Genomic DNA, 57,671 nt, shown 5'->3' with positions numbered 1-57,671 from the left:
TTAGTGGTTTTGCTACTCCTGCTCTGCGCCAGCATTAAATGGGCAAAAGCAGATGAGGGCATGTGGCTGCCTTATTTACTGGGGCAGCAAACGTACAACGACATGGTGAAGAAAGGCCTCAAATTGACGAAAGAGCAGTTGTACAGTATCAACAAAGCATCGCTGAAAGACGCGATCATCATCTTCGGCGGCGGCTGTACCGGCGAAATCGTGAGCAACGAAGGGCTCATCTTTACCAACCACCACTGCGGTTACGATGCCATCGCTACCGCCAGCAGCGTAGAGCACAACTATCTCAAAAATGGTTTCTATGCTCTGAATAAACAACAGGAAATTCCCGCACCTAAATTATCTGTTCAGTTCCTCGTGAAAGTGGAAGATGTGACTAAACAGGTGGAAGAAGCGCTGCAAGGCCTCGATGGCGCCGCCAGAGGCCAGAAAGAACAGGCCGCCTACGGCGATATCATTGCCAAAGCTACTGCCAACACCGGCTACGAAGCCAAAGTGGTACCCATGTACAAAGCCAACCAGTACCTGCTTTTCGTGTACGAGCGTTATAAAGATATCCGCCTCGTAGGCGCCCCGCCTGAAAGCGTGGGCAAATTCGGCGGCGATACCGACAACTGGGAATGGCCCCGCCACACCGGCGACTTCTCCATATTCCGCGTATATGCCGACAAGAACGGCAAACCCGCTCCCTATGCGGCCGACAACGTTCCCTTGAAGCCTAAACATTTCCTGCCGGTATCTATCAAAGGCATCAAGGAAAATGATTACGCCATGATCTTCGGTTATCCCGGCGGTACCAACCGTTACGAAACTTCTTATGGCGTGCAGCTGAAAACCACGGTGGACAACCCTTCCCTGGTCAATCTCCGCGACGTAAGATTGAAAGCGATGTTTGAGCAGATGAAGAAAGACCCGGCAGTGAAACTGCAACTGGCTTCTTCTTATGCCAGCATTGCCAACTACTGGAAATTCTTCGATGGCGAAACAAAACAGCTGGAACAGCATCATGTACTGGAAGAGAAACAGGCCCAGGAAGCCGCTTTCCAGAAATGGGCCGCCGGCAAACCTGAATACGCCAACCTCTTCAACGACTACGCCGCTAACTATAAAGCCTGGTCGCCTTATGCGAAAGGCCGTGTATACCTGACAGAAGGTATCCTTGGCTCGCCGCTCGCTGCCTTCGCTGCTAACCTCTCCATTCTCGAGAAAGCGCTGGTAACGCCCAACACGCCAAAAGAAGAGCTGCAAAAGGCCGTGGAAGCGGCTAACAAGGCACGCGCCACTTTCCTGCAGGATGAAAATAAAGCCAGCGACCAGAAAATTCTTGCCGCTACCTGCCATATGTTCTACACCGATGTGCCCAAAGACCAGCAGCCCGCCAGCTTCTACGATGGCGTGAAAGCAAAATACGGCAGCCTCGATGATGAGAACACCTACCGCCTCTGGGCCACCGGCGTGATGTCTAACACCTTCATCTTTGATGATGCCAAATGGAAAGCCTTCGTAGCCAATCCCGACGCAGTAACATTGCAGAACGATCCTGCCTTTGCTTACGCCAGCGCATTCCTGAAGAACTTCACCGGTAAATACCTGCCGCTGTATTCACAGTTCGTGGCAAAGAATAATGACCTCGGCCGCAAGTACCTCAAAGGCGTAATGGAAATGTCGCCTAATGCTAACCGCTATCCGGATGCGAACTTCACCATGCGCGTTACTTATGGTCAGGTGAAGCCTTACACACCACGCGATGCGGTGTACTACGACTATGTAACCACCATGAAAGGCGTGCTGGAAAAATATGTGCCCGGTGATTACGAATTTGACCTGCCTGCCAATTATGTTGATCTCTACAAGAAAAAAGATTTCGGTCAATATAAAGATGCCAAACGTAACGATGTGGTAACCTGCTTCATCACTACCAATGATATTACCGGCGGAAACTCAGGATCGCCTGTGATCAACGCCAACGGCGAACTGATCGGCCTGGCCTTCGATGGCAACTACGAAGCGCTCAGCCACAAGATCCAGTTTGACGCAGTATACAACCGTACCATCTGCGTGGATGTACGTTATGTGCTGTGGTGCATCGAAAAACTCGGTGGCGCCAAAAATATTATCAATGAGCTGAAGCTCGTGAAATAAAGCGAAGACCGGCGAGTTATTTTCTCGCAAAGACGCAAAGCAGCAAAGGATCGCTTCGATCCTTTGCTGCTTTGCGTCTTTGCGAGAAAAATACCGCTCCGTTCACTGCGCTTGTTGAACTTTTTCCTCCTGCACGTTGTTATCGGATAAATACCATCGTGCATGCATAAACGAAGTTTACTCCTATTCATTATTCTCTTCCTGTTTGCCGGAAATGTTGCTGCCATTATCCGCATCGATCCTGTGAAAGACAGTACAGCCAAGGATTCTGCCCTGCAGCGGGTGACTGGCTTCCTCAAAAAGATCACGCTGGGCGGTGTATTCCAGGCCCGTTATACTGTATCCCTGCACCATGATGTAGATGTGAATGGCACGCACCAACCCAATGCCTCCGAGGTGGTCCGCAACAGCTTCAGCCTGAAGCGCGCGCGTTTGCAGGTAAAGGCGCAGGTGAGCGACCGCTTCTCCGCACAGGTACTGGTGAATCTCGCCGATTTTGCCTCCGACCCTAAAGGCAAAGTGCTCGAAAACGCCTTTGTATCCTACAAATGGAATGATGCTGTCAACTTTACGGTAGGCCAGTTCCGGCCATCGTTCGGGCTGGAAGACCTCTACCCGGTGGATATCATCAAATCCATGGATTTCTCTAACCAATACACCGCCTTTGGTAATAACGGCTGGCAAAGCTTTCAGCTGGGAGTGTCTATGTTCGGCGCCTTCAACCAGGACAAAGCCATCCCGATGAAATATGCATTGTCGGTGGTGAACGGCAATAACCGTAACCAGCCTTCCGATGATGATAATGGCAAACTGGCCACCGGTCGTCTCGAATTTGGCAATATGAATAAATTCTCACTCGGCCTCAATGGCGGCTTTGGCTCCGTAAAGCAACAAAACGTATATGCCATGGGGGTAGATGTGAGCACCGTTATTCCACTATCGCCCAAGATAGACCTGGAACTGCAATCTGAATACAAGCAAGGCACCGATCACCGCTACTATTACGCCTTGCCCGACTCCATGCGGACAGACCCGCTGAGCAGGTATGTCATGAATGGTATCTATGTATTGCCCAACTTCAAGTATAAGATCAATTATCATAAACTCACGTCCATAGAGTTTTCTATGAGATATGAATATTTTAATGAAGATTACAGACATGATGGCAATGCCCGGAATTCCTACATACCGATGATCAGCCTGGCTTTCCTGAAAGACTATGGAGGCCGCATCCAGCTTGGGATGCAGATAGATGATTACAAAAGAGATATCCCCGGAACCAAAACGCATAACAGCAATCTGATGATTGTACAGATACAGTGCAGACTATAACATCAACTTATGAAAGAGATCAAGTACCCACAACTCGCTATCACGCTGGCCTTTGGCCTGATCATCTGGTTTATTCCTGCGCCGGAAGGAGTGCATCCGGAAGCCTGGCACCTGCTGGCCATCTTCCTGGCTACCATCCTTGGCATTATCATGAAAGCCGCTTCCATGGGCACCATGTCCATGCTGGCTATTACACTCGTGGCATTAACCGGCGTACTGGCGCCGGGCAATCCCGGCAAATCCATTACCCTGGCGCTTTCCAGCTTTGGCGATAAAGTGATCTGGCTGATCGGTATCTCTTTCTTCATTGCACGCGGATTTATCAAAACGGGGCTGGGCAAGCGTATTGCATATCTGTTCATACGCATCTTCGGACGTAGTTCGCTGGGACTGGCCTATGGGCTTGGTCTGGCCGACCTGGTACTGGCGCCGGCCGTGCCGAGCAATACTGCAAGAGGAGGAGGGATCATTTACCCGATCATGAAATCCATGGCGATGAACTTCGGCTCGATCCCGGAAGAACCAGCCACGCATCGCAAGCTGGGCGGCTATCTTACGTTGAGCAGCTATAACATGAACCTGATCACATCTTCTATGTTCCTCACCGGAACGGCCAGCAACCCGATGTGCCAGAAGTTTGCAAAAAATGCCGGCATCGATATTTCATGGATGTCGTGGTTTACAGCAGCCCTGGTGCCGGCGATATTGTCGATTATCGTAGTGCCGTACCTGTTATACATCATCTATCCGCCGGAGATAAAATCCACCGGCGGCGCCCCGGCCATGGCGGCGGAAAAGCTGAAAGAGATGGGGCCTGTAAGCCGTAATGAATGGCTGATGTTGCTCGCCTTCGTGATCCTGCTGTTCCTCTGGATCACCGGCGATATGTTCGGGATAGACGCCACCACCACGGCTTTGATAGGACTGGTGTTCCTCCTGCTTTCACAGGTGCTTACCTGGGAAGATGTAAAATCTGAAAAGGGCGCCTGGGATACGATTGTATGGTTTTCTGCATTGGTGATGATGGCCAGTTTCCTCAATTCGCTGGGCTTCATCCCCTGGTTCAGCGACCTGATTAAAAAACAGGTGGGCGGCCTGCAATGGACCACTGCCTTTCCTATTATCGTACTGGTATATTTCTATAGCCATTACATTTTCGCCAGCGCTACGGCGCATGTGGCCGCGATGTACGCCGCGTTCCTCGGTGTGGGTATCTCTGTGGGAATACCAGGCACGCTGCTCGCGCTGGTATTGGGTTTCTGCGGAGGCATCTTCGGTACATTGACGCATTACGGCCATGGCCCGGCGCCGGTATTTTTTGGTAGTACCTATGTTGATCTGAAAGACTGGTGGAAATGCGGTTTCCTCATCAGTATCGCATTCATTGTAATATGGATGGGCGTAGGCGCAGGCTGGTGGAAAGTATTGGGCATCTGGTAATATTTTAAACAGAGGATTATGGCGCAAACAACATTATCGAGAAAGATATGGATGGCATTTACAGGATTGTTCCTTTGCTTCTTCCTGGTGATCCATTTGCTGGGCAACCTGCAATTGTTGTTGCCCGGAGAGCAGTCCAGGCAACAGTTTAACGCCTATTCGCACCTGCTGTCAGGGAATATCATCATCAAGATTATCTCTTATATTCTTTATGCCAGCATTATCGCGCATGTGGTATACGCGGTGATAATAACGTTAACGAATACACGTGCGAGACCAGTGAAATATCGATATGACCGCCGCGGTACTGCCAGCAAGTGGTACAGCCGGAACATGGGTCTGCTGGGAACGATCCTGCTGATATTCCTGGTGATCCATTTCCGCGATTTCTGGTATGTGTACAAGTTCGGCCAGCTGCCGATCGACGCCAATGGTCACAAAGACCTCTACACCCTGGTGGTGAATGTTTACAACGAAACCTGGTATGTGGCGCTGTATGTGATTTGTATGGTGGCGCTTTGTTATCATCTGCTGCATGGCTTCTTCAGCGCGGCCAGAACGCTGGGGGTGTATCATCCCAAATATGTTCGATGGATCAAGGCATTCGGCTGGATATATAGTGTTGGTATCAGTGCGGGATTTGCATTTATACCGGTTTACGTTCATTTTTTAAAATAGATGGCGATGCTGGAGTCTAAAATTCCTGAGGGACCACTGGAAGAAAAGTGGAGTTACTACAAGGCACATGCGAAGCTGGTAAACCCTGCCAACCGCCGCAAGCTGGAGGTGATCGTAGTGGGTACCGGACTGGCGGGAAGCGCTGCTGCGGCCTCTCTCGGCGAGATGGGCTACCGTGTGAAGAGCTTTTGTTTCCAGGATACGCCCCGCCGTGCACACTCGGTGGCCGCACAAGGCGGCGTAAACGCCTGTAAGAATTACAAGAACGATGGCGACAGTGTGTTCCGCATGTTCTATGATACGATCAAAGGCGGCGACTTCCGTGCGCGCGAAGCCAATGTATACCGCCTGGCAGAATGCAGCGCCAGCCTGATAGATCAGGCGGTGGCGCAGGGCGTGCCCTTTGGCCGTGAATACGGCGGGTACCTCAACAACCGTTCTTTCGGTGGCGTGCAGGTGTCGCGCACCTTTTATGCACGCGGCCAAACCGGCCAGCAGCTGCTGTTAGGGGCTTATCAGGCCTTGATGCGGCAGGTGAGCGCCGGTTCGGTGCAGTTGTTTGCACGCCATGAAATGCTGGACCTGGTGGTGAGCGATGGCAAGGCACGCGGTATCATTGTACGTAATATGGATACCGGCGCTATCGAGCGCCATGGCGCGCATGCCGTGGTGCTGGCTACCGGCGGCTTCGGCAAGATATATTATCTCTCCACCCTCGCCATGGGCTGTAATGGCTCTGCAATCTGGCGCGCGCACAAGAAAGGTGCGTTCATGGCCAGCCCCAGCTGGACGCAGATACATCCTACAAGCCTGCCGCAGTCGGGAGAGTATCAATCCAAGCTCACGCTCATGTCGGAATCGCTGCGCAATGATGGCCGTATATGGGTGCCGAAAAATAAAGATGATCAACGCCAGCCCAGGGATATTCCGGAAGAAGAAAGAGACTATTACCTCGAACGCCGTTATCCTGCCTTTGGTAATCTTTCGCCCAGAGATATTGCCTCCCGTGCCGCCAAAGAGCGCATAGACGCAGGTTATGGCATCGGCCCCCTGAAGAATGCCGTATATCTTGATTTTTCGAAAGCGATCCATGATCAGGGAGAGGCGAAGATCAGGGAGAAGTATGGCAATCTTTTCCGCATGTACGAAAAGATCACTAACGTAAATGCCTATACGGAGCCTATGCGCATTTCACCGGCGGCGCATTTTTCTATGGGCGGCTTGTGGGTGGATTATGAACTGATGACCACCATCCCCGGACTATTTGCTTTGGGAGAAGCAAATTTTTCTGATCATGGCGCTAACCGACTCGGCGCTAACTCTTTGCTGCAAGCCTGTGTGGACGGCTATTTCATCGCGCCGTATACGCTTGGTAACTATCTCGCCGATGAGATCAAGAGCGGGCCTGTAGATGTACGGCATGCTGCATTTGCCGCCGCAGAGGAACAGGTACAGGCGCAATTGCGCCTGCTGCTGGCGATTCAAGGGAATTTACCGGCAGATCATTTTCACCGGCAGCTCGGAAAAGTATTGTATGATAAATGCGGCCTTTCGCGCTCCAAAACAGGACTGGAAGCCGCCATCAAAGAGATCGGGGCTTTGCGTACGCAGTTTTATCATCAGCTGTATGTGCCCGGTGGTTATGGCATCAATACTGAGTTGGAGAAAGCCGGTCGCGTGGCGGATTATCTGGAATTGGGAGAGCTGATGTGCTACGACGCGCTTACCCGCAACGAATCCTGCGGTGCCCATTTCCGTGAAGAGTACCAAACGCCCGATGGCGAGGCGCTGCGTAACGATAAGGATTTCGCTTTTATATCCGCCTGGGAGTGGCCAGGGACGAATAAAATGCCGGTCATGCATAAAGAACCGCTGCACTTCGAGTTTGTAACACCCACTGTGCGCAGTTATAAATAATCATCTATCTAAAAACTATCGTGTATGCATATACGATTAAAAATATGGCGACAGGAAAGTGGAGAGAAATCCGGCAGGATGGCGGCTTACAGCCTTGATAATCTCAGTGAGCATATGTCTTTCCTGGAGATGCTGGACACCCTGAATGAGCAATTGATGCAGCAAGGGGAGCGCCCTGTAGAGTTTGATCATGATTGCCGCGAAGGCATCTGCGGGCAATGCGGGATGATGATCAACGGCCGTGCCCATGGCCCTTTGCCGAATACCACTACCTGCCAGCTGCATATGCGCAGCTTTGCCGATGGTTCGGAGATATACATAGAACCCTTCAGGGCGGCGGCTTTCCCGGTGAAGTGCGACCTGAAAGTAGATCGCAGCGCGTTCGACCGGGTGATACAGGCGGGCGGTTTTATTTCCGTGAATACAGGCCAGGCGCCGGAGGCGAATAGTATCCCCATTGGTCATCCGACTGCTGAAGCGGCTTTCGATGCTGCCGCTTGTATTGGCTGCGGCGCTTGTGTGGCTGTTTGTAAAAATTCCAGCGCGGCCTTGTTCACCAGCGCGAAAATAACGCACCTGGCCCTGTTGCCGCAAGGCAAAATAGAAGCGGCCGCACGCGTGCAGAAAATGGTGGATCAGATGGATGCCGAAGGCTTTGGCCACTGCAGCAATACGGAAGCCTGCGAGGTGGAGTGCCCGCAGGAAATATCCGTACTGCATATTGCCCGCATGAACTGGGAATACAACAAAGCCAAAGTGATGAAGAAGTAAGCCATATTTCTTCATATAGCCGTGTGCGTAGTACTACGCAATTTTTATTTATGTTGTCACTACGCACATTTATTGCGTAGCGCCGTTATAAATTTGCATACGTTTAGCCCCAAAATATATGCTGTTGCTGAAAGAGTTGTACAGCGATGGTTTGTAACCCCGGGCAATATTTATAACAGGGTTTGTAACCCCCAAAAAAGCAAGATGAAAAAGTTGAAATTGTTTGTGGTGCCCCTTGCATTGTTAATGATAAGCATGATAGCGTGCACCCCAAAAGAACACAGGTTGAAAGGACCTGGAGAAGTAACTACCGTTAAAGGTGATGCAGGTAATTTTCTGATGATCCGCGGCCATGGCTTCAGCGAAGATAGAGCGCTGAACAGGGTGGTTTTCGGTAAGGTACCAGCACAAGTGCTGCACGCCACAGCTGATTACCTGGTGGTGCAGGTGCCGCCACATGTGGAAGGCACTGTACCGGTAGTAGTGGCAGTTGGATCAGCAACCTCCAATGCCATGATGTTTGAATACAGCCCCAAAGGTAAACTGATGGCCGTTGCCAGGAATATTGGCAACGAAGTTTACGAATAGCGTTTAAGTGTTCTATCATAACAGTGACTTCCCCGTCCGTTGAAGGCTGCGCCGGTTTTGCCGGGCAGCCTTATTTTTTGTAAACTTGTGTATGTTCCGCACCATACGGCCACATCCTGCTCTCGCTACCTGGGTAGATGCCTTCTGGGCATCAGCACCGGAACGGCTGTCTACCAATCGCATCCTGCCCGATACCTGCGCTGATATTATTTTCAATGCAGGGCAACATACTTTCAATGCCTGTCCTGAAAAAATGCGCATAGCGCCCGGCAACGCTTTTGTTGCCGGCACCATGACCCGCTTTCAGGACCTGGTACACCGGCCACAATGCATCATGATCGGTATCCGGTTTTTGCCGGGTGGCCTGAATGCCTTTACCCGCCTGCCTTTGCAAGAGATCACAGATGACATGGTATTACTACGGGATGTAACAACAAAATGGGAAGCGAAGTTGGCGCCGGTATTGTCCAGCGGGAAGAGTATGGAAGAGAAGATACAATATATTGAACATTTCCTGTTGCAGCATTTACCATCCGCCAATGTGATACACCAGCGCATCAATGCCACGATAACGCATATACGTAGTACCGCCGGCACGGCGCCTATAGACGATCTTGCTGCAATGGCATGTATGAGCAGGCGGCATTATGAACGGTGTTTTCTGCAACATACCGGTGTAAGTCCGAAAATGTTTTCACGTACGGTGAGGTTCCTGGCGGTGCGGCAGCAATTGAAACAAGGCCGTCATCAAACATTACTGGAACTGGCGCTGGATAATGGTTTCTACGATCATTCACATCTTACCCGCGAATTTACTGCCTTTGCGGGCTACACGCCGCAATCGCTGGTGATATCATAAATAGGCGCACAACCCCTCCGGAAGCTCCATGAGCGCAAAGAGGTTGTGCTGCCGTAATAAGATTATTGTTCTTTATCCTGCATACCAAATATCAGCACCAGCTTTCCGTTTTTGTACAGGTTCAGTGTTTGATCAGCTACATCATACCTGAATGTTTGTTGGCTGATCGTATGCAGAAACGCTTGTTCCCTTTGCATGATGCCTGGCTCGGGGCAGGCCATGCGGGTAGTAGCGCCCATATTGAAAGTGATAGTGTTCTTAATGGTTTTGTAAGCGCCGGTAACATTGTTGCAACCGCTTTTGCCATGGTAGCGGCCAGTCCTGGTGTCAAACTCCAGCCAGGTGCGGGAATCGCTATAAGTAGAATCGCCCATTTTGATCAATGCCCATCTTTTGCCCGCGATGAATGCCCATTGGTCGGGCTGTGCGGCATCCAGTTTGAAAGACAGCACTACTTTTTTCCCCTGGTAAAAATTCAGTGTCTCACCCACCTGTTTATAGGTATAGGTGCGATCGCCGATCGCTTTGTGGAATTGGTTTTCGTTGTCCATATCCTGTTGATCAGGGCAGGCCATCATGGTGCTCATACCCATTTTCAGGGTGATGCTGTTGCCCTTGGAGGTATAAGCGCCGCCAAGACCATTACAGCCGCCATGGCCATGGTACTGGTTTGTAGCCGGATCAAACTGGATCCATATCAGTGATTTGTTGAGTTTCTTCCCATTCATCTCCACTAATGTCCATTTTTTATCAGCGGAGAGTGGAGAGCCGGACTGGGCGCTCACTTTCTTTTTCTGCAATATTTTTCTGAGCGTATATTTTACGGAAGGCGCATCGGCCGGAGGATTTTTGATATCGGTAACACTAACGAGCAGTTTATAGCGGTAGCCCGGTACATATTTAAATCCGTTGATGTTGGTGTATAAATTGCTCCATGCGGTATCTTTTTCACCCTTTACCTGTAAGCACTCCATGGGAGCTACTCCTGTGCAGGGCTCCTTGGATTCTTTCACGTACATGATCTGTGTTTTGGGGGGCTGTTTTTTTTGTACCGGCGTAACCACGGTAGCCGCCAGTGCGATAGCTAATTTGAATAACATAAAATATAGATTTAAAACATATTAACAACAAATAGAGCGTTAGGGTTCTATTTTTGTTACAACCGCCCCAGTTTACAAAAACGCTGCCAAGTGTTATTCCTGCGGAAGGATACAGGCGATAGGGTAATCGTATAAAACCGCTACAGGCTTGCCTTTCACCTTGCCGGGGTTCCATTTGGGCATCAGCTTCACTATGCGGATGCCTTCCTGCTCTAATGCATTAGGGTTTTCACTGATCTTGCCGGAGGGGCTGATCGCTTTAATGTTCGTTAAGGAGCCATCAGCCTCTACTACAAAGGAAAGGTGCAGGCGGGTGGATAAACCGTTTGTTATATAGAAAGATGGTATATGAAAATTTTTTGTTAAGAATTTCAGCAGGGCCTCTTCGCCGCCGGGATAGGAAGGTAAAATATCAGCGAGGGTATATATGGGGCGGATGGTTTGATAGGCGGGCGCCGGCTGTGAAGCGCCTGCGGGCGCAATATTGGCGGCAGGGCGTTGCACCTTACAGCCGATGATGGCCGACAAGCATAACAGGTACAGGGCAGCGACGCGATGTATCATTGAAATTTCGTGTATTCCTGGCCGTTAAAATACTTCTTTCTGGTCAACGAGCGATTTTTTTTCTCGCAAAGGCGCAGAGGAGCAAAGCAGCGAGGTTATAACTTCGCTGCTTTGCTCCTCTGCGCCTTTGCGAGAAAAATCCGCTATAATGCGCCCAGTCTTTCCACGATGGAAGTATAGTAGGCGAATTTATTCTTCCCCGGCAGGGTCACAACAGTAACATCATTGGCCTTTAGCAGGTCCAGCTTGAATTTGGCGGCTTGCATATATTCTTCCGGGATGTAGTAGAAGATCTCGTTGGGAATAGAGATATTCTTGTGATGGAACTTCTGCCTGGCCCGATAGGTGAGCAGCCACCAGAGGTCTGTTTCCACGAAGTCGAGCGAGAGCCCGAAGATGTGAACGTCCTTGGTGAAGAAGAAGTCGATCCACGAATGTTCGTACACTTGTTTGGCATGGATGCGGCGCAGCAGGGAAGCTTTAGGCACTTCTTTGTTGGAATAGAAAGTGCCGCTCACGACGTAGTTGCGCATCAGCTGTAACTGGCCGCCATAGTGCTCAAAGCCGAGATTGATACTCATCGGGTTGAGGCAGTCGCCATGAATATGCCAGTAATTAATATCATCCATGCGGTATCGCCGGAATATGCTATAGAACTTTTCGTTGATCAGACTGGTGTTTTCATAGGGGGTACGGCCTTCCAGTGTAAACTCATAATTGGTAGTGAGTATGTGCGCCGGCTTTAATGCCCGGATCGCAGCATGGATGCCGTTTCCACGTATCTCCGCTGTTTTGCTGGCGATAAATGATTTCAGGTCTCTTTCTCTTATTTTCAATCTCCGTATAGCCGTCAGGAATATTTCTTCGTACAGTAACGGAAATGGTTTCTTATCGTCGAGGATAACGCTGTCGCCGGCATGACAAAAGGTGATGATATCCTGCAACAGGTCTTTCCAGCTTTGTCCTTTGGAGATGTTGTTGATGTCATTTCCAATTAACAGGATGAGGTTTTTCATAGTAGGCTTGGCTTTTAAGGGTGGATAAATCGGAAGGTCAGGTTAATCCTTTCCGCTGTTTGTTTGCTCGTTTTGGGCACCTGGTGTTCCCAATAATGTTGCAGCGCGCCTTTCATAATCAGCAGGGAGCCATGCTGCAATAACATCTCATGTTTCAGGTGATGGTCACTTTTATATCGTAATAAAAAGCGGCGGGTTGCGCCAAAATTAACAGAAGCAATCACAGGGTGTTGGCCCAATTCCGGCTCTTCATCTGCATGCCATCCCATCGAATCGTTACCATTGCGGTAAAGATTTAACAGCACACTGTTGAACATACTGCCAGCCACCGGGGTGATACGGTCACGGATCTGCAACAGCGCCGGGGTCCACGCATGCGGCACAAACGTATTGCCTGAAAAACGGTAGGAAGTAGCTGCATCGCCATACCAGGCCATCAGCCGCGGAAACAGCACTTCTTTGCCATATATCCGCATGGATTCCTGCTTCCAGGCTATCGTATCTCTCAGTGTGTACAGTAATTGATCGCGCTCCGTAGCATTGAAGAAGCACGGATAGTAAACAAGTGTTCCGTTGGGTAATGTTATCTCATTACCAGCATTCTCCTCCTCAAAAAATCTTCCCTGCAAGCTCATAGCGTAAAGTTCGTACAGCGCTACGCAATGTATTTAGCATTGACTTAGGTTATTAAAATTATTTTCCGTCTTTCCATGCCCACAAGTAACGGCAAGCGTGTGTGCGATAGGGTGACCATCGGGCCGAGATCTCCTGTAACTGTTGCTGGAAGCGCTTTTTGTCGGTACTGTCCAGCTTGTATAATTTGATCATTGCCTGTTGCACATTCAGGTCGCCGGCAGAAAAAACATCTTCCCTGCCCAGATAAAATATCAACAACATCTCTACTGTCCATCTGCCTACTCCCTTGATCCGGGTGAGATAAGCGATCACCTCATCATCTTTCATCTTCTTCAAACGGGCATCTGTCAGCTTTTCGTCGATCACAAAGCGGGCAACATTATGTACGTAAGTAACTTTGGCATTCGACAAACCAATGCCGCGGAGGGTGGCCGCCGGCGTATCCACGATCTGCTGCGGCGTTGGTTCCTGGTTATCATAAAGGGCGAGAAAACGGGCGTAGATCACCTCTGCCACGCGGGTAGACAGCTGCTGCGACATGATGGAGGCGATCAGCTTCAGCGCAATATTTTTTCGTACGGGCAGCTCCGTTAGTGGTCCCGCAATGAGCTTACCCAACTTTTTGTCTTTGCTGAGGTGCACCGTATAATGAACGGTTGCCGGGGTGTTGGAAGATCTTGGCATAAGATGCAATTTAAAAAATTACGCTACATCTACCCACACCCCTTATCGCAGCGGTCAATAGCTGAATGGCTGGGCATATACCACCTGCAGGATGGTTTGTCCTACGGCCTGTAATGTTCTTTTGTCAATCACGCTCATGTTATCGTTCTGCGTGTGCCAGTGCGGCGCAAAATTACCGCTTGGCTGCCAGGCGATGATATCGAAAGTGGGGATATTCGCCATGGTGTTCACATAGATATGATCGTCGGTGATGAAGGAGCCATAATCTTCATACCGGAAGAAATCGGAGTATCCGAGCTTATTGCCCGCATCCCAGAACATTTTCATCGGGGCGGCGGCATATTGCCTGGAAGAGCCTTCCATATAAAATTGCGAACCGCGGCCGCCCACCATATCCAGCAGGATGCCATAGTTGGCTTTATAGCCCGGCACATGCGGATTTTTAGCCCAATACTGTGTACCCAGGCAGAAAGTGTTTTCCTGTGAAGGCACGCCATAATCTTCCACATCTACCAACAGGATATCGATCCCCGCTTCCGGTTTCTGCTGATGGAACTGGCGGGCCGCTTCCATCAATACGCCTACGCCGCTGGCGCCATCATCAGCGCCATCGAGCTTTTTCGTTTTGTCGAAAGCATCTTCATCGGCCCAGGGGCGTGTATCCCAGTGGGAGAGCAGCAGCACGCGCTGTTTGGCGGCCGGGTTGAAACTCGCGATGATATTGATACAGGGGAGATGTTCCTTTTTAGGGCCTGTAACGGTGGTGCGCTGCACATAAACGGTATCGGCCCACTGACGCAGTTTGCTGATCATCCAGTCGGCACATTTCTGTTGTGCCGGCGTGTTCGGTATCCTTGGCCCGAAGCTCACCTGCTGTGCAGTGTAAGCATAGGCGGAATCGGCCTGGAACGCGGGTACCGGCGTTTCTATTTTAGCCACCTTGCTGGCCCCGGTGCTGTCGGCCGAATGATCTTCAGTCTTGTTGTTTTGACAAGCGCCGGCTACGAGAGCCAGCGCTGTAAGGAATAGCAGTGCTTTACGCATTATCTTCGGTTAATTAGCTTTATTGAATGCTGTAAGAAACGGAACCGTCTTTTTCGTCTTTCAGCTGAATACCTACAGACAATAATTCATTCCGGATCTTGTCGGAAGTAGCATAATCCTTCCGGGCCTTGGCCTCTTTGCGCATGGTGATCAACATCTGCAATACGCCATCCAGCTTGCTTTCGTCGTTGCCAAGCGTTTCCATTTTTACGCCCAGGATATCTACCAGGTAGGTTTTCCAGGTGTATTGGAGCAGTTGGAAAGTATCTTCACTGATCTCGTGCATTTTTATCTGTCCGCCTTTCAGGGAATTGATCACCGGTGTAAGCTCGAACAGGTTGGCCAGCACTTTAGCCGTGTTGAAATCGTCGTTCATGAACTCGGGTATTTCCACGCACCACTGACGCACCTGTTTGTCGAGTTCTTCGTTCACACCTTGTCCATTGCCGCTCCAGGAGAGCTTTTGCAGCGTTTCGTAGGCGGCCCACATGCGTTGTAATCCTTTCTCGGTGGCTTGCAGGGCTTCGTTGGAGAAGTCGAGCGTGCCTCGGTAATGCGTTTGCAATACGAAGAAGCGGATGGTCATCGGGCTGTAGGCCTTGTCCAGCTGCGGGTTTTCGCCGGTGAACATTTCGGTGAGCTTGATGGTATTACCGTACGACTTACCCATCTTGCGGCCGTTGATGGTGATCATATTATTGTGCATCCAGTAGCGGGCCATCAGTTCGCCGTGGGCGATCTCGCTCTGTGCGATCTCGCACTCGTGGTGCGGGAACTGGAGGTCCATACCGCCGCCGTGGATATCGAACTGGGTACCGAGATATTTGGCGCTCATTGCGGAGCACTCGATATGCCATCCCGGGAAACCCTCGCCCCAAGGGCTTGGCCAGCGCATGATGTGTTCCGGCGGCGCTTTTTTCCAGAGGGCGAAATCGGCTTTGTTATGTTTTTCGTCCTGGCCTTCCAGTTCGCGGGTGGTTTCGAGCATATCTTCCAGCACACGACCGCTGAGGATACCGTAATCGTAGCTGGCGGCGTATTTCTTCACGTCAAAATAAACGCTTCCATCTACTTCGTAGGCATATCCTTTCTCCATGATCTTTTTGATCATTTCTATCTGCTCAATGATATGCCCGGTGGCAGTGGGTTCTATGCTGGGCTCGAGGTTGCCGAACTGCAACATGGCCCAGTGATACAGGTTGGTATACTTCTGTACCAGCTCCATCGGCTCGAGTTTCTCGAGTACGGCGCCTTTGGATATTTTATCTTCTGCTGCGCGACCTTCTTCTTCAAAGTGGCCGGCATCGGTGATATTACGTACGTAGCGTACTTTATAACCCAGAAATTGCAGGTAACGGTATACCACATCAAAGGTGATATAGGGGCGGGCGTGGCCCAGGTGTGATTCGCCCGATACGGTGGGGCCGCACACATACATGCCTACGTGGCCAGGATGCAGGGGGGTAAATACTTCTTTCTGACGGTGTAATGAGTTGTATATTCTGAGTTCTGACATATGCTGTAATTAACGGAAATTTATCCGGCGCCCTGCTGTCGGACGTCGGGGTGGCAAAGATAAATATTGTTTCTGTCGCAAGTTAAATTCAGGCAACAACATCGGTCAGACATCAAGATATTTAAAATTTTCATAATGATTACAAGGTTTATTTATTTACTTCTACTTCGGCGCGGCCATTGCCGGTGATGCTGAGATTGGCCATTACAGGGTAGTGGTCCGACAGGTCGGAGTTGATCTTCCTGAAACTATTCACTTTAAAATCAGTGCTCGCAAAAATATAGTCGATCCGCAGCGTGGGCGCCAGCCCGGCAAAGGTACGGCCTATGCCCCATCCTTTTTGCAGGAAAGCGTCCTGCAGGCCGCCTTTGATCGTAAAATATGTATAGGATGCGGGCGTATCGTTAAAGTCGCCGCAAACGATCACCGGGTAAGGGCTCTGGCGGATGAAGTCACCCACAATATCGGCCTGTTGGCTGCGACGTATATACGCTTCCCGCATTTTTTGCACGATACTTTTAGTGGCCACCAGGCCGGTATCTTCCTGGTTCTTGATCTTCCTGATCGCATTATAATCCTTTTCGTTGAAACGATAAGATTCCAGGTGCATATTTACAATACGGATCGTATCTTCTTCCCGTACAATATCTGCATAGATCAGGCTTTCGCTCAGCGGTCCCACGCTCATCTTTACTTTATCAGATGCGATGATCGGATATTTTGAGTAGATGATAGAGCCCCAGTGCTGCATGCCATTACGATTAAAATCACTGGAGAAAAAACGATAGGGGAGATTCATCTCTTTGGAGATGTCTTCCCGGTTATTGAAATCATTTTTTCTTTCCGCCGTATAAAAATCCTGGAAGCAGGCGATATCGGGTTCCTGTTTTTTGATGAGCGCAAACATAGCCTGCCGGTTGTATTTACTGTCGCGTTCCCTGTAAAGCCCGAACTGGCTTACGTTGTAGCTCATCACCGTAATAGTGGCATCCGGCGGCCCCGGCTTGTTACCGGAAGGCATGTTAAAGGCGATAAAAGCGTTGATCGATTTCCAGCCCAACAACATGGCGATAAACGACAGCAGCGCATATTTGTAATTAAAGAACAGCCAGCCTATCAGGAAAATCACCAGCAATCCCAGCAAAAAGGGAAAAGCCAGCGTGAGAAAGCTGATCGGCCAGAACCATGCCGGCGATACGTACGGCGCCAGGCAGGCTCCCAGGAAAAGTAATACCACGGCGAAGTTGATGATCAGAAAAAATCCCTTCGTAAAAAGTCTTAAAAATCGCACCGCGTATGCACTTTGTTGAACCAATAAAGTTAATGTTTTTTCAAAGACAGGCGGGCCATTACCGGGAAATGCTCTGACCGGGGCACCTTTAACACCTGGCAGGCATGCACGTAAAACCGCTCCTGTGGCAGGATGTAGTCGATCCGCAGGGTTGGGGAAAGATAAGAAAGGGTACGTCCCCAGCCCGCGCATCTTTGCAGGAAGGCATCTTGTAAATGTGCGCTCACAGTGCGGTAGGTAAATGATACCGGCGTATCATTGAAGTCGCCGCAAACGATTACGGGGTAAGGACTTGCGGTAGCCAGCGCTGCCAGCTGCCGCGCCTGCGCCGCACGCTGGCTAAAGGTATGGCGCATCTTCATCAGCAGCGCAGTGAAGCCTCCCGTGTCTGTAATGCCCTGCCGGCGCAGGGTGTATAGTTCCTTGAAGTCACTACGGGTAAACATATACGAAGTTAGCTGCCCGGAGATCACCCGGATGGTATCGGCGCCTATACGAAGATCGGCCAGCAGGAAGCTGCTGCCGCTGCCGGCTGCACTAAAGCCGCAGGCTACCTTTTCCGCTTTCACCACAGGATAGCGCGAAAAAAGAATGATACCATAATGCCAGGTGTCCCAATGCGATTTATCGCAGGTGAAATAGTGCCATGGATAATCGCCTGCCAGCCGGATGCTGTCGATATTATTGGCGAGTGCGGGATTGTCGTTTGTATAGAACTCCTGCAGGCACAGCACATCGGGCGAGGCGGCCCTCACGGCGGCATACACCTGGTTGCGCACCGGCGCCACATCCTGATAGTGGAGCAGCCCCATACTGCTGGTGTTATAGGTCATCAGCGTAAACTGGCTGCTATCGGCCTTTTGCTGCACATCATTGCGTTGGAAGAAATGGATGCCCCAGGTATGTAATGCAGGGCCTGCGCACAGTAAGGTAGCCGCCAGCGAGATCAGATAATATTTCTTTTTGTACAATACCCACAATGGAATGAACAACAACGCCAGCAGGAACAAGGGCGGAAAGAACATGCCTGCAAACCCTGCAATCCAGTACTGGCCGGGGTTCAGGAAGGTAAGGAAAGCGCTGGCGGAGAGCAACAGTGCCAGCAGCACATTACTCCATAGGAAAAGGGAACGGATAAAAACCAACATGTGGTTAAATTACAAATAAGACATTAAAAAAAATCCCCCGCACTGGCGGGGGATTTTTTTAATTATCTGATTTACTGGCTCTGAGGAGTGTTTCCTTTTCCTCGGAAGTGAGCGAGGAGAGCCCGTTTTCATTGATCTTGTCAAGTATTTCGTTGATCTTTGATTCCGGCACGTTGCCTACTTTTTTAAAGGGAGGCGTTTCTGTATTAGTGCCCGGCGTTTTTTTTACTTCCGCAGGGTTCACCTGCTGATCAGCAGGGTGAAAAACGTGTGTGAGCTTGAAGGTAAGCCTGTTGAAGCCGCCGCCCCAATCATTGCCTTTTTTCCACTGCTGCATATAGATGAAGCCTGCCAGCGCGCTGCCAGCCAGCAGCGGGAGGTAAGTGATGCCATTGGCCGAAGAAAGATGTGTGCCTATTGAAAGGCCGGCAAATACCAGGGTGATCACCCACAGCGGAATACCGCCGCCAGCGAGCAAAGGGAAGATGCGGTAACGGGGGGCGATGGAAGTAACGCCTATCGCGATGGCCATTACGCTGCCGGAGGCGCCCAGCGACACGCTATTGGCTGCAGTGGCGTGAAAGGCAGGGATGAACTGCATGCCGAGCACATAAAAAATATTACCAACGAAGCCGCCAAAAAGATAGAGCGGCACAATGCGCTGATAGCCTGCCAGGTGCTGCATCAGCGTACCGAAACACCACAGCCACACCATATTACTGAACACCTGCCATACGCCGATGTGAGTGAATAACGAGGTAAGCAGCGTCCATGGCCGGCGGAGCACCAGTGAGGCCTCGCCAGGCACCTGCAACCAGGTCATAATATCCTGATGGAAACGCGGCTCACCAACGTTCTCCATCAGATATATCACCAATGTAAAGAACAGGAAAATAAAAATGGTGAGGTTGATGACCAGTAATTGCGTTACCATATTCCTTCCTTCTCCTAAAGAGAGGTTGGGTAGTTTCTCTTTTTCCAGGGCATGCATGGTACTAATATTTTTCAATACAAATTTACGGCTTAATACTTCGTGTCAATAAAAATTCGTTCTGTTCCGGCTCCACTTCTTCAACAACAGGTAAGCAAAAAGCGCGCCTCCCAGGTGGGCAAAGTGCGCTACGTTATCACCGGCAGAGTTCTGAAGGCCCGCCCATAGCTCCATAACGATCAGGAAGCCCACAAAATATTTTGCTTTTACGGGGATCATGAAGTAGAGGTAGATATAAGTATTGGCGAAGAGATAACCGAAAGCGAAGAGGATGCCATATACCGCGCCGGAAGCGCCGAGGGTAGCGCCGTTGCGGTATTTGCTGATGAATTCGTGTACTGCCAGCTTGGCGATCTCAATAGCTTTTTCATTCGGCGGATTCTCCGACAGGCCAGCTTTCAGCCCTTCGAGGTTGAACATCTCGCTGAGGTGGTACCTGTTGTCCAGCACTACAAAATTGCTAAAGGAAGGATCGGTATAGAAGGCATGTGCATCGCGGGTGAGGTGTATGTTCTCATAAGTGAGCACGCCCATGTGGCACAGCGCCGCGCCTACACCGCAAACCATATAGAAAACGAGGAAACGCTTGGGCCCCCAGAGGTTTTCCAGGGTAGCGCCAAACATCCACAGCGTGAACATATTGAAAGCAAGGTGCAGGATATTCGATGGGTCATGCATGAACAGGTGCGTCACAAACTGGTAAGGTTTGAACAGGTCCGACCCCCAGTAATGCAGGGCAAACAGGTTGCTGAGATCGTATCCGAACTTCAATAAGGTGATCTCCAATAGCCATACAAGGCCATTTATGATCAGGAGGTTTTTGATCACCAGAGGCAAAAACTGAAATCTACCGGGCCTGTACTCGTTCATTGTTGCTGACTTGATTATTTATTGGCTCTTTTTTTAAGCAATACCACATTTTCTATATGATGGGTATGCGGGAACATATCTACGGGTTGCACCTTTTCCACGGTGTACAGCGGGTCCAGCAAAGCCAGGTCCCTGGCCTGTGTGGCGGGGTTGCAACTAACATATACAATTTTGGGCGCCGCTATTTCCAGGAGTTTGTTCACCAGTTTTTCGTGCATCCCTGCCCGTGGGGGATCGGTGATCACCACATCAGGCTGCCCGTGATGAGCAAAGAAATCATCATTACAAATATCTACCACATCGCCTGCAAAAAACTCGGCATTGGTAACATTATTCATGGCGGCATTTTCTTTGGCATCGTCAATGGCTTCTTTGATCAGCTCAATGCCCACTACTTTGCGGGCCTTGCGAGATACGAAGATGCCGATGCTGCCGGTGCCGCAGTAAAGATCGTATACAATTTCCGAACCACTGAGTTCTGCAAAGTCGCGGGTGACTTTGTATAACACTTCTCCCTGGTAAGTGTTCGTCTGGAAGAAAGATTTAGGTCCGATCTTGAAAACAAAATCTTCCAGCTTCTCTTCTGCGTAACCTTTGCCGAAGTAGGTCCTGGGTTCCAGGTCGAAGATGGAATCATTTTTTTTCGGGTTGATGGTATACAGCAGGGTGGTGATGGCCGGTACCGTTTGGAGGAGATGGTCCAGCAACGCTACCCTGTTGGCTTTGTCTTCATGATGTATCACCAGGTTTACCATGATCTCGCCGGTGGTGCAGAGGCGTACCACCAGGTTACGCAGCCAGCCTTCCTGCAGGCGGATATCGTAAAACGAGAGCTCGTGCCGGATGGCATATTCACGGATGGTGTTGCGGATCAGGTTCACCGGCTCCTGCATCAGGTAGCAGGTGTCGATGTCCAGTACTTTATCAAAGAGCTTGGGTACGTGGAAGCCCAGCGCCGGTTTTACCGGGATAAGCCCGTCGTTGGCCCTGATCTCCTCATTGGTGAGGTATGCTTTATTGCTGAAAGTAAATTCGAGCTTGTTGCGGTAATGCTCCGTATGGGCCGAACCCAGTATGGGGCTCATTTTCGGCAGCTGCAACTTGCCGATACGTTGCAGGTGGTCGGCTACCTGTTGTTGTTTGTATTCCAGCTGAAGGGAGTAGGGCAGCATCTGCCACTTACATCCGCCGCAAACGCCGAAATGCTGGCAAAAGGGCTGCACACGCTTTTCTGAATAGGAGTGGAAGTGCACGGCCTTTCCTTCTGCCCAGTCTTTCTTATTTTTACTCAGCCTTACGTCTACCACATCTCCTGGTACTACGCCGCCTTCTATAAAAATGACCTTGCCGTCTTGCCGGGCCAGCGCTTTACCTTCTGCCGCATAGGCAGTTACAGGTACGTTTTCTAAAACAACATTTTTTTTCCTCACGGCTGCAAAGGTAATTGGATTTGCGCATTTAGAAATTCCGGGATTTGGTTATTTTGTTAGAGTTGTGCCTTATTTTTACAATCCCTTACTGATATCCTATGCGCAAACTTTTCTTACTGCTGATTACCACACTTTGCTTACAGTTGCACCTGCAGGCCCAGGGCTACCAGGTGACCGTGAAGCTGAAAAATTTCCGGGGCGGGAAATTGTTCCTCGGCAATTATATGGGCAAAAATACCTACCTCACCGATTCTGCTGATATCAGCCCGGCTGGCGTGGCGGTGCTGAAAGGCCAGAACCCGCTGATGGCGGGCATCTACCTGATCGTATTGCCCGACAAACAACGATATATCGAAACACTGATAGATAAAAAACAGGTATTTGAAGTGTCAATAGATACTTCCGACCTGATCACCAAAACCACCTACAAAAACTCTCCCGACAATGAGCTGTTCCTGGCTTATAACCGTTTCCTCTATCAGCAGGAAGGCGCCAACAAGGCCATTATGCAGCAGCTGAGAGCCGCTAAAACGGCTGACGACTCCGCCAAAGTATTGCCGCAGCAACAGGAGCTGATGAAAAAGATCCAGCAGTTCCGTAACGAAATGACCAGCCAGCACCCGGGCACCATCCTCGCTACGATCTTCCGGAGCATGAAAGAGCCGGAAGTGCCGAAACAGCCTACAGGAGAGGATTCCACCTTTGCCTACCGCTATTTCAAAGCACATTACTGGGACGAGGTAGACCTCGACAATGAACGACTGGTAAGGACGCCTATCCTCGAAGGAAAACTCAAAAAGTACTTCACCCAGTTAGTACTGAATACGCCGGACTCCATCATTGCCGACTGTGATGCCCTCATTGCCCGCACCCGCAAAAACAAAGAGACCTTCAAATACGTGCTGTGGTGGCTCACCTATAACTACGAAACCTCTCCCTACATGGGCATGGACGCGGTTTTTGTGCACCTGGTGGAAAAATATTACGTGCCGGGAGAAGCCTACTGGCTCTCCGATGAGCAGCTCAACAAGATTGTGAACCGGGCCTATGCCATTGCTCCTAACTTGATCGGCCAGCAGGCTGCTCCGCTTGAATTGCAGGATACTGCGGCCAAGCCGGTTTCTCTTTATAAAACACAGGCAAAGTACACAGTCCTTGTTTTTTGGGATCCCACCTGCGGCCACTGTAAGGTGGAGCTGCCCCGTCTCGATTCGGCCTTCAAGGCCAGCTGGAAAAACAAGGGGGTGGCTATGATCGGCATTAAAACAGAAGGCACCCGGGAAGAATGGCTGCATTTCATCGAGGAGCATCACCTCAGCGGTTGGGTGCATGCCTGGGACCCGCAATCGTCCAGCAATTACCGCCGCCTCTATGATGTTTACAGTACGCCGGTGGTGTACCTGCTCGATGAAAAGAAGCGGATCGTTGCAAAAAGGCTGGCAATGGAACAGCTGAATGAGTTCCTGGATAAGCAAACAGAAAAGGATAAATCGGCCAAATTGTAGAGAATGTAATAATTTTTCATCTTGTTAATGGTTGATGATCATCTTCTTATGTTATTTTAACAATCTTTTGGCATAGTCTTTGGATTTCGCCGGTCGGACCAAAAACAAGGTATATGTCTAAAAAGAAGATGATCCTCTCCATTGCAGCGATGTGTATTTCCTTTGCGGCGATGTCTCAGGCCCGCCTGGGTATTAAGGGCGGTCTGAACCTGTCTACCATCACTGTCAACAATTCCGGCGATGTTGATAAAAACCAGATATTACCGGGTTTCCATGCCGGCTTGGTAGCCGATCTGCCGCTGGTGCCCCGGATACTGTCGTTCCAGCCAGGCGTTTTTTATAGTACCAAGGGGTCTAAATTAGAATCAGGCGATCCAAACAATCCAACTATCACCAATCCATACACGAAGATCAGCACTAACCCATCTTACATAGAAGTTCCATTGAATTTTGTAGGCAAGCTGCCTTTGGGTGGCAATACCAGCCTCTTTGCAGGTATCGGCCCTTACGTGGCCTTTGGGGTGGCGGGTAAGAACAAGGTAGACTTCAAAACCGCTGCCAATACCACCATCAGCACTTCTACCAATATTAAATGGGACGACGATACTCCTTTCAATTCTGGTGACCCTAACAAGGGTTACGACAAAATGAAACGCTTCGACTGGGGTGGTAACCTGATGTTGGGCGCGGAGATCAACAACTTTATCGTATCCGCTCAATACGGGCTGGGCTTCGGAAAGCTCCGTTCCGGTACGGATAACAGTACCGACGACAAGGGCAAGAACCGTGTTTTGAGCTTTTCTGTGGGCTATCTGTTTGGCGGAAAGTAATGCCTGACGAGAACAAATCATAATCGATTTTGTATATAGAGTCAGGCAAGTAAAAACAGGCTGTTTATTAGTAATCAATAAAACCGGGAAGAGGGCTACAACGCCTGTTGGCTCTGTTCCCTAAAATCAAACCTCATCAAATGAAAAAGTTATTATTATCTGCTGCAGCATTACTGGTAGCTAGTATTTCCTTTGGCCAGGCCAAATGGGGCATTGTAGCAGGACCTAATTTTTCCAGCGTTACTTACAAGAACCTGACCCTCAACAGTGGTAAGGAAACCAGTAAACTCATTACTAACCTGAGAGCAGGTGTTACGGTGGATATTCCGTTGGCAGACGAATTCTTTATCGGTACCGGCTTGCTGTATGAAGGCAAGGGTGGTAAATTCAAGAATTCAGATCTTAAGCTGACCACTTCCTATCTGCAACTGCCGATCAATTTTATGTTCAAGCCGGAAGTAGGTAATGGCAGGCTGGTATTGGCTGCCGGACCTTACATCGCATATGGCGTAGGTGGTAAATTTAAAAACACCGGTGGAAACGACGTAAATGCGTTCGATGATGCTGCCGGACCACTGAAACAAAAACGTTTTGATGCCGGCGCCGGTATCAACATTGGTTATGAAATGCCTATGGGCCTGTATTTCGGACTGAATACAGACCTCGGCCTTGTAAACCAGATGGATAATACAGACAATGGCAGAAGCCTGAAAAACACCTCCTTTGGTGTTTCTATCGGATATAAGTTCAGCGGCAGATAATCCTGCTACATGAACTTCTTGTTATGTTTTTAGAAAAAGACTGCCTATTTTTGGGCAGTCTTATTATTTTTATACCCTGAAGCTTTACCTCAAATAATTCGTTAGTTCGGTACATATCCTGATAGCAGTAACCAGAAAAATCCTGATCAATCGAGATCACAATGAAATATCTTGTCATTTTTGTCGTGGCCTTACTTGCCGCAGCCTCTGTTAGCGCCCAGGTCAGCCTTGGAGTAAAAGGCGGTTATGTCAACTCAAATATTGAATTGAACCAATCCGGTGGCACCGGTTCGCCTAAAAATGCCAGTGCGTTGGACAACTGGCTGGCGGGCGTTTATTTTGATGTGCCCTTGTATAAGCAATTATATCTTCAGCCGGGATTGAACTATATCAACAAGGGCGCTAAGTTGTCCGGTGAAGAAACGGCCGCACCGAATGCTTTCACTGCGGGTTTAACCAAATTGAAGCTGCATTACCTGGAGCTGCCGGTCAATGTCGTATATATGATCCCGTTAGGCAGCAGCCGCCTGGCGCTGGGTGGCGGGCCTTATGCCGCCTATTGTGTAAAAGGGCGTTACGACCTCACGGTTTACAACAGCGGAAAGCAATTACAAACCAATTCCCGCGACGTGGACTTCAGCAGTACCGGCCCTAATGTCTCCTCTTCTAATTTCCAGCTGCAACGTTGGGATGTTGGCGTGAATGTGATGGCCAGCCTCGAACTGAGCAGGTATGTGACCATCGGCGCCAACTATAGCTGGGGGCTGCTGGATATCGACAAAACATCGCAGGCCAGCATGAAAAATCAATACCTGGGCCTTACCCTGGGTTTCATCTTTAACAGGGAAGACTGGTAATCATCTCCCCAGGCCGCTTTATCATATTGATCCCTCCGCGAGAGCGGGGGGATTTTTTATTTTTTTTAAAACGCATAGGGGAGTAGTTATTTCCAGGCGTCTTATTAGTGATAGTGGCCAACAAATCACTGGCCGCCATCATTGGACAGTTAAATTAAAAGTGTGACAGTTATAGGGATATGCCACTATGTATCTACATGATGGCATTTTTTATATGAAAGAAAGCAAAAAAGGGAAAGACATTCGTCCTTCCCTTCCTTAATATTTAGCTATTTGATTATTTAATTATTTGATTATTGGTGCGAATGGCCAATAATCAAATAACTAAATAATCAAATAATCAAATCTACACAATGGCTTCTACGGCCGTTCTGATCACTTTGGGTTTGCCGAGTGTATAATAGTGTAATACCGGTACGCCAAAGGTTTTCAATTCTTTGGACTGGGCGATCAGCCATTCAGTTCCTACCTGTTCTACTTCCTTGTCTGTTTTGCATTTCAGTATTTCTGTAGAGAGATCTGTGGGGATATCTACATGGAAGATCCTGGGGAGGATGGTGAGTTGTTTCTTGGACGTGAGCGGTTTGAGCCCCGGGATGATAGGCACGGTGATGCCCATTTCGCGGCACTTTTTCACGAAATCGAAAAATTTCTGGTTGTCGAAGAACATCTGGGTAACGATGTAGTCGGCTCCATTTTCCACTTTACGTTTGAGGTGGCTCATATCTGTTTGCATATTGGGCGCCTCGAAATGTTTTTCGGGGTAGCCGGCTACGCCGATGCAGAAATTAGTCTTAACGCCGCTCTGGAGGTCGTTTTCGAGGTAGATGCCATTGTTCATATTGACCACCTGGTCGAGCAGGTCGATCGCATAGCTATGGCCATGAGGGTCGGGCTCGAAGAACGTTTCATTTTTAGGAGCGTCGCCGCGCAGTACGAGCACATTGTCGATACCGAGGAAGTTGAGGTCGATGAGCGCATTTTCCGTTTCTTCCCGGCTAAAGCCGCCACAGATAAGGTGAGGCACGGCATCAACGGTATAGTGGTTCATGATGGCGGCGCAAATGCCTACGGTACCTGGGCGCTTGCGGATCTCCACTTTATCGAAAGAGCCATCAGCCTTCTTCTTGAACATATGCTCACTGCGGTGATAGGTAACATTGATGAAGGCTGGCTTGAATTCCATCAGCGGGTCGAGGTGCTCGTAGATGGACTCAATGCTCTTTCCCTTCAGCGGGGGAAGTATCTCGAAAGAGATCAACGTATCCTTGGCCTGGGCAATATGCTCCGTTACTTTCATGACTAAAAATTATGCGGGCAAAAATAACATATCCCCGGATTAAAAATAACTATAACTAGGCCAAGTGAATGAAATGTTTAATTTTGCTAAGTTTGATCATATGGCATTAAGAATACATACAGACCAGCTGGTAAAGCGCTATGGGAACAGAACGGTGGTAAATCACGTATCTGTAGAGGTGTCGCAGGGCGAGATCGTGGGGCTGCTGGGCCCTAACGGTGCAGGGAAAACCACTTCTTTTTATATGGTGGTAGGGCTTATCAAGCCAGATGAAGGCAATGTGTACCTCAACGACCTGAATATTACCAAGCTGCCTATGTATAAAAGGGCCAAGATGGGGATCGGTTATTTGCCGCAGGAAGCCTCCGTTTTCCGGAAACTCAGTGTGGAAGACAATATCGCCGCTGTACTGGAAATGACCAACCTTAAAAAGGCCGAACAGAAAGAGAAGCTCGAAAGCCTTCTGAGCGAGTTCCGCCTGCAACACGTGCGTAAAAGCCCCGGCGATGTGCTCAGTGGTGGTGAACGCCGCCGTACCGAAATTGCCCGCGCGCTCGCCGTAGACCCCAAATTCATCTTGCTGGATGAGCCTTTCGCCGGTATCGACCCGATCGCAGTGGAAGATATCCAATCTATTGTAGCTAAACTGAAATATAAAAATATAGGTATCCTCATCACGGATCACAATGTGCAGGAAACCCTGTCGATCACTGACCGCGCATATTTATTGTTTGAGGGAAAAATCCTGAAGTCCGGTTCGGCAGAAGAGCTGGCGGAGGATGAACAGGTAAGAAAAGTGTATCTTGGCCAGAATTTCATCCTGCGCCGTAAAAATTACCTGGACGAAGCAGCTAAACAATAAAAATTATTCTACAGTATCCTATATGAGAATTTTAAGTCCTGCAATATCACAACTGGCCCGATTACGTATGGGGCGTATTGCGCATTTCATGCAATACCCTGTACAAGTGCAACAGCAGGTATTCCAGAACCTTATCAGTGCCGCCCAGTATACGGAGTTCGGCAAGCAGTATGGTTTTTCGAAGATCTACAAGATCGATGAATACAAACAAAGGGTGCCGGTACATACCTATGATACCATTAAGCCTTATATACAGCGCGTAATGGAAGGACAACAAAACATCCTCTGGAACACGCCTATCAAATGGTTTGCAAAATCGAGCGGCACCACGGCAGATAAAAGTAAATTCATCCCGGTAACGGTGGAAAGCCTCGATGAGTGCCACTACCGCTCCGGCCGCGATGTAATATCACTCTACTATAATAACTTTCCGGACTCTGACCTCCTCACCGGTAAATCACTGGTGATAGGCGGCAGCCACCAGGTGAACAAGCTCTCGGAAGACAGCGATTCCTACTTCGGGGATCTCAGTGCCGTGATGTTGCAGAACATGCCCTTCTATGGCAACATGATCCGCACACCCGATCTCTCGATCGCACTGATGGACGAATGGGAAGAGAAGATAGAACGCATGGCCAATGCGGTGATCCATGAAAATGTGACCAACATTGCCGGCGTGCCCACCTGGACGATCGTCCTCATCAAACGTATCTTTGAGCTCACCGGTACGGATAACCTCGCCGATGTGTGGCCCAATATAGAACTCTACATGCATGGCGGCGTGAGCTTTACGCCCTACCGCGAACAGTTTAAAAAACTGATCCGCAAGCCGCTGATGTATTACCAGGAGACTTACAACGCCTCCGAAGGCTTCTTTGCCGCACAGGATGTAGTGGGCGAAGAAGGCCTGCTGCTCTTCCTCAACCATGGCATCTTCTATGAATTTATGCCGATGGAGGAACTGGGCAAAGAAAATCCGCGCACCCTGCAGCTGCAGGAAGTGGAGCTGGGCAAGAACTACGCCCTGGTGATCAGCACCAATGGCGGCTTGTGGCGATATATTGTGGGAGACACTATCCAGTTTGTATCGCTGACGCCTTTCAGGATCAAAGTGAGCGGTCGCACCAAATCATTCATCAATGCATTTGGCGAAGAAGTGATCGTGGAAAATTCTGATACTGCGGTAGCCCGCGCCAGCGAAGCCACCGGCGCTGTGGTGAACGACTATACCGCCGCCCCGGTGTACTTCAGCGACGAAGGCAATGGCGGCCATGAGTGGCTGGTGGAATTTGATGTGATGCCGGATGATCTCCATAAATTCACAACAGTACTCGATAGCACACTGAAGTCCATCAACTCGGATTACGAAGCCAAGCGGCATAAAGATATTGCGTTGCGCATGCCGGTGATACATGTGCTGCCCAGGGGCACCTTCTGCGAGTTCCTGAAGAGCAAAGGCAAGCTGGGCGGCCAACACAAAGTACCCAGATTAAATAACGACCGCAACTACCTGGAAGAGATACTGCGTTTTGCGGCCACAGAAATGAATGCTTAATTAACCTATCAACTATAACATGAAATTACTGGAGAACAAAGTAGCGATTGTAACTGGCGCCAGCCGTGGTATTGGAGAAGCGATTGCACTGAAATTTGCTGAACAAGGCGCCAATGTGGCTTTCACATACGTGAGCTCTGATGAGAAAGCAAAGATCATGGAAGAAAAGCTCAGTGCCCTGGGCGTAAAGGCCAAGGCGTACAAATCCAATGCGGGCGACTACGAACAGAGCGAAACACTGGTAGCAGAAGTGTTGAAAGAATTTGGCAAGATCGATATCTGTGTGAACAATGCAGGTATCTCCAAAGACAACCTGCTGCTGCGCATGAGCCAGGACCAGTGGGATGATGTGATGAACATCAACCTGAAGAGCGTGTACAATATGACCAAACATGTGATCCGCCCGATGATGAAGGCAAAGAGCGGCTCCATTATCAATATGAGCTCCGTGATCGGTATCATGGGAAATGCCGGCCAGAGCAGCTATGCGGCCTCCAAAGCCGGTATCATCGGCTTCACCAAATCCATCGCACAGGAAATGGGCAGCCGTAACATCCGCTGTAATGCAGTAGCGCCGGGCTTTATCGAAACCGATATGACCAGCTACCTGAAAGATGGCGATGGCGCAGCTAACTACATTGCTAAAATTCCGCTGGCCCGCTTCGGTACGCCGGAAGATATCGCCAATGTATGCCTGTTCCTCGCCTCTGATATGAGCGCCTACGTTACCGGCCAAACAATCAGCGCCTGTGGCGGCCTGTGTATGTAGTGATAATATAATACCAGCTATATAAAAACGCGGACCGTTGCCGGTCCGCGTTTTTTATTCATGGTAAGTTGTCGTATCTTTTCGCCACAGTGAACATTGGAGGAAACGATCTCAAATATTAAACTTGACTACCGCCAGCTACCGGCCTTTGAATCTTTATTCAAAAGGTACTATGACCCGCTGTGCGCTCATGCTTTCGACTTTGTAAACCGGCGTGACCTGGCAGAGGAGATTGTACAAGATACCTTCCTGAAAATATGGGAACGCTTCGATGATCTCCGTATTGAAGTATCTGAAAAAGCTTATCTCTATCGTGCGGTACAAAACAATTGTCTCAACCTCATCAAGCAGGAGCGGGTGAAGGCCCGCTATGGCAGCGATCTGCTGGAGCAGATGGAATCGAGGATACACCTGATGGGCATGCCGGCAGATCATTCGCCGGAAGAGAAGATGGTGAACAATGAGCTGGAATTGCTGGCAGAAAAGGCGATCCGCAAACTGCCGCCGCAATGCCAGGATGTGTTCCGCCTCAGCAGGTTTGAACAACTGAGCTACCCTGAAATCTCGCGCCACCTGGGCATCTCCGTCAATACGGTTAAAACGCAAATGACCCGCGCCCTGCAAAAACTCCGGGATGAGTTACTACCTTTTTTACGTCCGGACCAATCAATCAAAAAATAACGAAATCAAAAAATCAAAAAATTTCCCCGGGCTTTGTCACCCTGTTGGTCAATGAATGTTGTCATAGTAAAGTTTATCGCGTATGGAGGCTAACTATTCACAGGAAGAAGTAGATGAACTGATCGTCCGTTTTTTGTCGGGGCAGGCTGATCTGCCGGAACAACGCCGACTGGAGGAATGGATCGCTGGCAGTGAAGCGCAGCGTGCTTATTTTCTACAGCTGCGCGATGCCTGGCAAGTTACCCGCGGCGCGGGGAATTATGATACACAGGCCGCGTGGGATGCTTTACAGGCGCAGGTTTCGCCGGTAGTGATACGTGGCGGCCAATGGAAGCGTTACCTCTATCTGGCGGCATCATATGTGTTGCCGTTCGTTATCGGCGGCGGTGTAATGTGGGCCTGGCATCACAGCGGGCATGCGGGAGATAAGCCTGCGATGGTGACCATCACCAGCCCGAAAGGCGCCACCACCCGCATTGAGCTGTCGGACGGTACGGAAGTATGGCTCAACGCCGGCAGCAAGTTACAGTATGCGCAATCATACAACACCGCGCGCCGGGAAGTGAAACTGGAAGGGGAAGCCTTCTTTAAAGTACATACCGATCCGCACAAGCCTTTCACCGTGAAAGCCGCAGACCTCCGCATCCTCGCGCTGGGCACGTCTTTCAACGTAAAGGCTTACCCGGAAGACCAGACTGTAGTCACCACGCTAGTAGAAGGCGAGGTGAAGATCGATGGTAGCCAAACACCACATCCTTTCAATAAAATGATGAAACCACATGAACATGTGGTTTATGAAAAACCAACAACAGGTAACGGTAACGTATCTACGAAACCTGCGAAAACGGGCGCTGGCAGCAGCACGGCAACGGCGCCCGTTATCAGCAGTGAAGTGAACAATACAGAAATATACACCGCCTGGAAAGACGGCAGCTGGATAGTAGCCGCCCAAACCATGAGCGAGCTGGCAGTGACAATGGAACGAAAGTTCAATGTACAGGTGATCATTAAAGATGAAGAACTGAAAGATTACAAATTCAGCGGCACCTTCCGTCAGGAAACCCTTGAGCAGATACTGAACATCCTGCGGCTTACCGCCCCGCTGAAATACACCATCAGCAAGGGCGTGGTGGAACTTACTGTGGACAAGGAACTGAAAGAAAAATATACAACAATACTAAAGGCGGCCGGGAAATAGCAGCGCCGGCCGGTAGCAGCACAACCAAATTTTATCACCTGTAAAACAACGTATCAAATTTAATGCACGATATGAACGACTAAAAAAATTGGGGTAATGCGACTTACCCCAATCAACGACAATCACCTGTATACAGCGGCCTTTGCGACGGGCAAGCTGTAGTAATTAATCGTTTAACTAAAATCTATACAAGTTTATGAAATCCACACCAAACCTGGCGGAATTTCTCTGCCCCAGGCGAAAATTATTGCTAATGATGAAGATGACGAGTCTGCTGATTTTCGGAGGGTTTTTACAGGTATCAGCAACTACCTATGCACAGGAAAAGCTCGAGCTGCACGCCGAAAACACGCGTGTAAAGGATGTATTCAAGTTAATTGAGCGTAACAGCAAATACCGTTTCTTCTACAATGAAGACTTTGCTGACCTCAACAGATCGGTAAACATTGACGTAAAGAATAAAAAGATAGACGATGTAATGGGTATGTTGTTCAACAGCTCCGGTGTTACTTACCGGGTGCTGGAGAATGACCTGGTAGTAATCACTCCCGCTGCCAATGCAGCACAGCTAAAGGTTTCCGGCCGCATCACCGATGCGCATAGCGGCGATCCGCTGCCCGGCGTAACCATCACCGTAGAAGGTACCTCCAATGGTACCGTTACCGATGCCAATGGCCGGTTCACCATCACCGTTCCCTCTGAGAACAGTGTGCTGGTATTCTCCTATGTAGGCTACAACGTTCAGAAAGTGGCCGTGGGCGGCCGTACGGACCTGACCATCAAACTGGAAGCCGATACTAAAAAGCTGGATGAAGTAGTAGTAATGGGTTACACCACTACCACACAGAAAAACCTCACCGGCGCCGCACAAGCCGTGAACGCCACTAAACTGAAAGATGTTACCGCCACCACGGTCGACAAAATGCTGCAAGGTAAAGTGAGCGGCGTTTTCGTTGGTAACAGCTCCGGCGATCCTGCCGCTGCTCCCGTGATCCGTATCCGCGGTAACGGTACCCTCACCGCCGGCAACGCGCCACTGGTAGTAGTAGACGGCATAATAGGCGGATTGCCCAACCCCAGCGATGTAGAAAGCGTAACGGTGCTGAAAGATGCCGCCGCCACTACACTCTACGGCGCCCGCGCCGCCAACGGCGTAATCGTTATCACCACCAAAAGAGGTAAAGCCGGTAAAACACAAGTGAACTTCCGCACCAACATCGGAACCGCACAAGTGAACAATGGCCGCTTCCACCTCATGAACGGCTCCCAGCTGTACGACCTGCAAAAGGCCGCTGGCGCGCAACTCGATCCATCTATCAGAAATCTGAATACCAACTGGGAAGATCTCGCCTTCCAGAAAGCATCCAACCAGAACTATGAACTGAACGTGAGCGGCGGCAGCGAAAAAACCAAGTTCTATCTCGGCGGTAACTATTATAAAGAAGATGGCATCGTAAGAGGTACCGGCGTTGAGCGTTACAGCGTACGCCTGAACATCGACCATAATATCAACGAGCGTTTCCGCCTGAGCGCCAACTTCGCCGGCGTACAACAGAACGACCACGATAATTCCAACGGATCGCTGTACCAAGTGTATACCAACATGCCATGGGATAATCCCTACGATGCGCAAGGCCGCCCGGTAAACCCGCAGAAAGCTGCTGTGTGGTATAACAGAGACCCGAGCAACTTCCTCTACGATCAACAATATAACTACGACAAACACCAGCGTCAATCGCTCGAAGGCTTGCTGAAACTGGAATACGACATCACCAAATGGTTAACGTTCAGCACCACCAACCGCGCGCAGTACTATCACGACCGTGAAGAATATAACGGCGATGTGAGAACATCTTCCGGCGGCGATGATCTCGGTAACCTCTACAACGGCTACGCAGATTCTGCCTCCTACATCAGTTCCAACCTGCTGCGCGCAAGATATACCTTCAATAAGGTACATCACCTGGATGGCTTGCTGGGCGCGGAATTCCAGACATCCAATCTGAATAACATCTATGCAAAAGGTAAAGGTATCCTGCCCGGTAAAGATGTACTCGATGTAACCGCTGCACCGGTAGGCATTGGTGGTAACAAGATAGAACGGGTGTTCAATTCCTATTTTGTACAAGCCAACTATAACTACAATTACAAATATTATTTCACGTCTTCTTTTAGAAGAGATGGTTCTTCCAGGTTTGGTATGAACAAACAGTTTGGCGATTTCTTTGCATTCGGCGCTTCCTGGGCCGCATCAGAAGAGGCTTTCATCAAACAGATCAAAGCGATCTCCAACCTGAAACTGAGACTGAGTTACGGTACCACCGGTAATGCCGATATCATCGACTACCTGGCGATTGCGCAATACTATGCCAATGTGCAATACAATGGCGTTCCCAGCGCCTATCCGCTGCGCGTGGGCGTTCCTGACCTGTCATGGGAAAAAGCCTATAACACCAACTTCGGTATCGATCTCGGTTTATTCAACAGGATTAACCTGACAGTAGAGTTATACCAGAAAGATAACAAAGGCCTGCTGTTCAACGTACCCTTGCCCGCCACCGTAGGCTACGCCTTCATTCCGATGAACGTAGGCACCGTGCGTAACAAGGGTATTGAGATCAACCTGAGCACTGATAATCTCGTAGGAGCATTTAAATGGAGCACCGATTTCAACATCGGTTTCAACAAAAACCGTATCACCTCTCTCTACGGTGATCAAAATTCTATCACCGATCCTGCCAGTGGTTATTACAAATTACAGGTGGGACAAGATATGCGCAGCTTCTACATGCGTAAATGGTTAGGCGTAGACCCGGCTAACGGCGATCCGCTGTGGGAGCAGGTTACCACCGATGCCAATGGCAAAGAAGTACGTACTGCCACCAACAACTATAACAAAGCTACCTTGCAGATCGTAGGTACTGCTACGCCTAAATTTTTTGGCGGTATCCGCAATGCCTTCTCTTACAAGAACTGGCAGCTGTCTGCCTTCTTCGCATTCGTTTCCGGTAATAAAGTGTATAACAGCAACCGTGAGCTGATGGATAACGATGGCGCCTACTCGCAGTATAACCTCATGCAGCTCGATAAAGGCTGGAGCCGCTGGCAGAAGCCCGGCGACAATGCCACCCATCCTAAATATGTGCTGGATGGTAACCACAACTCACACAAACCATCTTCCCGTTTCCTGGAAGACGGCAGCTACCTGCGCCTGAGAAATGTGAACCTGAGCTACGGCCTGCCTAAAACATGGCTCGACCGCGCCCGCATCCGCGGCGCCCGTATCTCGGTTGGCGGCGACAACCTGTGGACGCTCACCAAATTCTCCGGTATCGATCCTGAAGTGGACGATCGCGGTATCAACGGTGTGAAATATCCATATGCCACCAAATGGTTCGCCGGACTGGAAATTAATTTTTAACAGGTGCTAAAAAAGAAGATCATCATGAAGCATATATCAAAATACTTTGCAGGACTGTCATTGCTGCTGCTGGCATCTTCCTGCTCCATGAAAAAAGAACCGCACAATGCCCTGTCTAATGATGCGGCATTGAATGACCCCAGCAAATGGCCGATCGTTACCGGTGGTAACTACGCCCTGCTGAAAGAAGAAGCCTTTACCCGTAACTACTGGCAGATAGGGGAGTTCCCGAGTGACGACATCGCGCTGAGCGGTACCACCACCGACCCGCTGTTCTATTCTTACACCTACGGCCACCTTACCAACCAGGGTAATACCAATGCCTACTGGCGTGCCGCCTATCGTGCTATCAACGGCTGTAACATGCTGCTGGCGGTAATGAAAGAAGGTACTTCCGCAGATGTAGATGAACTGATCGGAGAAAACCTCTTCCTGCGCGCATTTGCGCATCACAGCCTGGTACGTACTTTCGGCCGTCCGTATGCGCAAGACCCCACCACCAACCTGGGTGTGCCCATCGTCACCAAATTCGATATGACGGCAAAGCCTAAACGAAATACGGTGAAAGAAGTGTACGACCAGGTGATCGGTGATCTTGTACATGCCAGAAGGCTGATGAACAGCAGCAACAGCAACAGCTATGCCTCCAAAGAGGTAGCCATGGCGCTGCTGGCAAGGGTTTACCTTTACAAAGGACAGAACGACTCCGCCCGCATCTATGCTGATTCTGTTATCAACTCCGGCCGCTACTCGCTCGTAACTACCGCCGATCTGTCCGCGTATTACACCAAAGGCAACGAAGGTAATCCGGAAACCATCTGGGCTATCCATCACACCTTGCAGGACGACCGGCAGTGGAACGCTATCGGCTCCATGTACTATACATCTCCCGGCGGTATGGGTTGGGGCGAGATCTACGCATCTGCCGCTTACCGCGCATTGCTGGATAAATATCCGCAGGATGTGCGTCACGCCTTCGTTGAGCCACTGGTGCTGAAAAAAGCCAATGGTCAGGATTCTACCAGACCCGATGGCAGCAAAGTAATTGCCACCCGCGGTAAAGCCGGTGGTGTGCAGGTAGAGAAATGGTTTATCAAAAAATTCTCTAATCAGGATAACATTCCTACGCTCAGCTCCCCTGTGGTGCTGCGCCTTGCAGAGATGTACCTGATCCGCGCAGAAGCCGCCGCCAAACTGGGCGACAACCAATCCGCCATCGATGACGTGAACACCATCCGCAAACGTGCCGGCTTGTCTGGCGCAGCACTGTTCAGCACCTCCGATCTCAAAGGGTATGCTACCGTGCTGGATGTAGTGCTCGACGAAGCCCGCCTGGAGCTGGCTTTCGAAACCCATCGCTGCTTCGATATCTTCCGTAATAACCGGGATCTCGTCAGGAATTATCCGGGCTATCATCCGGTGAACCCGCAAACAGTGAAATATACGGACCCGCGCGTGGTGCACTTTATACCAGAACAGGATATTGTGTTGAATTCAAATCTGCAACAGAATCCATAGGATATTTGAGGATTTATTGATTTACGGATTTATAAATTTGTGGAGAATCTGAAAGCAGCTATAAATTCATAAATTCATAAATCCGTAAATCAATAAATCCTCAAATATTCCACAAACTTATACCAAATGATAAAAGGAGGACTCATAGCAACCGGATTGTTGTTGGGCCTGTATAGCGCCACCACGGCCCAACAGGTGAAATATACCAATGGCAATAGCAGCTGGGATGCCGATTCGCTCGGCAATCATCGCGCGGTAGTTGCTTTCAACGGCGCCGGTAAGGTAGCCCGGGTGATCATCCCCTGGCGCCGCCGTGATGAACATCCGGAGCAGAAACGCATCATCATCCAGGATGCTAAAACAAAACAAAAGATCACGAACGTAAAAACGTTGGTGCTTGACCGTGAGAAAGGAGATATCTGCTTCGAACCGGCTTCCGGCAGGGGCGATTACTATATCTACTACCTCCCTTATAAGAATGAGGGCCGCTCCAACTATCCCCGGGGCGTATACCTCACGCCTGAGCAAACGGCCGACAACAGCTGGTTACAGGCCATCCCGGCCGGTATCCGGCCCAATGCAGCAGTAAAAGAATTGCAAGCGGTAGATGACTTCAACAGTTTCTATCCGATGGAAGTAATTGCCACCGCCGCCGAAATGAAACAACTGCTGCTGAAACACCCGGGGGCAGGCTATCTTGTGTTCCCCGAGAACCGCGAGTTCCCCATTAAAATGACAGAAGACCTGCCGCAACGCTGGATGCAGCAAGGGCCTTCACAATCTTTCAAAGGCCAGGCTGATAAAGGAGAATACTATGCCTACCAGCTGGGTATCTATGCCCTCAAGCCTCTGAGCAATGTCAGCATCTCCTTCTCTGACCTGAAAACCGCCGATGGCAAAGTGATCGCGGCCACACAACAAAGCTGCATCAATACCAATGGCACCACTTACGATGCCAGACCTTTCACCAGCGTAGTAAATGTACCAGCAGGAAAAGTACAGGCGATGTGGTGTGGTGTCGATGTGCCGAAAGACGCTGCCGCAGGCACTTACAGCGGTATCGCCACCGTAAGGGCAGATGGCATGTCCACCATCCCTGTAAAGGTGACACTAACGGTAACGCCTAAACTGGCAGTGAACAGCGGCTTCAACGAGCCCTGGAAACAGACCCGCCTCAAATGGCTCAACTCCACACTGGCACAGGATAATGCCGTGATCGCGCCATACACGCCACTGGAGCTGAAAGACACTGTGATCAGCCTCCTTGGCCGCAAAGTAGGCATCAACAAAGATGGCTTCCCGGCACAGATACAGACCTTCTTCACACCAGAGATGACGTCTTTATCTACCCAGCCTAAAAATATTCTCACCGAACCACTACATTTCCATTTCATCGCCGCCGCTGACGGCAAAGACCTCAAATGGCAAAGCAATGGCTGGCAGGTGACTTCCCGCGATGCCGGCAAGATCACCTGGAAAGCGGTGAACACCGCGCCTGGTCTGCAAATGGAGATCAACGCTGCCATAGAGTTTGATGGCGCTATCGAGTACGCGGTAAAAGTGACCGCCCTCGAAGAGGTAGCCCTCAAAGATGTGACCATGCACATCCCGCTGGATAAAGGCGCCGCCAAATACATGATGGGCCTTAACCAGAAGGGCGGCATCCGCCCCGAACAGATCAACTGGAAATGGGATGTAAAAAATAAAAACCAGGATGGCGCCTGGGTAGGCGATGTAAACGCCGGCCTGCAATTCACCCTCCGGGATGAAAATTATGTGCGCCCGCTCAACACTAACTTCTACCTGCAAAAGCCTTTGCTGTTGCCCACTTCCTGGGGTAATGGCGATAAAGGCGGCATCAGCATCGGCCTGAAAGGCAAGTCCATACTGGTCAACAGCTACAGCGGCGAACGTACCATGCACAAAGGAGAGGTGTTGTATTATAATTTCCATCTCTTCGTAACACCGTTCCATCCGATCAATACAGATTTCCAGTGGGCTACGCGTTTCTATCACCGCTATAACAACCTCGATTCTATCAAGGCTACCGGCGCTACTGTTGTGAATATCCACCATGGTAACGAGATCAATCCCTGGATCAATTATCCGTTTATTGAATGGAAAAAGATGAAGGATTACATTGATGAAGCCCATAGCAAAGGCCTGAAGGTGAAGATATACAACACAGTACGCGAGCTTTCCAACCACGCCTGGGAAACCTTCCCGCTGCGCAGTCTGGGCCACGAAGTGTACAGCCCCGGCAAAGGCGGCGGCTTCTCCTGGTTGCAGGAGCACGTGGGTAAAGACTATATCGCTGCCTGGTTTGTGCCGGAAGACAAAGACGCTGCCATCATCAACAGTGGCATGAACCGCTGGCATAACTATTATGTGGAAGGCATGAACTGGCTCGTTCAGCATGTAGGCATCGATGGTATCTACCTGGATGATGTGGCTTTCGATCGTGTAACCATGAAGCGCATCAAGCGTGTGCTCACGCAGAACGGCCACCCTGGCATCATTGACCTGCACTCGGCTAACCAGTATAATAAGTCAGATGGTTTCATCAACAGCGCCATGTTGTATATGGAGCACTTCCCGTACCTCAACCGGCTTTGGTTCGGCGAATACTTCGATTATGAACACAACGATCCTGATTTCTTCCTGACAGAAGTAAGCGGTATTCCGTTCGGTTTAATGGGAGAGATGTTGCAGGACGGCGGCAATCAATGGAGAGGTATGGTATATGGCATGACCAACCGTATGCCCTGGACCGAAAACTCCGATCCACGGCCGATCTGGAAGGTATGGGATGATTTCGGGATGAAAGGTACACAGATGATCGGTTATTGGGTAGATAACAATCCGGTTAAAACTGATAACCCGCTGGTACCGGCTACCATTTACAAGAAAGATGGCGCGGTGCTGGTATCCCTTGCCAGCTGGGCAAAGGAAGATACTACTATCAAACTCACGATCGACTGGAAAGCTCTCGGCCTTGACCCGGCAAAAGCGGTAATAACGGCGCCGGATATACGTAATTTCCAACAGGGGCAGGTATTCGCCAAAGACGCCGCCATACCAGTAGCGAAGAATAAAGGATGGCTACTTATCATTAAATAATTTATGGATTTACGGATTTTTTGATTTACGGATTTATGAATTTGAGACTTCTCCCAAATCCCTAAATCCGTAAATCAAAAAATCCCTAAATCAAAACTTCTTTCCTGGTATCTCTACTCTGAATGTCTCTACGCATTTTCTGTCTTGCAGCGTTACATAAACGGTTTTGCCGTCTTTATCGCCGAAGATCAGGTTGCTGCATTGTTTCCCTTTGAGCGGCACTTCGCGGATCAGTTCTCCTTTGGGTGAGAGCACGGCGATCACGCCTTTACCCCAGCGGGCTACATAGAGGTTGCCGGCTTTGTCGCACTTCATGCCATCGAAGCCGAAATCGGGGAAGCTGGCGAAGAGGGTTTTGTGGGAGATGTTGCCGTTTTTATCCACGTCGTATTTCCAGATGTTGCGCTGGATGCTTTCATTGACGTACAATGTTTTTTCATCAGGACTGAGTTCAATGCCGTTGGTAGTGCCCATATTGGTTTCGAGCAGTACGGGCTTGCGGTTACGGTCGATGCGCCACAGCTGGCCCTTGCTGTTTTTCCAGTCGGGGTCGGAGGCGAAGATCTGATCTTTTTTGTTGAGGCAAAGGTCATTCGGCTGGTTAAATTTGCTGGAATGCACGTACACGCTCACTTTGCGGGTTTTCATATCTACCGTAAGTACATTGTGCCCTTTGAAATCGGGCAGGTACATCACGCCTTTGCTGTCGAAGTTGACGCTGTTACCGATGCTGCTATCGGGCAGTGATACGAAGATTTCGCCGGCGCCGGTTTTGGTATTGATCTTTCCAACGGTACCGTCGTGCTGGAAGTTCACCACATAGAAATTGCCGGCTTTGTCGAAGTTCGGGCCTTCAATATTTACAGAGAACATATTTTCGGCGGTGAGGTCCTGGGCTTCATAAAGTGGTCTTTGCTGGGCCAGGGCGGAAAGGGTACATCCGGCCATTAGCGCCAGCAGGCTGATCTGCTTTATCATGATGAGGATTTTTTTGGAGCTTAAAATAAGCATTTTTTTATCTTTCCGGCAGCAGGCGGGCTGATGTTCCTAATTTATTATTTTTGCCCGCATGATTCATGTTTCGGAGTTTAAAGACCTGGCGCACCTGACGATTCACAAGGTGGGCAATTCATCCAACGAGGAGCCGCTGGTTTGTTCAAAAGCGCCACTGCAGCTGGAAGATGAAACGATCAGCCAACTGCTGATCACTTACTTTATCCAGCCCTTTGCCAATGCCGCCGAATATTTCAGATTTTTTCATGACGCCGACCTGCAGCTGAATGAGATCTTTCAATATTGTAGACGTATATTTACCAACCAGGATGAGTTTCAGGAGCAATCCGTCAACATTGCCAAACATCTATATAAACATTCCACCCATCCAAAAATAAAAGGAGGGGAGCTCTATATTGCCTACTTTAGCAAATGTCTTGTGGATGGAGAAGAGATAGAAGCCATCGGTATCTTTAAATCGGAAAACCGCGATACCTATCTGAAAGTGTTCCTCTCGGATGATAATTACCAGGTCAACTATGAAGATGGTATCAACATCAACAAACTGGACAAAGGTTGTCTGATATTTAATACAGAAGAAGAGCACGGATACAAGGTAAGTATCGTTGACAGTATCGGTAAACAAACCGAAGCAGTGTACTGGAAAGATGCCTTCCTGCAGGTGCAGCGCCGGGAAGATAGCTACCACCAAACAGAAACAGCAGTGAACATGTGCAAACAGTTTATCCATGATAAACTGCCAGCCGAATATGAAATAGATAGAATCGACCAGGTAGATCTCCTGAATAAATCAGCCGCGTATTTTAAGGAGAGAGAACAGTTCCAGATGGACGATTTCGCGAAGGAAGTACTGGGCCACCCCGAAGCCATCGCGTCTTTCAAAGAATATAGAGAACATTACGAACAGGAATATCAGCAGTCTATTCCTGACGAATTTGAAATATCCGCGCCAGCCGTAAAGAAGCAGCAGAAAATTTTCAAAAGCATATTGAAGCTGGACCGCAATTTCCATATTTATATTCATGGCAACCGTGAGATGATTGAACGGGGTTTTGATGAAGCCACTAACATGAACTATTACCGGCTCTTCTTTGAGAACGAGTCGTAACCCTTTGTTGATATGGAGGAGAGAGCGTTGAAAGGGAGATGATCACATTGATTTTTCAAGATTTTCTCATAAGCAAAAACCAATTATTAACAAAGGCTGCTCCTTCTGGGCGGCCTTTTCGATTTGCCGCAAATAGCGTTAAATTTACAGGAACCCTTCACCTGACCCGCTATCATGAAAGCAGATAAAACAAGCCGCACCGCCCAGTATATGGCCTTGTTCCGGGCGCTTGAAAATACCCGTAAGCCGGACGATCGTTTATTCACCGATCCTTATGCTGTTAATTTCATTGAGCCGCAGCTGCGCTTCGCCGTGAAAGTATCTGCATGGCCCGCTGCCCGCAGGTACATTGAGCGCACCATCCATCAACGCATTCCAGGCGCGCTTTCTTCGGGGATCGCACGCACCCGTTATATCGATGATCTGCTGCAACAGACCGTACAGCAAGGCATCCGCCAGCTCCTGATCCTGGGCGCCGGCTTCGATACGCGCGCGCTGCGCCTCGATTTCCTCAGGAACCTGCCTGTGATAGAAGTAGATCACCCCAATACCTTCGCGCATAAAATGGCGGTCTTTCGCCGGCAACAGGCGCAATTGCCCGCCAATATTACTTTTTGCCAGGTCGATTTCAACCAGCAAGGGATCAACGATCCCGATACACTGAAAGCCGTTGACCTCCGCCTGCCCACTACAGTGATCTGGGAAGGAGTCACCAACTACCTCCACGCCGAAGCGGTGGCGGCTACTTTCACTTTCATTGGCAAGTTGCCCAAAGGTTCATTCGTGATATTTACGTATATCCATCAACGTGTGTTGGACGAGCCTTCCGCTTTTCTGGGAGGAGAAACGTTGTTGAGCAACCTGGAACAATTGCAGGAACGCTGGACCTTCGGGCTTTATCCGGAAGCAGTGGCAGACTACCTGCAGCAGTTCGGGCTTAGGCTCCTGGAAGACAAAGGCGCTGATGAGTACCGCCAACAATATCTTCCGGCAAGAACAGAGGAAGGGTATGAATTTTACCGGGTAGCGATAGCAAGAAGAGATTAAATGAAAAAAGACAACCCGGAGGTTGTCTTTTTTATTGATCATTATTTTGAATTTTCTGGTTTGTTACCGCCGCCGCTGTTATTAGGCCTTGGTTTGTGCCTGGGTGGCCTGCGGTCTTGCTTCGGCCCCTGCTGCTGCGGGTTTTCGGGTTTAGGTCCCTGCTGCTGGCGATGTTGTTGCTCTTGCTTTGCCTTGGGCTGGTTTTGGCCGCCACCCTGTTTCTGTTGCTGGGGGCGGTTTTCAGGGCGCTGACGGCGTTCCTGCTGTTGCGGGCGCTGTGCTTCCTGTTTCTGGCGAGGCTGTTGTTCCTGCTTTGCTTGCTCGTTACGGCCGCCAGGTTTCTGTTCCCCTTTCTGTTGTTTCTGACGGTCTTTATCTTTCTGCTTACGCTTCTGTACTGTTTTTTCCAGTGATTTCAGACTGATCTGTCCTACTACATCCGCGAAGCCAAGATCCGCTTCTTTGGGTTTCGCCGTCACCACTTCCACTGCTTTGAGATCATCCGGCTTAATGCCCTGTTTGTTGAGCTGACGGATTTCTTTGGCCCTGGAAATAGTAAGCGGGTATTGTTTGTTGCTGCCCTCATAGGAGTACCACATGAGGCTTTTGAAGATATCTCTTTTTTGCAGGGAAGCCACGCCGTTGGCGGTTTCTATCGTGTCTGCATCTTCCGGGAAATCTTTCAGCGCATCGAGGTAGGTATCCAGTTCATAGTTGAGGCAGCATTTGAGGCGGCCGCATTGGCCGGATAATTTGGCCTGGTTGATAGAGAGGTTCTGATAACGGGCTGCCGTGGTGTTCACGCTTTTGAAATCAGACAACCAGGTAGAGCAACACAGTTCTCTGCCGCAACTGCCGATGCCACCTACTTTTCCGGCTTCCTGGCGTGCGCCTATCTGGCGCATCTCTACCTTGGCCCTGAATTCGGAGGCATATACTTTAATTAATTCACGAAAATCAACGCGATCATCTGCCGTATAGAAGAAGGTGGCTTTCCGGCCATCGGCCTGTATTTCCACTTCTGTGAGCTTCATTTCCAGGCCGAGGTTGCGCGCCAGGGCCCTGGATTTTATCAAGGCCTCTTTTTCACGGGCCTTGTTATCACTCATTCGTTGCAGGTCGTCGTTGGTAGAACGGCGAAGGATTTTTTTTACTTCGGGTGTATCCTCTGCACGTCGCTTTTTCATCTGAAGTTTTACCAGCTCGCCGGTGAGGCTTACTGAGCCAACGTCAAAGCCACTCACACCTTCTACCGTTACCATCTCGCCTTTGTCAAAGTGCTGTTTGGTTACATTGCGGTAGAAGTCTTTGCGGCTGCCATTGTTAAAACTTACTTCAATAATGTCAAATGGTGTTAAGCTATCTCCAAGCGGAATATTGGACAGCCAGTCAAATACATTCAGTCTGTTACAACCTCCTGTGCTGCATCCTCCATTACTCCTGCATCCTGACGGCTTCCCATCTACACCCGTACCACATCCGGCACAAGCCATATTATTAAATAGTTTAAATTTTATAAATAAGCATTTCAGGTCATTCCAATCCTTTAAAATACATTTTTCCAATTAGAAAAACAAAGGTGGAAGCAACAAAGATAAGGAAAAGCAGCACATTAGGCCCGGAAAGCCGTTTGTCTGTTACATCACTGGTAAAGGTTTCTTTTTGAATATATATTGCAGCTTGATGGACAGGGCATGAAATAACAACTTGGCGTTGGCGTTGCGTTCAATATAATAACAAGCGTTATCAAGCGCTTCACTGATCTGTTGCATTTGCTCCAGGTTGGCCAGTTTCGACAGTTTGGCGGAGAAGTCCATCTCTTCTTCCGAAAATGCCAGCTGTGCGCGATCCAGGAATTGCAGGCGTATCGTATGTTCCAGCAGGTTGATAAAATAGCGCAGGAACTGTTTCTGGTTTTCGCGGCCCGTTTTCGCGCTGCTGATGCCTTCTATCCATTCCTGTAATGCCACACGATTGCCGGTGAACAGGTAGTTGAGCCAGTTGCGCAGCAATTCGTGATAATCGTCTTCGGAGTGCTGTAACAGATACATCGCTTCGCGATAGTTGCCGGCGGTGATGGTGGCGATCTGCTGCGCCCGCGATGCAGGCACCTGGCCTTTCTCCATCAAAGCCGCTACCAGCGCGTCTTTCGCGATAGCGTTTATTTTAATGAGATGAGTACGGGAGAGAATAGTGGCCAGTATCTGTTCCTGGTTCTCCGCTATCAGGATGAACAGCGTATTCACCGGGGGCTCCTCTATGAGTTTGAGCAGGCGGTTGCCTTCGTTGCCGAGGTATTCGGGCATCCACATCACCAGTATTTTATAGCCGCTCTCAAAACTTTTCAGGTTGAGTTTACGGATGATATCCTGGCACTCAGTGGCAGTGATATTTCCTTGCTTGTTCTCTGCACCGATGAACTGTAGCCAATCGTAGGCATTACCATAAGGATGGGTGCTCACAAACTCGCGCCATTCAGTGATGTAATCGGTGCTAATGGGCTTGTCGCCTGATTTCCGCGGGATCACCGGATAAGAGAAGTGAATATCCGGGTGAATGAATTGGGAAGCCTTGATACAGGCGGCGCAGCGCCCGCAGGCATCATGGGCCTGTTTGTTTTCGCAAACAAGGTACTGTGAAAAGGCCAGCCCCAGCGGCAGTCCGCCTGCGCCTTCCGGCGCCAGCAGGATCATGGCATGACTGAGCCTGTTCTGTTGTACAGATTGTACCAGCTGCTGTGATGCAACCTGCTGTCCTATGATGTCTGAAAAAAGCATGGTCGCAAGATAATGAAAAGGGGCTTAATGAATGGTCTAATGCAAGGATACATAGCAAACATTGTCGAATACCCCTGAGCCGGTAATATTTCCGTTGGCGTAGAAAGTATAATTGCCGGACACTGTTTGATGTTTGGTGTTTATCCTGGTAATGGTCACCTGTGAGCTGTCGGTGGTGAGATAATTGTAATCGCCCAAACTGCGCACGCCTGCAACCACAAGCCCACCTTGTATTTTGCGTGACCTTGAGAAATAATATGTTTGCGTATGGATGCTGTCATCGGCGATCTTTCCATCTGTATAAGGGCCATCAATGATATTAATGATCACCTTCATGGAGTCGGACAGCGCTTCTATGCTCAGATACTTGGAGAATGCGCTGTCATTCTCCTGTCTGAATAAAGTTGCGCCAGACAGGTTCAGTCTGGAGCTGGTATCACCGATGCGGCCCATGATCGACATACCAGGACAGTTAATAATGGGGGTATCCACACTGGTCTGACAAGAAACAAGCATACCGGAGCTGACAGCACATAGCAATGCCAGTTTTCCAAAGAGTAGGTTGAGTTTTTTCATGAGCTTGATGCCACTTATGTATTAAAAAGCAGATACTAACCTGTACGACCATACGAACAGGGAAGCATTCACTGGAATGCAATTTCACTAACTAAGTTGGCAGATTAATTTTAACGACTGCGTTCTTATTTTTTCTCGATAGCCGCAATGACTTCTGCGGATTCCGGCTGTGTTTTAGGAGAGAAAACCGCCACCAGGTTGCCTTTTTCGTCCAGCAGGTATTTCTGGAAATTCCAGGTTACCTCGGCAGGCTCCAGGTGTTTGGCTTTGCTCTCATCCATCAGCCATTTATATAATGGATGTATGTCGGCTCCCTTTACAGAAATTTTTGCGGCCATTGGAAATGTTACCGCGTATTGTTTCGTACAGAAAGCCTTGATCTCTGTGTTGGAGCCCGGTTCCTGAGACCCGAAGTTGTTGGCGGGGAAACCAATGATCACCAGCTTATCCTGATACTTCTTGTATAATTTTTCCAGTCCTTCGTATTGGGGCGTATTTCCGCAGAGAGATGCTGTGTTGACAATCAGTATTTTCTTGCCTTTGTATTTGGCGAAATCAATTTTTCCTCCATCTATGGCATCTACCTTAAAATCATAAATATGTGAAGCTGTAACTGCAATGAACATAGCAACGGAGAGCATAGCTAATTTAAACATAAGAAATGTTTTAATTCGGAACGTTCAAAGATAATGGTAAATGATTGCCCTGTAAAGTTAATTATCCGTTATGAGAAAATTATAACTTTTTGATCAGCTGTAGGTAAAGGCCAGGGCACAGACGCTCACCTTAGCCTGCTGGTTTACCAGCGCCTGGCAACAGGCCTCGGTTGTAGCCCCGGTGGTGATCACATCATCCACCAGTAACAGGTGATGCCCCGCCAGGTTGGAGGCGGCAGCAAATCCGCCGGAAACGTTCTGCCACCGGTGGCTGCGGTCTTTCCGGGTTTGTGTACCCGTATACCGCTGCCTTTGCAGGAGCGCTGGCAATACCGCCTTGCCTGTAACGGCGGCAATGCCTTCCGCCAATAGCTGCGACTGGTTATAACCCCGCTGCCGCAGCTTATCAGGAAATAGCGGCACCGGCACAATACCTGTGATTTCGTGTAGCCATGTACTTTGTAGTAGCAAATGCCCCGTTCTCCGGCCAAGATACAACGCAATATCCTTTCGCTGCCGGTACTTGAAACGATGTATCATAGCTTGCAAACAAGACGATTGGCTGTAATAATAGGCTGCCATGGCTTGATCAACAGGAACACGCCCCCAAAAGATCTTTTCTACGGGGTTATGCTGGTATCGCTGGAAATGCGTGACTGGCAAGGTTTCGGCGCAGCGAAGACAAAGCAGCTCTTCTTTTTGTGGCAGGTCGGCGCCGCAGGATTCACAGCAATGCGGATAGAACAACCGCACCACGGAGGTTAACAAACTGGTGGTCATCAGATGAAAGATATGGTGGTTAGAAAACGTCAGAATAGCTGCTGGTACACTTCTTCCACTCTTCCTACTGCTATTACTTCGATATTAAATTTAGCGAAATCAATTCCTTTTTTGTTGTAACGGGAGATAAATATTTTTTCAAAGCCAAGTTTCTCTGCTTCTGCGATGCGTTGTTCAATTCTGTTTACCGCCCGTATCTCGCCACTGAGGCCTACTTCGCCGGCAAAGCAAACTTTGTTGGGCAGCGCATTGTCTTCATAAGATGATAGCAGTGCGCACAACACGGCGAGGTCTATTGCAGGATCTTCCACACGTATGCCACCGGCGATGTTGAGGAAAACATCTTTTACGCCAAAGTGAAAGCCGCCTCTCTTTTCCAGTACCGCCAGCAGCAATTGCAGTCTGCGCAGGTCGAAACCGGTAGCGGTGCGTTGCGGCGTACCATATACCGATTGTGTAACGAGTGCCTGTACTTCAACCAGCAGGGGCCGTAAGCCCTCCATGGTGGCGGAAATAGCAACGCCGCTGAGGAGGTCTTCCCGTTGTGATATCAGTATCTCTGAAGGGTTGGTGACTTGTCGCAGGCCGTTGCCGGTCATTTCATAGATGCCCAGTTCAGCAGTGGAGCCAAAACGGTTTTTGATGGTGCGTAGTATTCTGTAGGCATAGTGTTGGTCGCCTTCAAACTGCAATACGGTATCCACCATGTGTTCCAGTACTTTGGGGCCTGCTATGGAGCCGTCTTTCGTGATGTGGCCGATGAGGAATACAGGTGTGTTGCTTTCTTTGGCAAATCGTTGCAGTTCCGCAGTAGTTTCCCTGATCTGGGATACGCTGCCGGGTGCTGATTCGATGAAAGGGGATTGTAAGGTTTGTATAGAGTCAACAATTACCAGTTGTGGTTGCAATTTTTTTATTTCCTGGAAAATCGTTTGTGTGGATGTTTCCGTAAGTAGATAAAACTGGTCGTTGGTATTTTTGATACGGTCGGCCCGCATTTTTATCTGTTGCTCACTTTCTTCGCCACTGATGTAAAGTGTTTTAATGTGCTTCAGTTGAAGTGCATTTTGCAGAAAGAGTGTAGACTTTCCGATACCGGGCTCACCACCTACCAATACGAGGGAACCCGCTACTATACCGCCTCCCAGCACACGGTTAAGTTCATTGTCGGGAGTGAGTAAACGTTTTTCTTCGCTGGTGATCACCTCTGCGAGGTTGATGATTTTATTGGTGCGGTTGTTGCCGGATTCCTGTTGTTTCCAGTCTTGTTGTTTCAGCGGAATATCTTTTTGTACTCTTTCTTCTACGAAGGTATTCCACTGTCCGCAGCTTGGGCACTTGCCATTCCACTTTGCTGATTCATATCCACAGTTCTGACAAAAAAAAGCGGTTCTTATCTTACTCATAATTTTTAAAAAGAGGATGCTTACAAAGTAAACGGTTTTATCATTAACAGGTGGAAATGTTAAAAAGAGGTCCTTAGAAGGATGGAGTGAATACCCTAAAAAGAGAAAAGAGCCAAACGGAAGATTCCGTTGACTCTTTCTACTTACTAACCCATTAAATTCAGGTCTAAATTACTAAATGGGTTCAGAATAAAAAAGTTTATTTAATCGATGTGAATAACTTTTGAGGTATTTTTTTAATGTCAGAAAGTGGCTGCCATCGCTTGTTTCGCCATTATTTTCGTCCAATATTACTTTCATTGACAAGCCGTAAAATGTTGATAAATAGGGTTGATGTTATGGAAAATTGCATATGAAAAATGAGTAATAAGACTGACGGACTTGACTGACAAATGGACCGGATTTTTTCTGTATTTTGGCCCGGTTTTGCCACTATGGCAGTGTTAAATTTCTTGAGCGCGAATAAAAAGAGGGCCTGGCAGACAAACGCTAAATAAACCTTAAAATGGGTTCCTTGGAGAGATATTTGCGCAGATCAGATGCTAATTTTTATATCTATGACACCAGGAATTTTATTTGTATCGCTGATTTTTGTGGGGCTCAGCATGCTTGTTGGCTATGTCCTGAAAAGCAGGTTCAGGGAATATAGTGAAATACCCACTTCGTCCGGGCTTACCGGCCGCCAGATTGCGGAAAAGATGCTGCGCGACAACCAGATCTACGACGTGCAAGTGCTTTCCTCAGAAGGATTTCTTTCGGATCATTACAATCCTGCCAATAAAACCGTGAACCTGAGCCCGGAAGTATACGAGGGCGCGAATGTAGCCGCTGCCGCAGTGGCCGCCCACGAATGCGGGCACGCCGTGCAGCACGCTGCGGCTTATCCCTGGTTGGGGTTGAGGTCCAGACTGGTGCCCGCCGTGCAGTTCAGCTCCTCGCTGGTGCAATGGGTGCTGCTGGCAGGTATCCTGCTGATCAACCGCTTTCCGCAATTGCTGCTGGCAGGTATCGTGCTTTTCGCCGTTACCACCCTGTTCTCCCTGATCACGCTACCCGTGGAATTTGACGCCTCCCGCAGGGCGCTGGCCTGGCTGGACAGCAGCCGTGTAATGCAACGCGACGAGCACGACAAGGCTAAAAATGCCCTCTGGTGGGCTGCTATGACCTATGTGGTGGCTGCATTGGCCTCCCTGGCAACCTTGTTTCAGTATATACTCATCTTTATGGGAGCACGCAACCGGAACAACTAGAAAAGATTATCCATTTTAAGAAAAAGGCGCAGCCATCCAATGGCTGCGCCTTTTTTATCTTCATTATCCCTCTATTCAAAAATAAAATTTAACATCTTTTTAAATAATGTATTAAAAAAGTAATATTTTTATCCGATCAAAATCTAAAATTGCTTATTGAAAGGGGGGAAGAAAATCAACTTTAAGCCCGAACACCCAATCAAAAAACCCGGATTTTATTAACCAAATTATCAAACCATGTTACGTTTCTTTTCCATTGTGAGCATGCTCATGCTCATAAGTGCCCTGTCTTTTGCTCAAGGCAGGCACATCACCGGTACGGTAACAGACGCAAAAGAGGGGAGCCCTTTACCCGGCGTCACGATTAAGGTAAAAGGCACCGCTACCGGAACTGTCACAAAAGCCAACGGAACCTATGAACTCAACGTTCCAGACAAGGCCAACACACTGGTATTTTCATTTGTAGGCTATGGCGACCAGGAAATCGCTATCGGCAGCCAACAAACCATCAACGCCGCACTCACTACCGGTAAAAAAGACTTATCCGAAGTGATTGTGGTAGGTTACGGTACACAGGTGAAGCGTGACTTGACCGGCTCCATTTCCAAACTCGGTGCGAAAGACATCGAAAACCAACCCGTAGTGAGTCTCGAATCTGCTATCCAGGGTAAATCGCCCGGCGTGGTGATCGAATCCGGTAGTGGTAAACTGGCACAAGGTATCAAAGTGCGCGTACGCGGTACTTCATCCATTTCTGCGAGCAGCCAGCCACTGTATGTGGTAGACGGGATGCCGGTATTATCTACCAGTCTCACTGATGAAGGTAATGAACCTACCAACCCCATGGCCGACATTAACCCTAACGACATTGAATCTATTGAAGTGTTGAAAGACGCTTCTGCCGCTGCTATCTACGGTGCGCGCGCCTCCAATGGCGTGATACTGATCACCACCAAAAAAGGCAGAACAGGCGAGAAAACAAAATTTGAAATAAACGCCAGCAACAGCTGGGGTAAACCTGCTGTGAAAAGAGGTTTCCTCAATGCAAAAGAATACGTTTCACTGCTGGAAGAGTCAGCAAAGAACGATGGTAAAACTGCCTTTGCTACAAAAGACGATTCCTGGACTGGATCCCCCTTCCCAACTGAAGCCGCCGCGATCGATTTCTTCACAAATGATCCCAACTATGGCATCGCTTCAGAACTGAAAGCACTCGCGCAGGGCAAGGATTACCACAACCTGGGCTATAGCACCAACTGGGAAGACCTTTCTTTCCGTAATACCGCACATACGCAACAGATCGATGTTTCAGCTTCCGGTGGAACAGATAAAACGAAATTCTTTGTTTCCGGCTTTTACAACAACCAGCAAGCGATTGTGATCAACAATACTTTCCAGCGTTATGGCGGCCGCCTCAATCTCGAACATACTGCAAGCGATAAGATATCACTTGGTATGAATATGACTGTAAGCCGCTCCCAGCTGGATCGTGTATCCAACGATAACACTTTCTCTACACCCAGTGAGCTGGTGGCGCAACCGCCTATTTCACCGGTAAGGGACTCCACCGGCGCTTTAATTCCCAATCTGCTTTATCCTAACGGTTTGTATGATGCACAGTTCAATGCCAACAGGCAGGTCACTTTCCGCACATTGGGTAACGTATTTGTGAATTACAAGATCATCCCCACACTGGCATTCCGCTCCGAACTGGGAACTGATATTACCAACCTGACCGAAAACCAATACATCGGCAAACTTGCATCTGATGCATTTGGCAAAGGACAGGCATCATCTTTCTTTACGCAGAACGTAGCGCTGAATACCAACAACTACTTTACCTTCACGCCTGCGCTCGGAGAGAAACATACATTAAGTGCAACGGCTGGTATGAGCTATATACAAAATGATTTGTCTAATACCAGAACGCAAGGAGAACTCGTTCCTTCTGATGCAATCAAGAATGTTGCAGCAGCAGCATCTATCATCTATGGTTATTCTTCTTCACAACGTTATACCTTCCTGTCCTACTTCTTCCGTGCAAACTACGCATACAAGAGCAAGTATCTGGCGTCCTTCAGCGTTCGTTCCGATGGATCTTCCCGCTTTGGTCCAAACAACCGCTATGGTGTGTTCCCGGCGGGTTCTGTGGGTTGGGTAGTATCTGAAGAAGATTTCCTGAAGAACAACAAAGTACTTAACTTCCTGAAAGTGCGTACCAGCTACGGTATTACAGGTAACGCCGAAATTGGCGAGAACAGGTACATGACATTGTTAGATGTTACTTCTTATCCGCAATTACCAGGTTTCCGCCCATCACAAATGGGTAACCCCAATCTGAAATGGGAGAAAACCCGTCAGTTTGATGTGGGCCTGGAGTTTGGTTTCTTTAATAACCGTCTCTCCGGTGAAGTGGATTACTATAACAAACAAACATCCGACCTCTTGCTGCGCGCCAACCTGCCTTATACTACCGGCTTCGCTTTCCAGTACATGAACATTGGTCATATGGAGAACAAAGGGGTGGAAATATTGCTCACCAGCAGGAACATCGAAAGCAAAAATTTCAACTGGACCACTACTATCAATGCAGCCTACAATAAAAACCGCGTACAGAATATCGGTGGACAGATCATTCAAAGTGGTGATGAGCAGAGGGCGGTAGAAGGACAGCCTATCGGTGTGTTCTTTATGCCTAAATACCTGGGAGTAGATCCTCAAACTGGTAATGCGCAGTATCAGGGCGCTGATGGTAAGCCTACTACTAATTTCTCCAGTGCACCGCGCGTGGTGGTTGGTAAATCTGTTCCTGACTGGACCGGTGGTTTCACCAATACTTTCTCCGGTTATGGATTTGACCTCAATGTATTTTTCAGCTTTGTTCAGGGTAACCAGATTTACAATCGTGCCGGTCAATACCAGGACAATGGTTGGGGAGCAGGTAACTACGATAACCAACTCAGAGATATCCTCAACAGATGGCAAAAACCTGGTGATGTTACCAATGTACCACGTTTGACACGTAACTATGCAGATGGCGGTGCTTACTCTACCAACAGCCGCTGGATCTCCAATGGTTCATACATTCGTCTGAAATCGCTCACACTGGGCTATTCACTGCCGAAAAATGTTATCAGTGCATTGAAAGTTTCCAGTGCAAGAGTATACGTAGGTGGTTATAATCTCTGGCTCATCACCAAGTACAAAGGAGATCCCGAGATCAACTCCGGTGTACTCGGTAACGTAGAAGGCGGTATAGATTATTACACCGTTCCGCAAGCCAAGCAATTTACAGTTGGTTTAAATGTCAAGTTCTAAGATCATTGGCCTTGTTGAGAAGTATTAATCATCAAAAAAAATTCAAGATGAAAATCAGACATATTCATAAAATAGCACTGGTGGTGTCTTTAGCAGTTTTAGCTGCTTGTGGCAAGAAGCTGGATGTAGCGCCAGGAACGCAGATATCTCCAGACCAGATTCAAACGGAAGGTGATGTGCAGGCGGTGTTGCTGGGCTGTTACCAGAATCTGCAGGATCCTAATTCTTTTGGTGAGCGGTTTTTGCTCATTCCTGACCTGGTAGCCACCAATGGAGAAGAGGCATTTCAGGGGACATTCCTCAATTACAGGCAATACCAGTTACACACACAGCTTAAAACCAGCGACATTGCTGAGGCTATATGGGCCCGCAGTTTTGCTACAATTAACAATGCGAATATTGTGTTAGGCAAACTGGATAAGGTATCCAGTGCCAACAGGGCAGCGATTGGTGCAGAAGCCAAGTTCATAAGAGGTACTGTATACTTCATGTTGAGTGGTTTATATGGTAAGCCTTATTCCGCAGGTTCTGCTACTACTGACCTGGCCGTGCCCCTCGTGCTTGATCCTATTATCGGACAAGCAGATCTGGCGAAAGGCTATGTGGCCCGTGCTACTGTAGATGCTGTACAAGCCCAGGCAATAAAAGACCTGACAGATGCAGTAGCTGGTTTACCGGCAGAGCAAAGCAATGGCCGTGCAGACAAGTTTGCCGCATATGCGTTTCTGTCAAGGATCTATCTTGCGCAAGGTAAGTACAATGAAGCGGCTGCTGTTGCAGATTCTGTAATCACAAACGGACATTTCCAGTTGACTTCCTCATTTGACAAGGCATTTAACAATGCCACCAATTCTTCAGAGGATATATTTGCGATTCAGCAAACCAATCAGAGTAATGCAGGTACTTCCAATAATGGCCTGCAAACGTTCTACGCCGGCCGTAGTTTCGGTGGCCGCGGCGATATTCCTGTAAATATGGATAAGATCGACGGTTTCGAGGATACCGATGTCCGCAAGGGTTTTACTTATGAAGACTATGGTATCAACGTGGGCGATGGTTTCTATACTAATAAATGGAAACAACAATACAAGGTGATTCCTGTAGTAAGGCTGGCAGAAATGTACCTGACCCGCGCGGAAGCTAACCTGCGTGCGGGAACAGCTGTTGGGGCTACACCTTTGAGCGATGTTAATCTGATCCGTCAGCGCTCCGGTGCTTCTGCATGGACAGCTGTTACCGCTGATGACGTAGTAGCAGAAAGGCTGCGTGAACTGGCCTTTGAGGGCGACAAGTTCTGGACGCTGAAGCGCCTGAAAAAGAATTTCGGCCAACTTGATTACCTGGATAATAAACTGGTATTCCCGGTACCACAGCGTGAGATCGACGCCAACAGCAAGCTTACACAGAATCCTGGTTACTGATAACTAACATGGTTCTTTATAAAAGAAACGCCAGCTGTTTTTAACGGCTGGCGTTTCTTTTATGCCGGATATATGATGAATAAATCACTTATTAACGCTCTTTTATGTTGTTGTTAATAACTTTGAAACAAATTTTTTATTGTTTATCAATTAGTTACAAAGGTGCCTTGTAAAAAAGTGAGTAAAATGTATGGTTATTCAGAAAGGGCAATGTACCTTTGCGTTCCTCATAATAGGGGAATTGTTTACCAAGAAGTAATTTTTATCGTATTACAATGAATACATTAAGTTTCAAAACTAAATCGGCTAACGACGCTTACGTAAAGCGTGACTGGTACATTGTAGATGCTACCAACCTGACTCTTGGCAGAGCATGTGCTAAGATGGCGGCCATTTTAAGAGGTAAGAACAAGGCTTACTATACTCCTCATACTGATTGTGGTGACTATATCATCGTGATCAATGCCGACAAGATCGTTCTGACCGGCAACAAAATGGAGGAAAAAGAATACATCCACTACACAGGCTATCCTGGTGGTCAGAGAAGCGAGCTGGCTAAAGACCTGATCCGCCGTCGTCCTGAGGTGATGATCGAAAAAGCTATCAAAGGTATGTTGCCTAAGAACCGTCTGGGCCGTAAAATGTTCAAAAAACTGTTCGTTTACGCAGGCGCTGAACATCCTCATGCTGCTCAGAAACCACAACCTTTAACTTTCTAATTTTTCTCTGATACATGGAAAAGCAAAAAAATACAATCGGTCGTCGTAAGGAAGCGGTTGCCCGTGTTTATATCAATAAAGGCACCGGTAACATTACTGTAAACGACAAAGACTATAAAAACTACTTTTCTCTGATCTACCTGCAAAACCAGGTGGAGCTGCCTTTAAAGACCATCGACGCTGTTGATAAATTTGACCTGAAGGTGAATGCACAAGGCGGTGGTATCAAAGGTCAGGCAGAAGCGATTAAACTGGGTATCGCCCGCGCACTGTGCGAAGTGAACCCCGAGTTCCGTCCTGCACTGAAAGCAGCTGGTCTGCTGAAACGTGATCCTAGAGCAGTAGAACGTAAGAAACCAGGTAAAGCTAAAGCAAGAAGAAGCTTCCAGTTCTCTAAACGTTAATCTTTGGGCACTGATAGCTAAACATTATTTGATCCTTTTAATTGAGCAATATAAACATGGAAAATAATACCTCATTGCAGCAGCAGTTACTGGAAGCAGGTGTTCACTTCGGTCACCTGAAGAAAAAATGGAATCCGAAAATGCTGCCTTATATTTTCGCAGAAAAGAAAGGTATTCATATCATCGATCTGAACAAAACCGTAGAAGGCTTGCAGGAAGCGGCAGCTGCCCTGAAATCCATCGCTAAAAGCGGTAAAAAGATCATGTTCGTTGCAACTAAAAAGCAAGCGAAAGAAATAGTAGCAGATGCTGCACGTAACATCAACATGCCTTTCGTTACTGAAAGGTGGTTAGGTGGTATGCTCACCAACTTCGCTACTATCCGTAAGAGCGTGAAGAAAATGCAGAGCATCGAAAAAATGCTGGCAGATGGTACTTTCGACAACATCACTAAAAAAGAACGTCTTACTTTAAGCCGCGATAAAGAGAAAATGGAGAAAGTGCTGGGCGGTATCGCACAACTGGCACGTGTTCCGGCTGCATTGTTCCTGGTTGACATCAGCCACGAACATATCGCTCTGGCAGAAGCAAAACGTCTGGGTATCTCTACCTTCGGTATGGTAGATACCAACTCTGATCCTACCAAAGTTGATTTCGCTATCCCTGCGAACGACGACGCTACTAAATCTATCGCTATCATCACCAGCTACATCTGCGCAGCAATCGCAGAAGGCCTGTCTGAAAGAGCCAGCGAAAAAACTGAAGAAGTAGAAGAGGAGGAAGAATCAGAAG

At 48.9% G+C, this 57,671-nt stretch carries 48 protein-coding genes (2 of these 48 running past the window's edge); 28 read left to right on the top strand and 20 right to left on the bottom strand.

Features of this window, described 5'->3' with window-relative positions; all coding sequences use genetic code 11:
* The 8 genes from FPG75_RS17985 to FPG75_RS17950 form a co-directional block, all read left to right on the top strand.
* Nucleotides 1-2,151 carry the 3' portion of a S46 family peptidase gene (locus tag FPG75_RS17985; protein WP_143308485.1) on the top strand. The gene continues 12 nt to the left of window position 1, outside the view, so only the last 2,151 of its 2,163 coding nucleotides appear in the window; the start codon falls outside the window, past its left edge; the stop codon is at nt 2,149-2,151.
* A gap of 162 nt (nt 2,152-2,313) precedes the next feature.
* On the top strand, nt 2,314-3,483 hold the full coding sequence (locus FPG75_RS17980; protein ID WP_143308484.1) for a porin: 1,170 nt from the start codon (nt 2,314-2,316) through the stop codon (nt 3,481-3,483).
* 9 nt (nt 3,484-3,492) lie between these two features.
* The gene (locus FPG75_RS17975) at nt 3,493-4,923 is read left to right on the top strand and encodes an anion permease (protein WP_143308483.1); all 1,431 of its coding nucleotides are present in this window, start codon (nt 3,493-3,495) and stop codon (nt 4,921-4,923) included.
* A gap of 18 nt (nt 4,924-4,941) precedes the next feature.
* Nucleotides 4,942-5,601, top strand: coding sequence for a succinate dehydrogenase cytochrome b subunit (locus tag FPG75_RS17970; protein ID WP_143308482.1), 660 nt, complete (start codon nt 4,942-4,944; stop codon nt 5,599-5,601).
* Nucleotides 5,602-5,607: 6 nt separating this feature from the next.
* The gene (locus FPG75_RS17965) at nt 5,608-7,518 is read left to right on the top strand and encodes a fumarate reductase/succinate dehydrogenase flavoprotein subunit (RefSeq protein WP_143308480.1); all 1,911 of its coding nucleotides are present in this window, start codon (nt 5,608-5,610) and stop codon (nt 7,516-7,518) included.
* A gap of 24 nt (nt 7,519-7,542) precedes the next feature.
* Nucleotides 7,543-8,289 (top strand): succinate dehydrogenase/fumarate reductase iron-sulfur subunit, encoded by a 747-nt coding sequence (locus FPG75_RS17960; protein ID WP_143308478.1) that lies wholly within the window; start codon nt 7,543-7,545, stop codon nt 8,287-8,289.
* A 204-nt stretch (nt 8,290-8,493) separates the two neighbouring features.
* A complete protein-coding gene (locus FPG75_RS17955) occupies nt 8,494-8,877 on the top strand; it encodes an IPT/TIG domain-containing protein (protein WP_143308476.1) in 384 nt (127 codons plus the stop codon).
* Between the two features lie 91 nt (nt 8,878-8,968).
* Complete coding sequence (locus FPG75_RS17950) at nt 8,969-9,736, top strand: AraC family transcriptional regulator (RefSeq protein ID WP_143308474.1); 768 nt, start codon at nt 8,969-8,971, stop codon at nt 9,734-9,736.
* Nucleotides 9,737-9,798: 62 nt separating this feature from the next.
* Here FPG75_RS17950 and FPG75_RS17945 read toward each other — a convergent pair whose 3' ends face one another.
* From FPG75_RS17945 to rlmD, 12 genes are all read right to left on the bottom strand, one after another.
* A complete protein-coding gene (locus FPG75_RS17945; protein WP_143308472.1) occupies nt 9,799-10,836 on the bottom strand; it encodes an META domain-containing protein in 1,038 nt (345 codons plus the stop codon).
* Nucleotides 10,837-10,929: 93 nt separating this feature from the next.
* Nucleotides 10,930-11,400 carry an energy transducer TonB gene (locus FPG75_RS17940; protein ID WP_143308470.1) on the bottom strand — a complete coding sequence of 157 codons (471 nt, stop codon included), beginning with the start codon at nt 11,398-11,400 and terminating at the stop codon, nt 10,930-10,932.
* A 143-nt stretch (nt 11,401-11,543) separates the two neighbouring features.
* Nucleotides 11,544-12,416: a hypothetical protein gene (locus FPG75_RS17935; protein WP_143308468.1), complete on the bottom strand. Its 873-nt coding sequence runs from the start codon at nt 12,414-12,416 to the stop codon at nt 11,544-11,546.
* A 14-nt stretch (nt 12,417-12,430) separates the two neighbouring features.
* The gene (locus tag FPG75_RS17930; RefSeq protein ID WP_143308466.1) at nt 12,431-13,051 is read right to left on the bottom strand and encodes an alpha-ketoglutarate-dependent dioxygenase AlkB family protein; all 621 of its coding nucleotides are present in this window, start codon (nt 13,049-13,051) and stop codon (nt 12,431-12,433) included.
* Between the two features lie 58 nt (nt 13,052-13,109).
* Nucleotides 13,110-13,736 (bottom strand): DNA-3-methyladenine glycosylase family protein, encoded by a 627-nt coding sequence (locus FPG75_RS17925; protein WP_143308464.1) that lies wholly within the window; start codon nt 13,734-13,736, stop codon nt 13,110-13,112.
* Nucleotides 13,737-13,790: 54 nt separating this feature from the next.
* Nucleotides 13,791-14,780, bottom strand: a complete 990-nt coding sequence (locus tag FPG75_RS17920) for a M28 family peptidase (RefSeq protein ID WP_143308461.1) — start codon at nt 14,778-14,780, stop codon at nt 13,791-13,793.
* Nucleotides 14,781-14,799: 19 nt separating this feature from the next.
* Complete coding sequence (cysS, locus tag FPG75_RS17915) at nt 14,800-16,296, bottom strand: cysteine--tRNA ligase (RefSeq protein ID WP_143308459.1); 1,497 nt, start codon at nt 16,294-16,296, stop codon at nt 14,800-14,802.
* A gap of 148 nt (nt 16,297-16,444) precedes the next feature.
* On the bottom strand, nt 16,445-17,587 hold the full coding sequence (locus tag FPG75_RS17910; protein ID WP_143308457.1) for an endonuclease/exonuclease/phosphatase family protein: 1,143 nt from the start codon (nt 17,585-17,587) through the stop codon (nt 16,445-16,447).
* 29 nt (nt 17,588-17,616) lie between these two features.
* A complete protein-coding gene (locus FPG75_RS17905; protein ID WP_143308455.1) occupies nt 17,617-18,735 on the bottom strand; it encodes an endonuclease/exonuclease/phosphatase family protein in 1,119 nt (372 codons plus the stop codon).
* Nucleotides 18,736-18,793: 58 nt separating this feature from the next.
* The gene (locus FPG75_RS17900) at nt 18,794-19,726 is read right to left on the bottom strand and encodes a rhomboid family intramembrane serine protease (RefSeq protein WP_143308453.1); all 933 of its coding nucleotides are present in this window, start codon (nt 19,724-19,726) and stop codon (nt 18,794-18,796) included.
* A gap of 45 nt (nt 19,727-19,771) precedes the next feature.
* Nucleotides 19,772-20,596, bottom strand: coding sequence for a rhomboid family intramembrane serine protease (locus FPG75_RS17895; protein WP_143308451.1), 825 nt, complete (start codon nt 20,594-20,596; stop codon nt 19,772-19,774).
* A 14-nt stretch (nt 20,597-20,610) separates the two neighbouring features.
* On the bottom strand, nt 20,611-22,026 hold the full coding sequence (gene rlmD / locus FPG75_RS17890; RefSeq protein ID WP_143308450.1) for a 23S rRNA (uracil(1939)-C(5))-methyltransferase RlmD: 1,416 nt from the start codon (nt 22,024-22,026) through the stop codon (nt 20,611-20,613).
* 98 nt (nt 22,027-22,124) lie between these two features.
* Between rlmD and FPG75_RS17885 the strand changes: the two genes are divergently transcribed.
* The 4 genes from FPG75_RS17885 (at nt 22,125) to FPG75_RS17870 (ending at nt 25,979) form a co-directional block, all read left to right on the top strand.
* On the top strand, nt 22,125-23,531 hold the full coding sequence (locus FPG75_RS17885) for a redoxin domain-containing protein (protein ID WP_143308448.1): 1,407 nt from the start codon (nt 22,125-22,127) through the stop codon (nt 23,529-23,531).
* Between the two features lie 113 nt (nt 23,532-23,644).
* A complete protein-coding gene (locus FPG75_RS17880) occupies nt 23,645-24,361 on the top strand; it encodes a porin family protein (protein ID WP_143308446.1) in 717 nt (238 codons plus the stop codon).
* A gap of 140 nt (nt 24,362-24,501) precedes the next feature.
* Entirely contained in the window at nt 24,502-25,122 is a 621-nt protein-coding gene (locus tag FPG75_RS17875) for a porin family protein (protein WP_143308444.1), read from the top strand.
* A 161-nt stretch (nt 25,123-25,283) separates the two neighbouring features.
* The gene (locus FPG75_RS17870) at nt 25,284-25,979 is read left to right on the top strand and encodes a porin family protein (RefSeq protein ID WP_143308442.1); all 696 of its coding nucleotides are present in this window, start codon (nt 25,284-25,286) and stop codon (nt 25,977-25,979) included.
* A 346-nt stretch (nt 25,980-26,325) separates the two neighbouring features.
* Here FPG75_RS17870 and metF read toward each other — a convergent pair whose 3' ends face one another.
* Nucleotides 26,326-27,279 (bottom strand): methylenetetrahydrofolate reductase [NAD(P)H], encoded by a 954-nt coding sequence (gene metF, locus FPG75_RS17865; RefSeq protein ID WP_143308440.1) that lies wholly within the window; start codon nt 27,277-27,279, stop codon nt 26,326-26,328.
* Nucleotides 27,280-27,379: 100 nt separating this feature from the next.
* On the opposite strand from metF, the gene lptB reads away from it, so the two are divergent.
* The 8 genes from lptB (at nt 27,380) to FPG75_RS17825 (ending at nt 40,403) form a co-directional block, all read left to right on the top strand.
* A complete protein-coding gene (lptB, locus tag FPG75_RS17860; RefSeq protein ID WP_143308438.1) occupies nt 27,380-28,141 on the top strand; it encodes an LPS export ABC transporter ATP-binding protein in 762 nt (253 codons plus the stop codon).
* A gap of 22 nt (nt 28,142-28,163) precedes the next feature.
* Nucleotides 28,164-29,696, top strand: coding sequence for a GH3 auxin-responsive promoter family protein (locus FPG75_RS17855; protein WP_143308436.1), 1,533 nt, complete (start codon nt 28,164-28,166; stop codon nt 29,694-29,696).
* A gap of 19 nt (nt 29,697-29,715) precedes the next feature.
* On the top strand, nt 29,716-30,465 hold the full coding sequence (fabG, locus tag FPG75_RS17850) for a 3-oxoacyl-[acyl-carrier-protein] reductase (RefSeq protein WP_143308434.1): 750 nt from the start codon (nt 29,716-29,718) through the stop codon (nt 30,463-30,465).
* A 96-nt stretch (nt 30,466-30,561) separates the two neighbouring features.
* Nucleotides 30,562-31,146 (top strand): RNA polymerase sigma-70 factor, encoded by a 585-nt coding sequence (locus FPG75_RS17845; protein WP_143308432.1) that lies wholly within the window; start codon nt 30,562-30,564, stop codon nt 31,144-31,146.
* Nucleotides 31,147-31,228: 82 nt separating this feature from the next.
* The gene (locus FPG75_RS17840) at nt 31,229-32,344 is read left to right on the top strand and encodes a FecR family protein (RefSeq protein WP_143308430.1); all 1,116 of its coding nucleotides are present in this window, start codon (nt 31,229-31,231) and stop codon (nt 32,342-32,344) included.
* 196 nt (nt 32,345-32,540) lie between these two features.
* The gene (locus FPG75_RS17835; protein WP_143308428.1) at nt 32,541-35,765 is read left to right on the top strand and encodes a TonB-dependent receptor; all 3,225 of its coding nucleotides are present in this window, start codon (nt 32,541-32,543) and stop codon (nt 35,763-35,765) included.
* A gap of 24 nt (nt 35,766-35,789) precedes the next feature.
* Nucleotides 35,790-37,283 carry a RagB/SusD family nutrient uptake outer membrane protein gene (locus FPG75_RS17830; protein ID WP_143308426.1) on the top strand — a complete coding sequence of 498 codons (1,494 nt, stop codon included), beginning with the start codon at nt 35,790-35,792 and terminating at the stop codon, nt 37,281-37,283.
* A gap of 126 nt (nt 37,284-37,409) precedes the next feature.
* The gene (locus FPG75_RS17825) at nt 37,410-40,403 is read left to right on the top strand and encodes a glycoside hydrolase domain-containing protein (protein ID WP_143308424.1); all 2,994 of its coding nucleotides are present in this window, start codon (nt 37,410-37,412) and stop codon (nt 40,401-40,403) included.
* A 90-nt stretch (nt 40,404-40,493) separates the two neighbouring features.
* On the opposite strand, the gene FPG75_RS17820 is transcribed toward FPG75_RS17825, so the two are convergent.
* Nucleotides 40,494-41,381: an SMP-30/gluconolactonase/LRE family protein gene (locus FPG75_RS17820; RefSeq protein WP_143308422.1), complete on the bottom strand. Its 888-nt coding sequence runs from the start codon at nt 41,379-41,381 to the stop codon at nt 40,494-40,496.
* 91 nt (nt 41,382-41,472) lie between these two features.
* Between FPG75_RS17820 and FPG75_RS17815 the strand changes: the two genes are divergently transcribed.
* Nucleotides 41,473-42,525 carry a nucleoid-associated protein gene (locus FPG75_RS17815; protein ID WP_143308420.1) on the top strand — a complete coding sequence of 351 codons (1,053 nt, stop codon included), beginning with the start codon at nt 41,473-41,475 and terminating at the stop codon, nt 42,523-42,525.
* 174 nt (nt 42,526-42,699) lie between these two features.
* Nucleotides 42,700-43,572 carry a class I SAM-dependent methyltransferase gene (locus FPG75_RS17810; protein ID WP_143308418.1) on the top strand — a complete coding sequence of 291 codons (873 nt, stop codon included), beginning with the start codon at nt 42,700-42,702 and terminating at the stop codon, nt 43,570-43,572.
* A 41-nt stretch (nt 43,573-43,613) separates the two neighbouring features.
* Here FPG75_RS17810 and FPG75_RS17805 read toward each other — a convergent pair whose 3' ends face one another.
* The 6 genes from FPG75_RS17805 to radA form a co-directional block, all read right to left on the bottom strand.
* Nucleotides 43,614-45,065 (bottom strand): PSP1 domain-containing protein, encoded by a 1,452-nt coding sequence (locus FPG75_RS17805; protein ID WP_143308417.1) that lies wholly within the window; start codon nt 45,063-45,065, stop codon nt 43,614-43,616.
* Nucleotides 45,066-45,209: 144 nt separating this feature from the next.
* Entirely contained in the window at nt 45,210-46,349 is a 1,140-nt protein-coding gene (locus FPG75_RS17800) for a DNA polymerase III subunit (RefSeq protein ID WP_143308415.1), read from the bottom strand.
* Between the two features lie 36 nt (nt 46,350-46,385).
* Nucleotides 46,386-46,925 (bottom strand): hypothetical protein, encoded by a 540-nt coding sequence (locus tag FPG75_RS17795; protein ID WP_143308413.1) that lies wholly within the window; start codon nt 46,923-46,925, stop codon nt 46,386-46,388.
* Nucleotides 46,926-47,050: 125 nt separating this feature from the next.
* Nucleotides 47,051-47,581 carry a glutathione peroxidase gene (locus tag FPG75_RS17790; protein ID WP_201747981.1) on the bottom strand — a complete coding sequence of 177 codons (531 nt, stop codon included), beginning with the start codon at nt 47,579-47,581 and terminating at the stop codon, nt 47,051-47,053.
* Nucleotides 47,582-47,674: 93 nt separating this feature from the next.
* Nucleotides 47,675-48,361 carry a ComF family protein gene (locus tag FPG75_RS17785; RefSeq protein ID WP_143308409.1) on the bottom strand — a complete coding sequence of 229 codons (687 nt, stop codon included), beginning with the start codon at nt 48,359-48,361 and terminating at the stop codon, nt 47,675-47,677.
* 29 nt (nt 48,362-48,390) lie between these two features.
* Nucleotides 48,391-49,767 carry a DNA repair protein RadA gene (radA, locus tag FPG75_RS17780; protein WP_143308408.1) on the bottom strand — a complete coding sequence of 459 codons (1,377 nt, stop codon included), beginning with the start codon at nt 49,765-49,767 and terminating at the stop codon, nt 48,391-48,393.
* 557 nt (nt 49,768-50,324) lie between these two features.
* Here radA and FPG75_RS17775 point away from each other — a divergent pair.
* From FPG75_RS17775 to rpsB, 6 genes are all read left to right on the top strand, one after another.
* Nucleotides 50,325-51,017 (top strand): zinc metallopeptidase, encoded by a 693-nt coding sequence (locus FPG75_RS17775; RefSeq protein WP_143308406.1) that lies wholly within the window; start codon nt 50,325-50,327, stop codon nt 51,015-51,017.
* A gap of 237 nt (nt 51,018-51,254) precedes the next feature.
* Complete coding sequence (locus FPG75_RS17770; RefSeq protein WP_143308404.1) at nt 51,255-54,335, top strand: SusC/RagA family TonB-linked outer membrane protein; 3,081 nt, start codon at nt 51,255-51,257, stop codon at nt 54,333-54,335.
* A 47-nt stretch (nt 54,336-54,382) separates the two neighbouring features.
* The gene (locus tag FPG75_RS17765) at nt 54,383-55,756 is read left to right on the top strand and encodes a RagB/SusD family nutrient uptake outer membrane protein (protein WP_143308402.1); all 1,374 of its coding nucleotides are present in this window, start codon (nt 54,383-54,385) and stop codon (nt 55,754-55,756) included.
* Nucleotides 55,757-56,031: 275 nt separating this feature from the next.
* Complete coding sequence (gene rplM, locus FPG75_RS17760; RefSeq protein WP_143308400.1) at nt 56,032-56,475, top strand: 50S ribosomal protein L13; 444 nt, start codon at nt 56,032-56,034, stop codon at nt 56,473-56,475.
* A gap of 14 nt (nt 56,476-56,489) precedes the next feature.
* Nucleotides 56,490-56,879 (top strand): 30S ribosomal protein S9, encoded by a 390-nt coding sequence (rpsI, locus tag FPG75_RS17755; RefSeq protein WP_143308398.1) that lies wholly within the window; start codon nt 56,490-56,492, stop codon nt 56,877-56,879.
* Between the two features lie 56 nt (nt 56,880-56,935).
* Nucleotides 56,936-57,671, top strand: partial view of a 30S ribosomal protein S2 gene (gene rpsB, locus FPG75_RS17750; RefSeq protein ID WP_143308396.1) — the 5' portion only. The gene runs 242 nt beyond the window's last position; 736 of the gene's 978 nt are visible here — the first part of the coding sequence; the start codon lies at nt 56,936-56,938; its stop codon lies beyond the right edge, outside the window.

Source organism: Chitinophaga vietnamensis, from assembly GCF_902167635.1.
Classification (GTDB): domain Bacteria; phylum Bacteroidota; class Bacteroidia; order Chitinophagales; family Chitinophagaceae; genus Chitinophaga; species Chitinophaga vietnamensis.
The sequence above is the reverse complement of the archived record's forward strand: the minus strand, read 5'-3'. Positions and strand labels throughout refer to the sequence as shown.

Coding starts and splice junctions, on each gene's coding strand:
- FPG75_RS17980 (WP_143308484.1), top strand. CDS start 2,314: ATGCATAAACGAAGTTTACTCCTATTCATTATTCTCTTCCTGTTTGCC.
- FPG75_RS17975 (WP_143308483.1), top strand. CDS start 3,493: ATGAAAGAGATCAAGTACCCACAACTCGCTATCACGCTGGCCTTTGGC.
- FPG75_RS17970 (WP_143308482.1), top strand. CDS start 4,942: ATGGCGCAAACAACATTATCGAGAAAGATATGGATGGCATTTACAGGA.
- FPG75_RS17965 (WP_143308480.1), top strand. CDS start 5,608: ATGCTGGAGTCTAAAATTCCTGAGGGACCACTGGAAGAAAAGTGGAGT.
- FPG75_RS17960 (WP_143308478.1), top strand. CDS start 7,543: ATGCATATACGATTAAAAATATGGCGACAGGAAAGTGGAGAGAAATCC.
- FPG75_RS17955 (WP_143308476.1), top strand. CDS start 8,494: ATGAAAAAGTTGAAATTGTTTGTGGTGCCCCTTGCATTGTTAATGATA.
- FPG75_RS17950 (WP_143308474.1), top strand. CDS start 8,969: ATGTTCCGCACCATACGGCCACATCCTGCTCTCGCTACCTGGGTAGAT.
- FPG75_RS17945 (WP_143308472.1), bottom strand. CDS start 10,836: ATGTTATTCAAATTAGCTATCGCACTGGCGGCTACCGTGGTTACGCCG.
- FPG75_RS17940 (WP_143308470.1), bottom strand. CDS start 11,400: ATGATACATCGCGTCGCTGCCCTGTACCTGTTATGCTTGTCGGCCATC.
- FPG75_RS17935 (WP_143308468.1), bottom strand. CDS start 12,416: ATGAAAAACCTCATCCTGTTAATTGGAAATGACATCAACAACATCTCC.
- FPG75_RS17930 (WP_143308466.1), bottom strand. CDS start 13,051: ATGAGCTTGCAGGGAAGATTTTTTGAGGAGGAGAATGCTGGTAATGAG.
- FPG75_RS17925 (WP_143308464.1), bottom strand. CDS start 13,736: ATGCCAAGATCTTCCAACACCCCGGCAACCGTTCATTATACGGTGCAC.
- FPG75_RS17920 (WP_143308461.1), bottom strand. CDS start 14,780: ATGCGTAAAGCACTGCTATTCCTTACAGCGCTGGCTCTCGTAGCCGGC.
- cysS (WP_143308459.1), bottom strand. CDS start 16,296: ATGTCAGAACTCAGAATATACAACTCATTACACCGTCAGAAAGAAGTA.
- FPG75_RS17905 (WP_143308455.1), bottom strand. CDS start 18,735: ATGTTGGTTTTTATCCGTTCCCTTTTCCTATGGAGTAATGTGCTGCTG.
- FPG75_RS17900 (WP_143308453.1), bottom strand. CDS start 19,726: ATGCATGCCCTGGAAAAAGAGAAACTACCCAACCTCTCTTTAGGAGAA.
- FPG75_RS17895 (WP_143308451.1), bottom strand. CDS start 20,596: ATGAACGAGTACAGGCCCGGTAGATTTCAGTTTTTGCCTCTGGTGATC.
- FPG75_RS17885 (WP_143308448.1), top strand. CDS start 22,125: ATGCGCAAACTTTTCTTACTGCTGATTACCACACTTTGCTTACAGTTG.
- FPG75_RS17880 (WP_143308446.1), top strand. CDS start 23,645: ATGTCTAAAAAGAAGATGATCCTCTCCATTGCAGCGATGTGTATTTCC.
- FPG75_RS17875 (WP_143308444.1), top strand. CDS start 24,502: ATGAAAAAGTTATTATTATCTGCTGCAGCATTACTGGTAGCTAGTATT.
- FPG75_RS17870 (WP_143308442.1), top strand. CDS start 25,284: ATGAAATATCTTGTCATTTTTGTCGTGGCCTTACTTGCCGCAGCCTCT.
- metF (WP_143308440.1), bottom strand. CDS start 27,279: ATGAAAGTAACGGAGCATATTGCCCAGGCCAAGGATACGTTGATCTCT.
- lptB (WP_143308438.1), top strand. CDS start 27,380: ATGGCATTAAGAATACATACAGACCAGCTGGTAAAGCGCTATGGGAAC.
- FPG75_RS17855 (WP_143308436.1), top strand. CDS start 28,164: ATGAGAATTTTAAGTCCTGCAATATCACAACTGGCCCGATTACGTATG.
- fabG (WP_143308434.1), top strand. CDS start 29,716: ATGAAATTACTGGAGAACAAAGTAGCGATTGTAACTGGCGCCAGCCGT.
- FPG75_RS17840 (WP_143308430.1), top strand. CDS start 31,229: ATGGAGGCTAACTATTCACAGGAAGAAGTAGATGAACTGATCGTCCGT.
- FPG75_RS17835 (WP_143308428.1), top strand. CDS start 32,541: ATGAAATCCACACCAAACCTGGCGGAATTTCTCTGCCCCAGGCGAAAA.
- FPG75_RS17830 (WP_143308426.1), top strand. CDS start 35,790: ATGAAGCATATATCAAAATACTTTGCAGGACTGTCATTGCTGCTGCTG.
- FPG75_RS17825 (WP_143308424.1), top strand. CDS start 37,410: ATGATAAAAGGAGGACTCATAGCAACCGGATTGTTGTTGGGCCTGTAT.
- FPG75_RS17820 (WP_143308422.1), bottom strand. CDS start 41,381: ATGATAAAGCAGATCAGCCTGCTGGCGCTAATGGCCGGATGTACCCTT.
- FPG75_RS17815 (WP_143308420.1), top strand. CDS start 41,473: ATGATTCATGTTTCGGAGTTTAAAGACCTGGCGCACCTGACGATTCAC.
- FPG75_RS17810 (WP_143308418.1), top strand. CDS start 42,700: ATGAAAGCAGATAAAACAAGCCGCACCGCCCAGTATATGGCCTTGTTC.
- FPG75_RS17805 (WP_143308417.1), bottom strand. CDS start 45,065: ATGGCTTGTGCCGGATGTGGTACGGGTGTAGATGGGAAGCCGTCAGGA.
- FPG75_RS17800 (WP_143308415.1), bottom strand. CDS start 46,349: ATGCTTTTTTCAGACATCATAGGACAGCAGGTTGCATCACAGCAGCTG.
- FPG75_RS17795 (WP_143308413.1), bottom strand. CDS start 46,925: ATGAAAAAACTCAACCTACTCTTTGGAAAACTGGCATTGCTATGTGCT.
- FPG75_RS17790 (WP_201747981.1), bottom strand. CDS start 47,581: ATGTTTAAATTAGCTATGCTCTCCGTTGCTATGTTCATTGCAGTTACA.
- FPG75_RS17785 (WP_143308409.1), bottom strand. CDS start 48,361: ATGACCACCAGTTTGTTAACCTCCGTGGTGCGGTTGTTCTATCCGCAT.
- radA (WP_143308408.1), bottom strand. CDS start 49,767: ATGAGTAAGATAAGAACCGCTTTTTTTTGTCAGAACTGTGGATATGAA.
- FPG75_RS17775 (WP_143308406.1), top strand. CDS start 50,325: ATGACACCAGGAATTTTATTTGTATCGCTGATTTTTGTGGGGCTCAGC.
- FPG75_RS17770 (WP_143308404.1), top strand. CDS start 51,255: ATGTTACGTTTCTTTTCCATTGTGAGCATGCTCATGCTCATAAGTGCC.
- FPG75_RS17765 (WP_143308402.1), top strand. CDS start 54,383: ATGAAAATCAGACATATTCATAAAATAGCACTGGTGGTGTCTTTAGCA.
- rplM (WP_143308400.1), top strand. CDS start 56,032: ATGAATACATTAAGTTTCAAAACTAAATCGGCTAACGACGCTTACGTA.
- rpsI (WP_143308398.1), top strand. CDS start 56,490: ATGGAAAAGCAAAAAAATACAATCGGTCGTCGTAAGGAAGCGGTTGCC.